Consider the following 57,671-nt stretch of genomic DNA (forward strand, 5'->3'; position numbering starts at 1 on the left):
GCACAAGCAGATCGACAACGGCGAAACCAAATCGGTGCTGGCGATGGAGTTCCGTACGGTCGAGGCGGCCGTGCGTGCGTCGGCGGAAAGCATCATCACGCACGGCGATCAGTGAAGCCGCCGCCCGGCACCGAAGCGTCGGACGGCCTGTCATGAAAGCCTGTCGTCAGGCGGCCCAGCCCAGCTTGTAGACGTGGATCTCGAAGGTGGGGTGCTGTTCGGCACCGATCAGCTCGGGCTTGGCGTGCCGGTAGGTCGACCGCCAATAGGGCTGGATGATCACGCCCTCGTCGCGCATGATCTGCTGGATCTGCGCCATCAGTTCGCGCCGCTGATCAGGGTCGGGAATGGCCATCGCCTGGTTGAGGAGTTGGTCGAACTCTTCACTGGCAAAGCCCGATTCGTTCCACGCCTCGCCCGACCGGTATGCCAGCGACAGGACCTGAACGCCGAGCGGACGTTGGGCCCAGTCGGTGGCGCTGTAGGGGTACTTCGTCCAGTCGTTCCAGAAGGTCGAGCCGGGCAGCACAGTACGCTTGACGTTGATGCCGGCGGCGCGGAGCTGGGCGGCCACCGCGTCGCAGGTCGGCTTGCGCCAACTGTCATCGATCGAGATCAGATCGTGTTCGAAGTCGGCCATGCCGGCTTCTTCCATGAGCGCCATAGCCGCATCGGGATCGAACTCGGCCGGGCCGATGTCCGCATATTCGGGATGGATCGGACAGACATGGTGGTTTTCAGCCACCGTGCCCAGCCCGGCATAGCCCAGCTGCAGACAGACCTGATTGTCCACGGCCAGCGCCAGCGCGCGGCGCACGCGAGCGTCGGCATAGGGTTTGACGCCATCCACTTCGGCATCCTGGTTCGGCCGGATGACAACGGTGTTGGCCGTCACCGCCTCGGATTTGGCCCAGCCGAACTGGTCCATGATCGCGACGAAATCACCGATCGATTCGTAGACCATGTCGACTTCATCGGATTCAACGGCGGCAACCACGGCGGCTTGTTCGGTGCCGTAGTCGATATATTCGATCCGGTCGAGGAAGGCGCCCTCGCCCCACCATTCATGGCCCTCGTTGCGCACCAGCACGCCACGGTCGCCGACCGCGTATTCTCCCGGAAGGTAAGGCCCGGTGCCAACCGGGTCGGCCATCGGATCGCCGCCGAAGCCGCGCGGCACGATCTGCGCCGGATAATCGGACATGCCGGCGATCAGCGTGATGTCTGGACGCGGCAGGTTCAGCCGCACAGTCAGATCGTCCACGACCTCGATGGCGCCTTCGCGCGCCTTGTTCGTGTCGGGGTCGATCAGTGCGTCGAGGCGGGCGGCCATGGAGTTGCCCTCCACGTCCTTTTCGCACCAGCGCTCGATGTTGAAGGCCACGTCCTCGGCGACGAAATCATCGCCATTGTTCCATTTGACGCCCGGACGCAGGTTCAGCACATATTCGGTCGCGTCGTCGCTGACGGTCCAGCTTTCCAGCAGCATCGGCCGGATGGTGCCGTCGCGGTTGTATTCGACCAGATATTCGAGCCAGCCGCGGGTATAGTTTGACATTTGCGGCCAATCGAATGTGCGCGGATCGCGCAAGGGTCGCACTTCGCTCTGGATGCGCAGCGTACCGCCCTGCTGTGGCGTCGCGGCGCGTGCCTTGGGAGCGGGAAGCCCGACCATCGCATAGGCGGCGGCAACGCCGACGCCCAACGCGGTGGCGCGGGCAAAGAACTCGCGGCGCGACATCGTGCCGGCCTTCGTCTCGTCAGCCGCCGAGCGGGCGGCGGGATGGATGTGTTCGGTGTGCGTTTTTGCGGGTACGCGCATGGATGCATTGCTCCTTTGGGGCAATCGAAAGGGATAGGGGGGTCAGGGATCGGTCTGCGCGTCCTGTTGTTCCGCCGGACGCTTTTTGGGCGGGTGCCTTTGGGGGGCGGCATGGTCGAAACCGGCCCTAGCTCATCCAACCATAAGGACCCGCTGCCGACTGTCAAACAGCAGGTGCGGCGGGATTTTTTCCGCACCGGAAAGACGGGGCGGACCTATTGCGCAGGTTCTGCGGTCTCCGTCCGCTTCACCCGTGCCGCACAATATTTGAACTCGGGGATCTTGCCGAACGGGTCGAGCTGCGGGTTGGTCAGAACGTTGGCCGGGCTTTCATTGAAGCAGAACGGCATGAAAACCATGCCGTCGGCCACCTCGCGATCGGCACGCAGCACAGCCTGGATGGTGCCGCGCCGGGTCTCGACCGCGATCATCTCGCCCGCCTTGAAACCGTGCCGGCCGATCTCGCGCGGGTTCATGGCGGCGATCCCCTCAGGCTCGATATCGTCGAGCACAGAGGCGCGGCGCGTCATCGCGCCGGTATGCCAGTGTTCGAGCAACCGGCCGGTGGTCAACACGAGCGGATAGTCCTCGTCGGGCACCTCGTCCGGCGGGCGCAAATCGGCAGGCACCAGCTTGCCGCGGCCGTCCGCCGTCGGGAAACCGTCGGTGAAAATGACTTCATTGCCGAACCCGCCGGGCTCGTCGACCGGATAGGTGACGCAATCCTCGGCCTGAAGACGTTCCCAGGAAATATGCTTGAGCGAAGGCATGACCGAGGCCATTTCGGCGTAGACATCGCCGACACCGGCATAGTTCCAGTCGAGCCCGATGCGGCCCGCCAGATCGACGATCAGCTCCCAATCCTGCCGCGCTTGACCCGGCGGATCGAGAGCCGGCCGGCCGATCTGCACCTGCCGGTTGGTGTTGGTGAAGGTGCCGAGCTTTTCGGCATGGGCCGACGCCGGCAGGACGACATCGGCGTGCCAGCAGGTCTCGGTCAGGAAAATGTCCTGCACGACCAGATGGTCGAGCTTGGCGAGCGCGGCGCGCGCATGGTGCTGGTCCGGATCGGACATGGCCGGGTTTTCGCCCATGATGTACATGCCGCGCACGTCGCCTGCATGGATCGCATCCATGATCTCGACGACAGTCAGCCCGCGCTTGGGGTCCAGCGACCGGCCCCAGAAATCCTCCATCGATGCGCGGATATCGGCGTTCTCGACAAGCCGATAATCGGGATACATCATCGGGATCAGGCCGGCGTCGGATGCGCCCTGCACATTGTTCTGTCCGCGCAGAGGATGAAGCCCCGTGCCCGGCCGCCCGACATGGCCGGTGATCAGCGCCAGCGCGATCAGCCCGCGCGAGTTGTCCGTGCCGTGCGTATGCTGGGAAATGCCCATGCCCCAGAAGATGATCGACCGCTCGGCCCCGGCATAGGTTCGGGCGACATCGCGCAGCATGTCGGCCGGAACGCCGCAGACTTCGCTCATGGCTTCGGGCGAAAAATCCTTCACCTTGTCCCGGAGCGCTTCAAAGCCGTCGACATTGGCCTGGATATATTGTTCGTCATAGAGCTTTTCGTCGATGATGACATGCAGCAGCGCGTTGAGCAGCGCGACATCGGAGCCCGGCGTGAACTGGACCGGGTGTGATGCGTGGCGCATCAGATCCTGCCTGCGCGGATCGATGACGATCAGCTTCCTGCCCTGCTTGGCGGCCTGCTTGAAATAGGTGGCCGCGACCGGATGGTTGGTGGTCGGCCTGGCGCCGATCACGATGATGCAGTCGGCCTTCATCGCGTCCTTGAACGGTGCCGAGACCGCACCCGAACCAACACCCTCAAGCAGCGCAGCCACGGACGAGGCGTGGCACAGCCGCGTGCAATGATCGACATTGTTGGTGCCGAAGCCCTGCCGCACCAGCTTCTGGAACAGATAAGCCTCTTCGTTCGAGCCCTTGGCGGAGCCGAAGCCGGCCAGGGCGCCGCCGCCATGTTCGTCGCGAATTGCGGCCAGGCCCGACGCGGCCCGTTCCATCGCCTCGTCCCACGACGCTTCGCGGAAGATGTCCGAGACCTGCATGAAGCGCATGTCGATGTCGCCCGCCTTGGGCGCGTCCTCGCGGCGGATGAGCGGCTTGGTCAGCCGCTCCGTGCTCATGACGTAATCATAGCCGAACCGGCCCTTGACGCAGAGCCGGTTTTCGTTGGCTGGCCCGTCGCGCCCGTCGATCTGGACGATCCGGTTGTCCTTGACGTTCACCGTGGTCTGGCAGCCGACGCCGCAGAACGGACACACCGAGTCGACCGACCTGTCGAACTCGGCGACGGCGCGGGTGCGGCCGGCTTTGTCCATCAGGGTCTTTTCGTAGAGCGCGCCGGTCGGACAGGCCTGCACGCATTCGCCGCAGGTCACACAGGTCGAAAGCCCCATCGGATCGTGAATGTCGAAGACGGGCACGGCGTGATGGCCCCGTTTGCCCATGCCGATCACGTCGTTCACCTGCACTTCCCGGCAGGCGCGCACGCACAGCCCACAGGCGATGCAACTGTCGAGATTGACGGCGATGGCCGGGTTTGTGACGTCGTGGATACCCGCGTCATGGTGGGCGTGGCCGAATTTCGACGGCAGGCGTTCCGACCCGCCAATGCCCATCTGATCGGCCCATTGCCAGAAAGCGGATTGGTCGTCCGGGCTTTCGTCCGGGGACGGCATGTCGGCCGCCAGCATCTCGAACACCATGCGGCGCGCCCGGTCGGCACGGTCGGTGCCGGTACGCACGGTCATGCCCTCGGTGGGCTTGCGGATGCATGAGGCGGCCAGGGTGCGCTCGCCCTCGATCTCCACCATGCAGGCGCGGCAATTGCCGTCCGGCCGGTAGCCGGGCTTGTCGAGATGACACAGATGCGGGATGCGGGTGCCTTGCCGTTTGGCGACGGACCAGATCGTCTCGCCCGGTTTGGCGGCGACGGATTTGCCGTCGAGTGTGAAGATGACCGGATCGCTCACGTGCGCATCTCCCGAATTCCGTCGGCCAGCAGGCGCCCGCCGAGAGCCCCGAATGCGGCGCCGAACGCCACTTCGATTCCGCGCGCGAAACGATTGTAGCTGCGTGCGGCAAGCCCGGACGAGAACAGCAATGCGTAGCTGCCATAGACGGCCATGGCCGAGATGGCGGCCAGCGGCCCGAACACGACCACCTGCCAGGCGGCAAGGCCGGACCCGAACAGGAACGTGCCAACCGCCGTCCACATGAGCGCCGCCTTCGGGTTGGTCAGCACGACCAGGAGGCCGCGGCGCCACGCGGCGCCCGCCGACAGGATCGCGCGCTGCGCCCGGATGCCGGCCGAACCGCCGCGCCAGGCCGACAGAAGGGCGCGCACGGCGAGCCAGAGCAGGTAGGCGCCGCCGGCGATCTTCATCGCGGTCAACAGCTTCGGATAGATGGTCAGCACCGCCGCAAGGCCGAATGCAACGGCAACGGCCCAGATCATCATGCCGGTCGCAACGCCCATCACGGTCATCAGCGCTGTCTTTCGCCCCTGCCCCAGGCCTGCGCTTGCAACGGCGAGAAGATTGGGCCCCGGCGCGGCCTGCGCGAGCACGACTCCCGTGAGCGTGATGAGATAGGCCTCAAACATTCTCGGTCTCCTCGGCCAGCGCCGCCATCGCCGCGCCGTCCCAGCGCAGATAGGCCTTGTTCGTATCGCGGCCGCCAAGCTGCTCATAGAGCGCCCGGGCGCGCGGATTGTCCTTGTCGACCGTCAGTTCCAGCCGCGTTGCGCCAAGCCGCTGTGCCTCAGCCGCGCAGCGGCGCATCAATGCCTCGCCAATGCCGCGGCCGCGCGCATCGGCGGCCACGTAAAGGTCCTTGATGAACATGCCGACATTGAGGTTTCCCGCCGGAAACAGCGGCACCAGCGTAGCAAAACCCAGCACATGATGATCTTCAACGGCAACAAGCATCAGCGTGTCCGCATTGGCCGAGAACCAGCGCTTGAGCTTCGGCAAAACGTCATCAGCCGGCATGGCGTCGTCGCCCTCATAATGGATGTTCTCCTCATCCATCACCCGGGCAAGCGAGGGCAGGTCAGCCTCGGTCGCAGGTCGGATATGCATCGCTCACAGATCCTCCCGGAAATGGGTCAGCAGATGGTTGACCGGGTTGGGTGCAGCCTGCCCAAGGCCGCAGATCGACGCGTCGCGCATCACCTGTTCCAACTCCCGGATCAGGCCCTCGTCCAGCGGACCCTCGCGTTCGAGCAGTTGCACCAGCTTTTCGGTGCCGCCGCGGCACGGCGTGCACTGGCCGCAGCTTTCATGGGCAAAGAACTTCATCAGGTTGAGGACGGCGTCGCGGACGTTGTCCCTGTCCGACAGGATCACAACCGCATGGCTACCGACGAAGGCGCCATGGCGGAACAGCGTGTCGCCGAAATCGAGGGGAATGTCGTCCATCGAGGCCGGCAGGATGCCGCCCGAGGCGCCGCCGGGCAGATAGGCCTTGAAGCTGTGGCCGTCGGCCATGCCGCCGCAATAATCGTCGATCAGTTCGCGCACGGTGACACCGGCCGGCGCGAGCTTGACGCCCGGCTCCCGGACGCGGCCGGACACCGACCATGAGCGCGGGCCGGGATGGCCTTCACTGCCCTGTGCGGCGAACCAGTCCGGCCCGTTTTCGACGATGTCGCGGATCCAGTGCAGCGTTTCGACATTGTGGTTGAGCGTCGGCCGGCCGAAAAGGCCCACTTCGGCGATATAGGGCGGACGGTGGCGCGGCAGGCCACGCTTGCCCTCGATCGATTCGATCATCGCCGACTCTTCGCCGCAGATATAGGCGCCGGCGCCGCGCCGCAGTTCGATGAAACCCGGTTCGCACAGGCCCGCTTCCTCGAGCGCTGCGATTTCGGTGCGCAGGATTTCCAAGACCGCCGGATATTCATCGCGCATGTAAAGATAGATGCGCTCCGCCTCGACCGTGTGCGCAGCAATCAGCGCGCCTTCCAGCGTGCGGTGCGGATCGCTCTCCAGATAGTGCCGGTCCTTGAAGGTGCCCGGCTCGCCCTCGTCGCCATTGATCGTCATCAGGCGCGGGCCGGGATAGGAGCGCACGAAACCCCACTTCTTGCCGGCGGGAAAGCCGGCGCCGCCCAGCCCTTTCAGGCTCGCATCGGACAGCGTTTCGATCAGAGTTTCGGGATCGAGGTCACCGCCACGTACCCGGTCCAAGACCTGATAGCCGCCAAATTCGAGATAGGCGTGCAGAGGGATGTAGCCGGGCATGGCGACATCGAATTCGCCGGTCTCGGCCATGCGCAGCATTTGCGCTGCGTTGGCATGATCGACCTCGCGATCGCCGATGCGGGCGGCGGGTGCGGTGGCGCAACGCCCCATGCAGGGCGCGCGCACAACGCGAATCGTCGCCGCGTCGGCATCGCCTTCAAGCTGTGCGATCAATCTCTCGCTGCCCGCCAGCATGCATGAAATCGAATCGCAGACACGGATCGTCAATGGTGCGGGTTTGTCCTCGCCTTCCCTGACCACGTCGAAATGATCGTAGAAGGACGCGACCTCGTAGACCTCCGCCTGGCTGAGACGCATTTCTTCTGCGAGCGCACGCAGATGGCGCGCTTCAAGGCAGCCGAACATGTCCTGGATGGCGTGCAAATGCTCGATCAGAAGATCGCGGCGGCGCGGCGCTTCGCCCAGCGCAGAGCGCACTTCATCCAGCGCGGCATCGTCCAGCTGTCGGCCCTTGGGCAGGTGCGACTTGCGGCGCCGGGGCACGGGCTGCATCTGATTCATGATGCCGGTTCTCCTCCAACGCGCCCAGCCTAACGAGCCGGAAACAAGACGACTTTCCCCAGAGCGTCAACCACGCGTCGTGATCGTCGCCCGGCGCGATGTCGCTATGCAAGCGCTGGAGGTCGAAGAATTGATCGTCGGCGCGCCGGGCAACGGCGACAGTGTGCGGACGGGAGAACCCCATGGACCCATTGATCAGCGACGCCGTACCAACGCCGCCCAAACGCAGCAAGCGCGGTGGACGCGCGGCCAACATGCGGCGGGGCGGCGCGGCGATTGCCCAAATGCCCTGGGAGATCCCGATCAACACGGATCGGCCGACCGAGCCGCTTCCGGCGGAAGGCGTAGAGGCGATCCATGACGGCACGATGCGCATTCTCGAAGAGGTCGGCGTCGAGTTCCTGAACATCGAAGCCGTCGAGATCTTCCGCAAGGAAGGATGCCTGATCGACAATGAGACGCCCGAGAGCGCCCGTGTCCGCTTCGGCCGCGACTACATCATGGAGAAGGTCGCGCTCGCGCCGAGCCAGTTCACGATCACGCCGCGCAATCCCGACCGGGTAATCGAGATCGGCGGCAAGCACATCGTGTTCGGCAATGTGTCATCACCACCCAACTGTTCGGACCTGGATCGCGGACGGCGGATCGGCGACCGTTCGGCCTATCGGGACTTCCTCAAGCTGACGCAGTATTTCAACTGCATCCATTTCGCCGGCGGCTATCCGGTCGAACCGATGGATCTGCACCCGTCCATCCGGCATCTGGACTGCCTCTATGACAAGCTCACGCTGACCGACAAGGTCGTGCACGCCTATTCGCTGGGCACCGAGCGGGTCGAGGATGTCATCGAGATGGTGCGGATCGCCGGCCAGCTGTCGCACGATGAATTCGACGCCAGGCCGCACATGTACACAAACATCAACTCGACCTCGCCGCTCAAGCATGACTGGCCGATGATCGACGGTTTGATGCGGCTGGCCCGGCGCGGCCAGCCGACGATCATCACCCCCTTCACGCTGGCCGGTGCGATGAGCCCGATCACGCTGGCCGGCACGGTTGCCCAGTCAATGGCCGAGTCGCTGTGCGCGGTGGCGCTGGTGCAGACGATCAATCCGGGCTGTCCTGTCGCCATCGGCACGTTCTCCTCGAACGTCGACATGAAGACCGGCGCGCCGGCGTTCGGCACGCCTGACTACATGCGCACGACGCAGATGACCGGCCAGATGGCGCGCCATTACGGCCTGCCTCTGCGCGCCTCGAATACGTGCGTTTCCAATGCGCCGGACAATCAGGCCACCTGGGAAAGCTCGAACTCGCTGTTCGCCGCGATCACGTCGGGCGTGAACGTCGTCTACCATGCCGCCGGATGGCTCGAAGGCGGGCTGTGTGCATCCTATGAGAAGTTCATCATGGATTGCGAACAGTTGCAGCAGCTCATCGCCTATATGAAACCGGTGCGGTGGGATGCCGACGAGATCGCGCTCGACGCCATCGCCGAGGTCGGCCAGGGCGGGCATTTCTTCGGCATCCAGCACACACAGGACAGGTATGAGAGCGCGTTTTATGCGCCCTTCCTGTCGGACTGGAGCAATTTCGAGAACTGGCGCGACCGCGGGTCTGTCCAGACGGCCGAGCGGGCCAACAAGGTCTGGAAGAGCATCCTGGCGGAGTTCGAACCGCCGCCGATGGACCAGGCGATCCGCGAGGAGCTGGAAGATTTCGTCGCCCGGCGCAAGCAGGAAGGCGGCGCGCCGACGGATTTCTGAATAGACGTCGGCCAATGCATCGAGGGGAGCAAAATGAAAACATCCACGCGTGTCGTCGTCATCGGGGGCGGGGTCGTCGGCTGCTCGGTGCTCTATCATCTGGCCAAGGCCGGCTGGACCGACATCATGCTGATCGAGCGCTCCGAGCTGACGTCGGGCTCGTCCTGGCATGCGGCCGGCGGGTTCCACACGCTCAATGGCGATCCGAACGTCGCCAAGCTGCAGGCCTATACGGTCGGGCTTTATGACGAACTCGAAAAGGTCTCCGGCCAGTCCTGCGGGCTGCATCTGACCGGCGGTGTGATGCTCGCCGAAAGCCCCGAGCGGATGGATTTCCTGCGCACGCTGCACGCCAAGGGCCGGCATCTGGGCATGCAGACCGAACTGATCACGCCGTCCGAAGCGAAAGCCATGTTCCCGCTGATGGACGAAAGCCAGTTCGTCGGCGCGCTGTGGGATCCGGTCGAGGGCCATCTCGACCCGTCCGGCACGACGCACGCCTATGCCAAGGCGGCGCGGACGCTTGGGGCCGAGATCGTGCTGCGCAACCCGGTCAAGGAACTGACGCAGGATGCCGACGGCACATGGAACGTGACCACCGAGCAAGGCACGGTCCGCGCCGAACATGTGGTCAATGCGGGCGGGCTCTGGGCGCGCGAAGTGGGCCGCATGGTCGGGCTCGAACTGCCGCTTCTGGCCATGGAGCACATGTACCTTCTGACCGAGGACATGCCCGAGGTGATCGCGTTCAATGAGGAGTTCGGGCGCGAATTGATCCATGCCGTCGATTTCCGGGGCGAGATCTACACCCGCCAGGAACGCAAGGGGATGCTGCTGGGCACCTATGAGCAGGCCTGCGTGCCCTGGTCGCCGGTCAACACGCCATGGGATTTCGGCCACGAACTGCTGCAACCCGACCTCGACCGGCTGGCACCGTCGCTCGAGATCGGGTTCAAGCATTTCCCGCCGTTCGAAAATGCCGGCATCAAGCAGATCATCAACGGCCCCTTCACCTTTGCGCCCGACGGCAACCCGCTGGTCGGCCCGGTGCGCGGGCTCACCAATTTCTGGTCGGCCTGCGCCGTGATGGCCGGGTTTTCTCAAGGTGGCGGCGTCGGGCTGACGCTCGCCAACTGGATGGTGGAAGGCGATCCGGGTGCCGATGTGTGGGGCATGGATGTGGCGCGCTACGGCGAATGGGCGACGCTGCGCTACACGAACGCGAAAGTGCGCGAAAACTATTCGCGGCGCTTCCGCATCCGCTACCCGAACGAGGAACTGCCCGCCGCGCGGCCCCACCAGACGACGCCCATCCACGACATTCAGGTGAACGAGAACCACGCGGTGATGGGCGACAGCTGGGCGCTTGAAACGCCGCTGTGGTATGCGCCCTCGGTCGAGGAAGCGCATGACGTGGTCAGCTTCCACCGATCCAACGATTTCGCGCATGTCGCCGCGGAGGTGAAAAACGTGCGTGAGAATGTCGGGATCACGGAAATCTCCAACTTCGCCAAGTACGAAGTCACCGGCGATGGAGCGGAGGCCTGGCTGTCTCACCTGATGACCAACACCATGCCGAAGCTCGGCCGCATGGTACTGACGCCGATGCTCAACGAATTCGGCAAGCTGATCGGCGACTTCACCATAGCGAAGCTGGGCGAAAACCGTTTCATGATCTGGGGTTCGTCGGCGGCGCAGATCTATCACATGCGCTGGTTCGAGCGGCATCTTCCCGACGACGGATCCGTCGCGGTCAAGCGGTTCGGCATGAACTTGAACGGGCTGTCGATTGCCGGCCCGAACAGCCGCAAGGTCCTGGAAAAGCTGACCGATCAGGATGTCTCCAACGAAGCCTTCCGCTTCATGGACAGCCGGCAGATGGACGTTCAGGGCTCACCCTGCATCGTCAGCCGCATCTCCTATACCGGCGATCTGGGCTACGAGATCTGGTGCGAGCCGGCCTATACGCGCAAGCTCTATCGCGACATCAAGGAGGCCGGCGCCGAATTCGGCATCAGGGATTTCGGCATGCGTGCGCTTTTGTCGATGCGGCTCGAAAAGAACTTCCCGACATGGGGTCACGAGCTTCGCCCCATTTACGGGCCGTTCGAAGGGTCGATGGACCGGTTCGTCAAATTGTCCAAGAACGACTTCATCGGCCGCGAGGCGGCGGCAAAGGAAAAGGCCGACGGGCCCAAACTGCGCCGTGTCTCGTTCATGATCGATGCCGACACCGCCGACGTGATGCATGACGAGCCGGTCTGGGCAAAGGTGGGCAACACCGATTACGGCACCGTCGGCGCGCCCGAAAAGGTTGGCCCGCGCCGATTTACCGATGACGGCACCGAACTCGACCCGCCCGGCATGGGAACGATCACCGACGGCGAATGGCGCGTTGTCGGCTGGGTGACCTCGGGCGGTTATGCCCACGGTGTCGAAAAGTCGATGGCGCAGGGCTATGTGCCCGCCGCGCTCGCCGGGCATGGCGACGAAGGCATGTTCGAGATCGAGGTGCTGGGCGTGCGCCGCCCGGCGGTCATAGCGGTCCAACCGCCCTTCGACCCCGAAGGCAAGCGGATGCGCGGTATCGCCTGATCGCCGTGTCGCTCAGCAAGCCGTCGCGGCGCCCGACCGTTCGAGCACCCGGTCGCCTTCGGCAATGCGCCCGATGGCCTGTGCGCATTCGTCGACGAGCATCGTCGACACCGGCGCGCCCTCGCCGACGATCCGGCCGATCTCCGCAAACAGCCGTTCAAAGCGGCGCCCGCGGGCCAGCCGACTGAGCTGCACGCCGTTGGCGATGCGCAACTTGTCGGCGTTCGGGCACGCAAAGTCATCGAGAAAGCCGATCCACTGGGCCGGCTGGTCGCCGGGCGATAGATCGAAGAAGGCGGCATCGACCACACCCGGCGCGGGTTCGGCGCTGTCGGCAGCGGTTCGCCAGTGCCGCGTCAGGCACAGCATCATCGCGTAGACATGGGTCGTATGGTAGGAATGAAAGAAGTGCTCGGCGGCCCGCCGGTCGCTGTCGAGCAGGTTGGACAGGCGCTCCACGTCATAGCTGCGCGAGGGAAGGAAGCCCGTTCGGCCGAAGACCTCGACCAGCAGATGCCGGCAGAAGCGAACGGTATTGCCCGGCGTGTCGGTGATCATGGCCGCGCAGGCGACAAACTCCGCCATCAGGTCCAGATCGAATTCCCAAAGGCAATCGTAGAGCGCGATTTCGATGCGCTCCAGAAGCCGGTCACGACAAATCTCGCCGGCAAGCGCTTGGGCGCCGAAGTCGGTCGCATACATGATCTCATGCGTGAAGGCGTAGCGGTCGGCGACGTTCATGTAGAGCGGGCTGATCGCCGAGGTGGCGAGCCCGGCGGCCAGACAGGTCTTCATGGGCGNTGGCGGGCACGAAACTCGGATCGGAAACGGAAAGCGCGAACACGGCATCGAACCGCGTGTCGAGATGGCCCATGCGCGTGAGCAGGACGTGTCCGATCCCGAAGGATGTGCACAGGCGCGGATTGGCGCGCAACATGAACAGATGACGTTCCGACCGCACGATCTTTGCGGCCTCGGCGACCAGATCGGCGAATGCAGCGCCCTTTGCAAGCTGCGGCATGTACCGGTCGACCACATAGAGCAGCAGAACCGTCTCGGCGGCGATCTTGTCGAGCGGATGGATGATCTGCTGCGACCCATCATCGTCCGGCAGAAGGTCGGGCCGCGCCGCGACAAGGCGGAGTGGCGCAACCGTGGCGGCAAGCACCGCGCCGACCATCTCGTGCGGTGCGGAGCCGGCTGCCATGCGCGCCGTTGCTGTCGCGCCGGGACGCGCAGGCGCTTTGCCCGCCCCGGTCGCAATGGTGGACATCGCCGTCGCGCCGTCGATCAGCGATTGACCGGCGTATCGATCGCGTCGCGCGCGATCAGTTTCGTCTTGCCCGAAGTCACCAGGACATATTCCGACCAGGCAATGACGTTGTCCTGGAGCGGACCCGACGGATCGATCACCCCGATGCCTTGCGGCTCCAACAAGTCGCGGATCGGCATGTCCAGATTGATCGCCTTCTTGTTGTGAAGTTCTGTGGCAAGCTTTTGCACATCTGTAATGGTCGGCATGACTTTCTCCAATACTTAGCAATAAACAATCATTACTTTATCATTTTGAACGTGAATCATCAAATCATATCTAGACTCAACGAGTCTTATTGAATCACAAGTAGAATCCCATTCTGATACGATCTTTTATTTCAAGGTGAAATGTTCCGTGACAGACGGCGCATCGCCCTTGCAGGGCGACACGCACGCCGGTCGCCACCGGCAACCGGAGCAAAGAGCACCGGAGACTATCGGGTGTTCAATGGGCGACGTCGTCGGGCCCGACCGGACATCGAGATGTCGCGTCAGGCGCTCTTTTTCATGTCGGGGTGCATCGTCGCGCCCAATATGTGCTCCGAACGGCCGATCACCTGCGCCGAATGGCCGACGATCAGCGGATCGGGACCGCGCACGATCCGGCGGTCCTTCTTGGGATAAGGCAGGCTCGACAGGAAATGCTGCATCGTGTTGACGCGCGCCCGCTTCTTGTCGTTCGACTTGACCACCGTCCACGGCGCGTCGGCCGTGTCGGTGTAGAAGAACATCGCTTCCTTGGCTTCGGTGTAGTCATCCCACTTGTCCAGCGAAGCCTTGTCGATCGGCGACAGTTTCCACTGCTTGAGCGGGTCCTTGCCGCGCGACTGGAAGCGGCGCAGCTGTTCTTCGCGCGTGACCGAAAACCAGAACTTGAACAGGCGAATGCCCGAGCGCACCAGCATGCGCTCGAAGTCCGGCGTCTGCCGCATGAATTCGAGATAGTCGTTGGGCGAGCAGAAGCCCATGACGCGCTCGACACCGGCGCGATTGTACCAGGACCGGTCGAACAGGACGATCTCGCCACCCGCAGGCAAATGTTCGACATAGCGCTGGAAATACCATTGCGTGCTTTCGCGTTCGGACGGTTTTTCCAATGCCACCACGCGCGCGCCGCGCGGGTTCAGATGCTCCATGAAGCGCTTGATCGTGCCGCCCTTGCCGGCCGCATCGCGGCCCTCGAACAGGATCACGACCTTCTGGCCGGTGTCCTTGACCCATTCCTGGACCTTGAGCAGTTCCACCTGCAGTTCGGCCTTGTGCTTCTCGTAGGCCGAGCGCCGCATCTTGGTGCGATAGGGGTATTCGCCGCTTTCGAATGCATGCGCGATCGCCTGGGGATCGTTGCGCATTTCGGCAATGGTGGCGGGCCGGCCGGCGTCCAGGCTGGCGTCGCCGGCAATCGTGTCCTGTTCAATCATTTGCGTATCCTGTTCAAAAGCGGAAAGATCAACTGGCAATATCGCCTCATCTCACGCCTTTTTGTGATGCGCCGCAATGCGACTTGCGCCATATGACGAAAGGTCATTGCGAAGCGGCGTCACACCAGTGACATACGAGTCTGATTCTGCGAGGCATCTGAAACCGGTGGTACCGACCATGAACGAGCCTCGACGGTTCCGGACACTGTTCTTGTCCGACATTCATCTGGGAACGCGTGGTTGCCAGGCAGAAATGCTGATCGACTTTCTGCGCGAACACGATGCGGACCGCATCTATCTGGTCGGCGACATTTTCGACGGCTGGCGCCTCAAGAAGGGCTGGTACTGGCCGCAATCGCACAATGATGCCGTGCAGAAGCTGCTGCGCAAGGCGCGCAAGGGCACCGAGATCATCTACATTCCCGGAAATCATGACGAGGTCATGCGCTCCTATCTGGGCTCTCATTTCGGCGGAATCGAAGTGCGCGACCGGGACGTCTATGAAGCTGCGGACGGAACGCGCTATCTGGTCATCCATGGCGACCAGTTCGACATGGTTGTCGTGCATGCCAAATGGCTCGCTCATGTTGGCGACGGGGCCTACACGCTCGCGCTGTGGCTCAATGGCTGGATGAACTGGCTCAAGCGGCTTTGGGGCGGCCAGTACTGGTCGCTGTCCAAATGGCTCAAGCTGAAGGTCAAGCAGGCCGTCAACTTCATCGGCGCATTCGAGGAGACGCTTTCGGGGGAGGCCCGGCGCGCCGGCGTTCAAGGCGTTATCTGCGGCCATATCCACCACGCAACGATCAAGCACGACAATGGCATTCGCTACATCAATACGGGCGACTGGGTGGAAAGCTGCACGGCGATCGCCGAGACCGATCAGGGCGAGATGGTGCTGATCGACTGGGCCGCCATCAGCCGCTCGCGGCACAAGGGGCGGGTCGTCGATCTGGGCGCCGCCAAGAAAAGCAGAAAGGCCGCCGGCGCCAAGACGAAAGCCGCCTGATCCTTGGCAGATGCGGCATTTCCTCTAAAACGACTCTCATCCGAACACTGACAGGGCCATGACCATGGGTTCGCCTTCCGCCACGCCGACGGTCCGCACGCAGCTTGGCGGCGCCGTGCAACAGAACAGCGCGTTTTCCGTAACGGGTGTTCTGGAGCGTGCTTTCGCTCAGACCTTCACCGGGCTCGTCTACCCGCAAATCTGGGAAGACCCGGTCGTCGACATGGATGCGCTCGAGATCGGACCGGACGATGCGATCGTCGCGATTGCATCGGGCGGCTGCAATGTGATGAGCTATCTGACGGCCAACCCGGCTTCGGTCGAAGCGGTCGACCTGTCGCCGGCCCACGTCGCGCTCAATCGGCTGAAATATGCGGCGCCAAGGCTTCTGCCCGACCATGCAGCGTTCTTTCAATTGTTTGGCCGTGCCGACGTGGCGGGCAATGCAGCGCTGTTCGACGATTATCTCGCGCCGCATCTCGATGTGGCGACCGTCGATCACTGGAACGGCCGCAAGGGTATTGTCGGGCGCCGGATCGAGATGTTCGAACAGGGTTTCTACCGGTTCGGCGCGCTCGGCCTGTTCATCGGATGGGCGCACAGGATCGCACGGCTGAAGGGTATCGATTTCTCCCGGTTCATGGCGTGCCGCGACATCGAAGAGCAGACGCGCTTCTTCGAAGACAAGGTCAAGCCGGCGATCGACAGCCGCTTCATCAAATGGGTGACGCGCAACCGGGCATCCTTGTTCGGCCTCGGCATCCCGCCGCAGCAATATGAGGCGCTGGCGGGCGCCGCCGACGGTGACATGCATGCGGTTCTCACCGAGCGGACGCGAACGCTGATGTGCGGTTTTCCGCTGTCGGAGAACTATTTTGCCTGGGCTGCCTTCAATCGCGGCTATGACCCGTCCGGCGAAGGCCCGCTGCCGCCCTATCTGCAGCGGGACAATTTCGAGACGGTGCGCGCCAACGCGCACAAGGCATCGATCCGTAACCGGACGCTGACCGATTTCCTGCGCAGCCAACCCGGTGCGTCGAAGGACTGCTATGTGCTGCTCGACGCGCAGGACTGGATGACCGACGCGCAACTGAACGATCTTTGGGCCCAGATCACGCGCACTGCGCGCGCCGGCGCTCGCGTCATCTTCCGCACCGCCGGTGTCGAGACAATCCTGCCCGGCCGGGTGTCGGACAGCGTGCTCGGCCGGTGGCGCTATCATGAAGAGCGTTCCCGCAAGCTGCACGACCGGGATCGCTCGGCGATCTATGGCGGCTTTCACCTCTATACGCTGGAAGGTTGACCATGGCCGATGCGGCAGACACCCATTCGGGGCTGATGGATGCGATTTACCGTAACCAGCGGCACATTTACGATCTGACGCGCAAATACTATCTGCTCGGCCGCGACCGCATGATCGAGGACCTCGATGTTCCGCCCGGCGGCACGGTGCTCGAAGTCGCGTGCGGCACCGGCCGCAATCTCGTCCACGCCGCACGCCGCTATCCCGACGCCCGGTTTCATGGCTTCGACATCTCGTCCGAGATGCTCAAATCGGCGCAATCGACGGTGTCGAGGAAAGGCCTTGACGACCGGATCGCGCTCGCGCGCGGCGACGCCGCCGATTTCGATCCCGAAGCCCTGTTCGGCATCGCCCGGTTCGATCGCGTCTTCATCTCCTACTCGGTGTCGATGATCCCGGTATGGAAGGAAGCGATCGCCCACGCCGCCACGGTTCTCGAGCCGGGCGGAGAACTGCATGTGGTCGACTTCGGCGAACAGACCGGCCTGCCCGGCTGGTTCCGAACCGCGCTCCGCGCATGGCTGGCGAAGTTTCACGTCGCGCCGCGCGGCGATCTCGAGCCGGTCATGAAAGACGTGGCCGACAGCCATGGCGGCCAACTCGCCTTCACATCGCTCTATCGCGATTACGCCCGATATGGTCGCATGACGATGTCGGCTGCGCCTGCGTGAGCGCGCGGGCCGATTGGCGATTGCATTGATATAAAGACTTCCTTATGTGGTTATGCGATCGACACCATTAGGACCACGCGCATGACTGCCGACAATCCGCTTGCCGCCCTGATCGCCGAAAAGGGCGTGCTGCTCGCCGACGGCGCGACGGGCACGAACCTGTTCGCCATGGGTCTTGAGTCGGGCGATGCTCCGGAACTGTGGAACACCGACGCCCCCGAAAAGATCACGGCGCTGCATCAGGGGTTCGTCGATGCGGGCTCGGACATCATCCTGACCAACTCGTTCGGCGGCACGCGGCACCGGCTGAAGCTGCATCACGCGCAGGACCGCGTGTTCGAACTCAACAAGGCCGCCGCCGAGATCGCCTGCAAGGTCGCCGCTTCGGCACCGCGCCGGGTGCTGGTCGCCGGTTCGGTCGGGCCGACCGGAGAACTGCTGGTACCGCTTGGCGCGCTGACCTTCGATGACGCCGTCGCTGCGTTTCGCGAGCAGATCGCGGGGCTGAAGGCCGGCGGCGCCGAAGTCATCTGGATCGAGACCATGTCGGCGCCCGAGGAGATGCGCGCCGCCGCCGAAGCGGCCGTCGCCGAAGACATGCCCTACACCTGCACCGTCTCGTTCGACACGGCGGGCAAATCGATGATGGGCCTTCATCCGAAGAATGTCGCCCATGTGTTCGATGCGGTGTCGGACAAGCCGGCGGCCGTCGGTGCCAATTGCGGCGTCGGCGCGTCGGACATTCTGTCGTCACTGCTCGACATGCGCGCCGGCGCGCCCGATGCGACCATCATCGTCAAGGGCAATTGCGGCATCCCCGAATTTCAGGGCGAGAACATCGTCTATTCGGGCACGCCGGACCTGATGGCGGACTATGTGCGGCTGGCGATCGATGGCGGCGCGCAGGTGATCGGCGGTTGCTGCGGCACCTCGTTCGAGCATCTCAAGGCAATGCGCCAGGCGCTCGACACGCACCAGAAGGCCGAACCGCCGACGCTGGAGACGATCGCGGAACGGATCGGCCCGCTGGTCAACAGTCCCGCTGCCGATGGCGACACGGCGCCGAAGCGCGAACGACGCAGCCGGCGGCGGGGTTAATTCACGGCACGCTTGCCATCGCTAGCGTTATCGGATGCTTCAGGGTGGCTGGAAAAAGCGCTGTTGAGAATTCTGGCCACGAGTTCTTGAGACGCATCCTCGCTGCCCACAACGATCTGCGGTCGTGGCTGATCTTTTGGCCAGATCTTGGCCAGGTCTTCAGCAAGGAACTCTATCTCTTCGACATCACAATGAGATGATCCCCGAAACTCACGGACAAACAGGTTGAGGGCCTCGTTTAACAACAAACGACCTTCACTCTGCCGAACAAGATCTGCAGCCTGCTTCTTTTTGGAACCACGAAATGAGCGGAAATTTGTCCGCCATTTCGCCACTTCCTTTCGGCGCTGAGATTCTGACACGATCGGCAACTCCACCACGCAACTGTCTTCTGGCAAAGCACTGTCTTCAAGTGGAGACATGGTACTTGTCCTTTCAATTTCCAACATTCAGGTTAACGCCGAGTTTCTCGATCATCGACTTTGCATTATCGAGGTTCTCTTCTGAACGACCCTTGCCGTAGCGCCCTGACTTAGCGTTGATCACCCAGTGCCACCCCAACGAATCGTCGCCGTCCAACAGCAGCTCACCGCCGATACGCGCCCAATCACACCCTACCAACGCCGGGTGCCCGATCTTCTCATGCCGCAAGCTATCAGGGCTAAAGCGTTGACTTGCAAACCGCTCTACCGCCGAATAGTCATTTGCACCGACCTCGTGAAACCCGGGCAGCGTCTCTTCTATGCCCAGATAACAATCACCAACGCGGTCGATGACCCACAGAATCGTCGCCTGCGTAAAGAAAAGCCGAAGAAACTCGTTGTCGAGCGCATCTCGCATCGCAGTTCCAAGCCTTTTTGAACGCTCATCGCCTAACCGGCAAACCGTACTAAGGCCTAGCTCACCCTCATGGGGCCTGACGGCTGGACCCGGTCGCCACGACGACCTTTCAGGCGGACGAACAACGCCGAAGCGATCATCAAGTNGCAATTTACTTCATCCAGGCCAACAAGAGCCTGCAAAACCAATCCTTTGATCGCCGCGCTCGGCCTAAACACCCGAGCCGATCGTCTCCACATCCTGATCTCGGCCGCCGCCGTGCAAGTCGAGCCATTCGCGGTCGATGTCCGGCAGATCCTTGTCGTCGATCGCGGCCTCGAAGGATTGCAGGCGCTTGTAGATCGACAGCAGTTCGACGATCGTCGTCCAGGAATTGACCAGATACTGGAACGAGTTCGAGACCTGATTGAAGGCAGTCAGGATCTGCTGCAGCACACCGAACGTGAAGCCCGTGGCCGCTCCGCCGATGATGGTCGGAATCAGCAGGATGTAGACGAAAATGTTGTCGGCCTGCAGGTACATGAACCGGAAAATGTTGAAATACATATATTCCAGGTACAGCCGGAAATAATTGCGGCGCACGTCGCCGAACAGTTCGCGCACGGTCGGCGGCTGGGCACGCTCCTCGCGATCCTCGCCGTAGACCAGCTCTTTTCGATAGGCCGCCTCGACGCGCTGGTTCTTGAATTCAAGGCCCGGCAGCCGGATGCCCGCCAGCGCCAGAACGCCGGTCCCGAGCACGGACCAGACGATGGCAGCCGTGAAAAGCGGAGCGGGAATGGCGCCGACGATGGGCAGTTCTGAGACGAACTCGGAGAGGCCCCAGAGCACCGGCAGGAAGGCGATCAGCGTCATCACGGCGTCAACCGCGGACACGCCGAGGCCCTCCATGATGCCGGCGAAGCGCATCGTGTCCTCCTGAACACGCTGGGACGCGCCCTCAATGTGCCGCACCTGCTTCCAGCGGGCCATGTAGTAGTCGTTCATCGCGGTGCGCCAGCGGAAGATCCAGTGGCTGACGAAGAAGCGGAACACGACGATGATAGCGATGAACAGGAATGCGAGTTGGGCAAAGACGAGGATGAGCTCGAACAGATCGGCCTGCGTGATCGTGGACCCCTCGGTCAAGGCGTCCTGAACGCCGTCGAAGAAAGGCCGGCGCCAATTGTTGATGGCGACCGATACCTGCACGTTGAAATAGGTGACGAACAGGATCAGCGCCGAGCCGAGAATCGACCAGAGCTCCCAGGGGTGCTTGGCGCGGCGATGCCAGAAGGCAAAAAAGGCCGCAACAAAGATGATGTAGTAGACGTAGAACCAGAGGAACTCGGGGGTGGTGAAGTGACCAAGGCCGATGACCGGTTCCGCTTCCGGGTTCGGCGTCCCCAAACCGATCAGGGCGCCCCACTGGCTGCCGCCCGCATACCAGATGATCATGGCGACTGCGGTCCAAATCAAGGAGGATAGGAAAAAGAGCCTGGGCTGCGGAAAGAAGGATTTGAACAAGGGCGAACGCCTCTCGGAATGTCAGTCGGTCAAAAACGCATGCAGCCAGTTGTAGGCCAAAAGCCGGTGAAAACCAGCGCCGGCGGTCACTTCGGCGTCAATTCGCCGTGTGCTCCACATCAAAGCGCATTATCGTGGTTGGCCGGCGCGACCGATGACAAAGGTATCCGATGACCGCTTCCGCCCTTGCAGCAGCCGGCCTTTATGCCGGGCTCAACATGCTGATCATGTTCTGGCTCGCCAACGCGATCGGCGTGTTGCGCCGCGGTCACAAGATCGCGGTCGGCGATGGCGGCAACAAGCATCTGGCCAAGATCATGCGCGGGCAGGCGAACGCGGCCGAGAACATGCCCCTTTTCCTGATCATGCTGGTGATCGCCGCGGCGACCGGCATGTCGGGATGGCTCGTCCATCTGTTCGGCCTTGCCTTTACCGCCGGCCGGGCGCTGCATGCTTGGCATTTCATCCAGCCCAAGGCACCGCTCTGGCAACGGTTCGCCGGGTTTGGCATTGCCGGGCTTTCAACCTTCATCCTGGCCATCTGGATGATCGTTGCCGGTCTGCGCGCGGCATTTGGGGGCTGACACCGCAACCGGCCAGACGCCGTCAGGGGCGCCTGATGGCAAAGGCCATGTTCTCGCCATTGACAGCGATGTAGCCGTCGGCGGTCTTCTCGAAGATCACGCAGCGCTGCGGCATGTTGGCCATGTTCAGGCATACCTGTTCGCCGTCGGACGTCCAGTTTCCGCGCATGTTCATCACACCACGGCGCATCTTGAGCGTGCCGTCGGGATTGAACGTCATTTCGCCGCGCCGGCCATTGAACATGGTCACCTGCCAAGGCTGGCCGTCGGCGATCTCGGTGACGCTTTCGGACGCAAATGTGGGTGAAACGCTCGCCCCACCGGCAAGGACGACGCAAGCGAGGACACAACTCGCGATGAAACGGGTGGACATGGCTCTCTCCGGCTGACCGCTTGACTGTGGCCAAGTATAGCCGGCCTCAAAGCCGATGTGGCGTTACGATTTCGCAATGTTGGCGCGAGCGAACCGTTCGAAGATGTCAGCCATTCAGGACACCCTTCATCGCCGGATAGAGTGCCAGATAGCGTTCATAGATCGGCCGGTACTTTTCGACATTGGCAGCGATCGGCTCGATCGTGCGGCCTGGCCGGACCATGGCGCCGATGCCCTCATCGATCGTTGAAAAATGGCCGGCGCCATGGGCGGCGAGCACAGCGGCTCCGGTCGAAGGCGCATCGGGCGACGAAGGCACGCGCACCGGCACGCCAGCCGTATCGGCATGGATCTGCAGCCACAGGTCGGATGCGGTCGCGCCGCCGCCCACCGTCATCTGCGAACTCTCATATCCGGCGCGCGCGAACGCATCGAGAATGGCGCGTGTGCCGAAACCGATCCCTTCCATGATCGCGCGGAAGATGTGGTGCTTTTCATGGGCCAGCGTCAGCCCGACGATGGCGCCGCGTGAAAGGGGATCGGTGTACGGCGTGCGGTTGCCCTGAAAATGGTCCTGCACGATCAGGCCGTCGCAGCCGGGCTCGAGCGCGGCGGCCCTGGCGTTCAGATCGTCGAAATCGAGCCCGCCGGTCAGCCGGCCGAGCCAGTTGATGATCGACCCGGTGGATGTCTGCCCACCCTCGACAACGTAACGGTCCGGATAGACGATATCGGGATAGGCACCCCAAACGCCGGGCGCGTGGACCGGTGCATTGGTGATGCCGAATTGCAGGTGCGACGATCCGGTGATCAGCGCCAGTTGGCCGGGCTGCGCGACGCCCAGCCCGATCATGCCGATCAGTGCGTCGGCGCCGCCCTGGACGATCTTGACCGAACGCGGCAGGCCGAGGGCTTCGGCCGCAGCCGCCGTCAACGTGCCGATGACCGCGCCGGGCGGAACGACGCGCGACGGCCATTTGTCCAGAAGCGCCTCCAGGCCCAGAGCCCTGACGAGGCTCTCGGGCGCGCCGCCGCGGTCGGTCGAGTGATGCCAGCGCAGGCCGACATTGTTGAGGCTGGCCGCCCATTCTCCGGTCAGCTTGTAGGTCAGATAATCCTGGTACTCGCAGATGCGGTGCGCGCGGTCGAATATCTCGGGCTCGTTGCGCTTGATCCACAGGGCCTTCGGGATCATCCACTCAGCCGAGACCGGCCCCTCACCGTTGCCGTTCAGCGCAAGCGCCGGATCGTCCGTGGCAAGCACCAGATCGGCTTCCTCGTTGGCGCGCACATCCATCCAGATCAGCGCCGGGCGCAGCGCATCGCCGTTCTCGTCGAGCGCAACGACGCTGCAACAGGTCGTCGCATAGGCGATCGCCTCGATCGCGTCTGCGGGAACGCCGGCCTCGGCAATCGCCCCGCGCGATGCACTGACGAAATTGGCCCACCAGTCCGCCGGGTCCTGTTCGGCGCGGGCGCCGGCCGAAAACTTCGTCTCGTAAGGGACTGCCACGCTGCTCAGGCATGCGCCGTCAAGGTCATAGATGCGCGCACGCAGGCTTTCCGTGCCCCCGTCTGCCGTCAGAAAGTATGCCACGTCTTTCTCCTCCCGCCGTCCGGCGGGCACGCCGTTTCCGGTCAGCCCTGCCGAAATGCCTCCAATGCCTTGCCGGCATACATCACAGCCGGCCCGCCGCCCATCTCGATCGCCACTTCGAGCGCCTCGATCAGGGCCGCCTCCTCGGCGCCGTGGCGCCGCGCGCCATCGACATGATAGAGGATGCAATCCTCACAGCCTTCGACAACCGAGATCGCCGTTGCGATCAGTTCCTTGTGGGCGGCACTGAACTGGCCGGGCTTCGTTGCCGCCTTGGCGACGCGCGCAAAGCCGTCGAACGTGTCCGGCGCGGCCTTGGCAAGAGCGCCCATGCGCGCCTTGGCGCTGCGCAGAGCTTCGTTGTGATCGGTCATGGTCGGTCTCCTGCGGTGAAAATGTCGAGTGTTTCAGGCAGCGCCTCGGCATGGGGCATATGGCCGGCACGCGGGAAGTGATGGACCGCGATGCGCGGCGAAAGGGCGGTTGCGTCCCGCCAGTCGAAAATACGGTCGCGATGGCCGACGAGCACGCGCACCGGCATGCGGGCGGACAGGCGATCGAGGGCGCCGATAATGCTGACGGTCTGGCCCCTTGGTCCGATCATCTGACCGGCCAGTGTCCTGAGGCGACCGCGTTTTTGCACATCGAAGATGTCGGCGACCGCCGCATCGGACAGGGCAGCCGGCGCCTCGGAAAGCATGCGCAGCAGGTGCGCCACCTCGCCGGGGCTCGCCGGATCGGCCATGCCGTCGACGAAGTCGGCGTTGATCGACAGGCCTATGCCGGCCGGCGCAATCAGACTCAAAGACGAGACGGGAAACGTCTCGGCGAGTGCCATGGCGGGGATGGCGCCGAGCGAGTGGGCGACAAGGTGAAACGGCTGGTCGCCGAACAGCGCGCGGACGAAATCGGGAAGCGGCGCGGCGAGCGCGTCGATGTCCGGCGCTTCGCGTTCTGTCGCACCGTGACCGGGCAGGTCGATGGCGACGACATGGCGGTCGGCCTTGGTAAGGCCGTTGATGAGCGAAGCGAACGTGGTGCGGTCGCCGGCAAAGCCGTGGATCAGAAGGATCGGCGTGCCGGTCGCAGGGCCTTTTTCGATGTAGGCGATCCCGTTGGCAAACCGCAGATCGTCCGATCCGCCCTGCCCTGTGCGCGTAACGTCACGGGCCTCGATGCGGCCGCGCCGGCCCGAACCTGTGAGCGTGGCAAGATCGACACCTTGCCGGCGCGCCAGCCGGCGCGCGACCGGTGTCGCCCGTACGGGACCGGTGCCGTTGGCGGCGGACAGTGGCGGCACCGGCATTGCCGCGTCGGGTTTTTCGGGCCGTACGGACGTTTCGGCGCCTGTCGATGGCGCGGCTGCCACTTGTTGCGCATCGGCGGCATCATCGGTGCCGGTCCAGTCGGGACCATCGCCGACATCCACCTTGGCTATTGGCGCGCCGACCTCGACCGTCTCGCCCACTTCCGCCAGCCTTTCGGTGAGCGTCCCCGCGCCGAGCGCCGGGAACTCGACCACCGTCTTGTCGGTCTCCACCTCGATCAGCGGATCGCCGCGCGCGAAACTGTCGCCCACATCGACCAGCCAGCCGACGATCTCGCCGCGTTCCATGGTCTCGCCAAGGCGCGGCATGGTCAGAATGGCGCCGCTCATACCAGCATCTTCCGTGCGGTTTCAGCAACGAGATCGGCCGACGGGACGGACGCCGCCTCAAGGGCGGTGGAAACGGAAATGGGCACATCCTCGCCGGCGACGCGGATGACCGGATCGTGCAGGAAATCGAAGCATTCCTCGGTGATGCGCGCCGACAGTTCGGCGGCAACGCCGGCGGTCAACGGGCCTTCGGAGACGACCATCGCCCGGCCGATCGGCTCGACGGCAGCCCTGATCGTTTCGAAGTCGAGCGGGTTGAGCGTGCGCAGATCGATCACCGTCGCCTCGATGCCCTGCCCGGCCAGCGCTTCGGCGGCCTGCATGACATAATGGACCTGACGCGAATAGGTGACGATGACGAGATCGGAACCGGTCCGCCGCACGACCGCCCTGCCCCAATCGGGCGGCGGCGCGTCGAGATCGACCTCATCGGACATTGCATAAAGCGCCTTGTGTTCGATGAAGACGACCGGGTCGGGCTGGCGCAGCGCCTGCCGCAAAAGATGGTAGGCGTCATAGACAGTGCCCGGCATCACCAGCCGCAGCCCCGGCGTGTGCATCACGTATGCCTCAAGGCTCTGGCTGTGCTGGGCGCCGGCGGAGCGGCCCGTGCCGCCCTGGGTGCGCAGCACCATCGGCACACCGATCTGGCCGCCGAACATGTAGCGGATCTTGGCGGCCTGGTTGCAGAGCTGATCCATCGTCATGCCGATGAAGTCGACATACATGAGTTCGGCGACCGGTCGCATGCCGGCCATGGCCGCACCGACCGCGGTGCCGACAATGGCGGGTTCGGAAATCGGCGTGTCGCGCAGCCGCTCGGGGCCGAACTCGTCGATCAGACCCTTGGTCACCCCGTAGGCGCCGCCATAGCGCCCGACTTCCTCGCCGATGACGAACACATCCTCGTCCTCGGTCATGGCGTCGTGCAGCGCCTTTCTGAGCGCGTCGCGGTAGGTCATTTGGGCCATGGCATCAGTCCCTTGCCAGCACGCGGTCGATGCGGTCGGCCAGCGGTTCCGGCTCCGGCTCGCCGACGGCAAAAACATCGCGGAACATGGACGAAAGCGGCGGTTCTTCCGACAAGTCGGCAAAATCGATGGTCGCATCCATCTCGGCGGCGGCCGCCGCGTCGATGGCATCGAGTTCCGCTTCGCCATGGCCCGCGTCGACAAGCGCCGCGCGGGCGAAGGCGATAGGGTCCTTCCGGCGGCCTTCCTCCTCCTCGCCGGGAGAGCGGTAGGGGCTCTTGTCCTTTCGGGCATGACCGAAGAAGCGATAGCAATCGATGGCGAGAAAGCCCGGCGTTCCACCGCGCGCCGCATCGACGATGCGCTGGGCGGCATCGCGGACGGCAACGACATCCAGCCCGTCGACCGTCTCGCCATTGAGGCCGAAGGCGACGGCGCGCTCGTGCAGGGCGGTCGCCTTGGTGGCCTGGTCGATGCGCGTGCCCATGCCGTATTGGTTGTTGATGCACACGAAGACGGTCGGCAGATCCCACAGCGCGGCCATGTTCATGCTCTCATACAAAATCCCCTGCTGCATGGCGCCGTCGCCGAAAAAGGCGATCGAGACGGCCCCGGTCCTGCGCTGTTGGGCCACAAGCGCGGCACCAACAACGGCGGGGATACCGCCGCCGACGATCGCGTTGGCGCCCAGATGGCCCAGCCCCATGTCGGCAATATGCATCGAGCCGCCCTTGCCGTGGCAATAGCCGGTCTGCTTGCCGGCGATCTCGGCCATCATGCGTTCCGGATCGGCGCCGCGCGCCAGGAAGATGCCGTGGCCGCGATGGTGCGTCGTGAAAGTGTCGCCATCCTTCATCGCCGCGCAGACACCGACAGCGGCGGACTCCTCGCCGATCGACAGGTGCAGCATCGAACCGGCGCTCAGGCCGCGCACGAACAGTTCGCCGACGCGCTCCTCAAAGGTGCGCACGCGCCGCATCTGGCGGTACAGGCCGAGCAGGTCGGCGTTCGAGCCGGTGGCGATGTGCGGCTTGGGTGCGTTCATCGGAGCCTCGCAATCGGTGGCGGCCGCGCGTGACTTGAAACCGCACGCGCCGACAAGACGATTAGAACGCGCTTGTTACAAATGTCAACAACAGATACATTTGTACGAGACTTTCGCTTGATCGCCCCGAACGGGAGGATAATTTGCGCCCATGAGCCGGATGACCGAGGGCCAATTGATGAGTCGTGCCGCCTGGCTCTACTATGTCGGCGGCCTGAACCAGGAGCAGACGTCGGCGCGCCTGGGGCTGACGCGCGCCCGGGTGAACCGGCTGTTGCAGCAGGCCCGCGAGACGGGCCTGGTCGCGATCACGGTCGATCGCCGCGACCTGGGTCTGTTGCCGGTCGAGGATGCGATCCGCCGGGAGTATGGACTTGATCACTGCATCGCCACGCCGGCGCTGGGCCTGACGGCGGCGGATCGGGCGGAGAACGCCGCTCTTGCCGAATTTCCGCTGCGCGCGGTCGGCTCGGCGGCGGCGACGTTTCTGCGCGACGCGCTGGCGGCCAAACCCGATGCCGTCGTCGGCACGGGCTGGGGCCGGACGCTGGCGCAGATGGCGCGGCACATGGCCGGCGTCAGTGCGCCCAAGGCGCGCTTCATCAGCCTGATGGGCTCGCTGACCGCCAATTCGGCGTTCAATCCGTTCGAGGTTGTCCAGTCTCTGGCCCAGGCGACGGGCGCCGAGGGCTATTTCCTACCGGTGCCGTTCATCGCCGACAGCGCCGCGGACCGCGACGTGCTCCGTTCGCAGCGGGCCGTCGTCACAACGCTCGAACTTGCCCGCTACGCCGATCTGGCGCTGATCAGTGTCGGCGAACTGACCGAGGCGTCGCTGCTGCGGCGTCAGGACATGATCAGCGCGGACGATCTGGCATCATTGCGCCGCGCGGGCGCTGTGGGCGATACGAACGGTATCTTCTTCGATGCCAGCGGACAGCCGGTCGACCATCCGCTCAATGCGCGGACGCTGGCGGTCGGCCTCGACGATCTGCGCCGCGCCGAGACGATGGTGCTTTCGTTCGGCATCGAAAAGATCGGGGCGACGCGCGCCCTGCTGAGAAGCGGTGTCGCCAAGGGGCTGATTATCGACGGCGACGCGGCGATGACGCTTGCCGAAGGGTTGCCTGGGGTCGAAGCCGCGCAGGAAACCTGAGCAGGTTTTCGCTCGCAACCGCCCAACATGGATGCCGCGTTTCAGGCGGCCGCGACGGAGGCCGAAGACGGATCGTGCGGCCCTCCCCGGTGGCGGAACCGCGCCGTCAGCGGATCGGCCTCGTAGTCGGCGACGAACCTGCCGCAACTGGCGGCAAGCCAGGCGACCCCGTCGATGATCGCGTCGGCCTTTTCGTCGGTCAGAAGGTAGCTGAGGTTGAGCCGGACCCAGCCGGGTTTTTCCAATTCATCGCCAGCGCCAATCCGTTCGAAGACATGTTCGGAGCGCGGCGCATCGATGCCGAGCAAGCGGTGACCGTAGGAGCCGGCGCATGCACATCCGCCGCGCGCCTGAATGCCGAGCACATCGCTGAGCATACGGGTGAAAAGCTGGTGATGGACGCGCCGCCCGTCCGGGCCGCTCACCCGGAACGAAAAGATCGGCAGCTGACCGTGCGTCGACGTGTTGCCGAGCAGTTCGAGCCCGGGCACGTCGCGCCATGCATCGATCGCCCTTTGCCTGAGTACCGCATTGCGCGCCGCGATCCGGTCGCAGCCGACGGCGTCGCGCGCGATCATCGCAAGCGCCGCGCGAATGTCGCCGATGACGTTGGGCGTGCCGGCTTCCTCCCGCGCTTCGACCGAGGGGCTGTAGACATGATCCCACGGGGAAACGAACGTCACCGTGCCGCCGCCCGGCGCCGTCGGCGTCGTGCGCGCAACGATCGTGTCACGCACGACCATGACGCCCGACGCGCCGGGACCACCGATGAATTTGTGCGGCGAGAAGACGATGGCGTCCTTGGCACAATCGGCGGCCGGCGTCATGTCCATGCCGAGATAGGGGGCGCCGCAGGCATAATCCCAGATCGCCAGCGCGCCGTGCGCCTTCAAGAGCCGCGTGACCGGGTCGGTATCGGTCAGGATGCCGGTGACGTTGGAGGCGGCAGAAAAGCTGCCGACGATCAGATCGGCACCTTTTGCGGCGACAAGCTCGGCTTCGAGCATGGCGAGATCGATACCGCCGCCGGCCGCTTCGCCGATCTCGCCCACTTCGGCGCCGGACTCGCGCCACGGCAATATGTTGGAATGGTGTTCGTACGGACCGATCAGCACGACGATCCGCTCGCCCGACGCCACGCGCCGGCCGATATCGAGCAGCCCGACAATGCGGTTGATGCCGGAGGTCGCGCCGCTGCCGGTGAAGACGGTGTGGCAATCGGGGCCGGCATTGACGGCATCGGCAATCACCGCCCGCGCGGCGGCGCGCATCCGCGTCATTGCCTGCCCGCAATGGGACGCTTCGGTGTGGCTGTTGGCATAACAGGGAAGCACACGCCGCGTGACGAAGTCCTCGATCTGCGCCAGCGCGCGGCCCGAGGCGACATAATCCGCATAGAGCAGCGGTTTTTCGCCATAGGGGGTCTCGAACGCCATGCCGTCGCCGATCAGGCCGGCGCGCTGGATCTCGACCGGATCTCCGGCGGCAAGGCCGGCGCGGAATTCATCGAAAACGGACATCGGTTTCTCCAAAATGTGGTGATGGAGGGTATCCCGACCAAAGGCGATTTTTCTCCCTTTTTGACACGGAAATTATCCGTTCTATGATGATTTTGATAGGTTGGAAGGCATAATATGGATGAGATTGATATTCAACTGCTCGAGACGATGCAGAGACAGCCGGACCTGTCACAGCGCGATCTCGCCGATCGGGTCGGCCTGTCACAGAATGCCTGCTGNCGGGCTCAGCCTCGTCGTTTTCACGATGATCCGGACGCGGAGCCATTCCGCGCAATGGCTGGAAACCTTCCGGCGGCATGTGTCCAACATCCCCGAGGTGACGGACTTCTTCCGCATCGGCGGCGATCAGGATTATCTCTTGAAGATCGTGGCGCGCGACATGGCCAGCTACGACCATGTCTACCAGCGCCTGATCGACAAGGTCGAACTGGATTCGGTCACCTCATACTTCACCATGGAGGCGATCATCGAAAATCGCGGCCTGCCCCTGCGCGCGGGGTGACACGCAATCGGCACCAGATCGTTCCGCCATCCGGCAGGCGCCGTCCAGATCGAAATCGATCACTCGCCGTAAGGCACCCAGACGTTCTTGACCTGGGTCGCCCGGTGCAGGAATGCGCGGCCATGGCCTTCGGGCTTTGTCCAGTCGCGCGCCATGCCGGGCTCGGTCCATGTCTGCTTGAGGTTGCCGGCCGAGCGCTGCTCCACCATCGCGATTCCATCGCGCGAGCCGAAGTACCACAGCCCGTCCACGCCATCATGATCGCCCAGCGTCTTGGCCAGTTCGTCGCGTTCGCCGGTGACGATGTTAATCACCCCGCCGGGCACGTCCGAGGTTTCGAGCACTTGGTAAAGGTCGGTCGCGGCCAGCGGATGGGTCTGCGAGGGGATTGCAACGACGCGGTTGCCCATCGCCACTGCCGGCAGCACCAGAGAGACGAAGCCGAGCAGCGGAAACGGCGTCGGGCAGGCAATGCCCATCACGCCGAGCGGCTCGTGCATGGCGAGCGTGACATGGGCGCTTTTCGTCTGGTGCACCGCGCCGTCGAACTTGTCGGCCTGGGCGGCATACCAGAAGCAGCGCTGGATCGCGGTTTCGACCTCGGTTTTGGCTTTCGCCGGGCTCTGGCCGAAACTCTTGAGCCGGTCGGTGAACTCGTCCGCCCGCGCCGCCAGGTTCTCTGCCAGATAGTAGAGTACCTGCGCGCGGTTGTGGCCGGTCGCCGCGCCCCAGCCCACCGCCTTGTGCGCGGCTTCGACCGCATCGCGAATGTCCTTGCGGTTGCCATGGCCGGCAAGACCGATCGCCTCGCCCTTCGCATTGGTGACCGGATAGGAATAGCCGCCATCGGGCCGTTTCTGCTTGCCGCCGACATAGAGCTTCGCCGTCCGGTCGATGCCGACCACCACGCCGCCGAGCCCCGGCGCGGGCGGGATCGCCGCCGGCGCGTCGTCCGCCTTGGGTGGTTTGGGCGCGGGGAAGGACAGATATTCCATCATCCCTTCGCGGCCGCCCTCCCGTCCGAACCCGCTTTCGCGGTAGCCGCCGAAGCCGGCGCCCGCATCGAACACATTGGTGCAGTTGATCCAGACGACGCCGGCCTTGAGGTCGGCGGCAATGCCAAGGCACAGATTGACATTTTCCGACCAGATCGAGGCGGCCAGCCCATAGCGGGTGTTGTTGGCGAGCGCGATCGCGTCGGCAGGCGTGCGGAAGGTGGTCAGCGTCGCCACAGGTCCGAAAATCTCTTCGGTCGCCAGCGTCGAGGCCGGTTCCACGCCGGTCGCCAGCGTCGGCGGGTAGAAGCAGCCGTCGGGCGCTTCGCCCTGATAGAGGTCGGCGCCCTCCGCGACGCCCTTGGCCATCAGTTCCTCGATCCGCGCCAGTTGCACCGGATGGACGATGGCGCCGACATCTGTCGACTTGTCGAGCGGGTCGCCGACCCGAAGCGCGGCCATGCGCTGCCTGAGCAGCGCGCCGAACCGTTCGGCAACGCTTTCGGCGACGAGGATGCGCGCGCCGGCGCAGCAGACCTGACCCTGGTTGAACCAGATCGCATCGACCACGCCCTCGACGGCGGCGTCCAGATCGGCGTCGGCGAAGACGATGAACGGGCTCTTGCCGCCCAGTTCCAGCGTCAGCTTCTTGCCGGACCCGGCCGTCTCGCGGCGGATCAGCCGGCCGACATCGGTCGAGCCGGTGAAGGCGAGCTTGTCGATGCCCTCATGGGCAACGATCGCGGCGCCGGTCGCGCCGTCGCCCGTGACGATGTTGACGACGCCCCTGGGCAGGCCGACCTCGTCGCAGATTTTCGCGAAAGCCAGCGCCGTCAGCGGCGTGTATTCGGCCGGCTTGAGGACGACCGTGTTGCCGGCGGCGAGCGCCGGCGCGATCTTCCAGGCCAGCATCAGAAGCGGGAAGTTCCACGGGATGATCTGGCCGCAGACGCCCACCGGTTTGGCGTCTGAAAACTCGGTCTCTGCGATTTCGGCCCAGCCGGCATGGTGATAGAAATGGCGCGCCACCAGCGGCACGTCGATGTCGCGCGCCTCGCGGATCGGCTTGCCATTGTCGATGGTTTCAAGAACCGCCAGGAAGCGGGCGTGCTGCTGGATGCGCCGGGCGAGCGCGTAGAGCCAGCGGGCACGCTCATGGCCGGACAGGCCGGCCCACTTGCCCTGTGCGCCGCGTGCGGCCTTGACCGCCGCGTCGACGTCGGCGGCGGTGCCTTGCGTGATCTGCGCGATCGTTTCGCCCGTCGCCGGATTGGAGACCTCGAACGTGTCGCCCGGTCTGGTGAAGCGGCCGTCGATGAAATGGCCGAAACCGGCCTCGTGCACGGCCAGCCAGTCCTCGACGATATCGGCGCTCTCGGGCGCCGGGCCATAGTCCATGGTGTCGATCAGGTTTGCGATGGAAGTCATCGGGGCGTCCTCAGGCGATGGCGTGGCGGTGGCTGGCGGCATAGCGCCCGGTAACATGGTGCTCGAGCTGGCGTTCGATGTCGGCCAGCATGGACGAGGCGCCGAGGCGGAACAGGTCCGGCCTCAGCCAGTCATTGCCCAGTTCCTCCTTCATCAGGATCTGCCAGGCGAGCGCGTCCTTGGCGGTCTTCATCCCGCCGGCAGGCTTGAAGCCGACCCGGTGTCCGGTCTCCATGCCATAGTCGCGCAGGGCGCGGACCATGATCAGGCTGACCGGCAGCGTTGCGTTGACCCCTTCCTTGCCGGTCGATGTCTTGATGAAGTCGGCGCCGGCCTGCATCGCCACCATCGAAGCAGCATAGACGTTGCGATAGGTTTCGAGTTCGCCGGTGGCGAGGATCGCTTTCAGATGCGAATGCCCGCACGCCTCGCGCATCTGCGCGATCTCGTCATAGAGCGCGTTCCATTCGCGCTTGAGGACATGTTCGCGCGTGATGACGATGTCGATCTCGTCGGCGCCTTCCTCGACCGCATAGCGGATCTCCGCGAGCCGGATCGGCAGCGGCGTCAGGCCCGCGGGAAAGCCGGTGGCGACGGAAGCGACGGGAATGTCCGTGCCCTCAAGCGCGGCGACCGCATGCGGCACCATGGTCGGGTAGACGCAGACCGCGCCCGTCGTCAGGCCCATCCCGGCGATGCCGAGGCCCTCCAGGATGCGCGGGGCGAGCGGCTGTCGCGCCTTTGCGCAAAGCCGGTGGACGCGACCCTCCGTGTCGTCGCCCGAGAGCGTCGTCAGGTCGATGCAACGGATTGCGTTGACCAGCCACGCCGCCTGGTTGGCCTTCTTGACCGAGCGCCGTGCGGTGAGGCTGGCGGCGCGCCGTTCGGCGGCCGAGCGGTTCACGGCGTGACCCTCGAACATCTCAGGCGCCAGCGCGATGCCCGGATTACGCATCCGGTTGTGATCGGCCGTTGGTGGCACCGGGTCGAACACGGTCTGCGAATGGGCCGCAGTTGCAGCGTCAGCGGTCATGGGCATGCTCCAATGCATAGGTGGCAGTCGCGGCGTCGGTGATCAACACGCTGAAAAGCCTTGCACGCAGTGCACCGACGACGACTTGAAATTTCTCGGCCCCCGCAGCAACGCAAATCGCGCGATCGCGCGTTTTCAGGTCCGACAGCGGCAGGCCGATCGTGCGCCCGTCGATTCCGGCGTCGACGATCTCGCCGGTGCGGTCGATGAAACGGCCGACAATGTCGCCCACCGCACCTTTGGCGCGCAGGCTGTCGTATTCATGTTCGAGCAGGTTGCCGGAGTTCAACAGCGCCGAATCCCCATTCAACGCTCCAAGCGAGAAACAGATCGCCTCGACCGATCGCGCGCGGTGCAGCACATCGGCGACGATCCGGTCACGCTCGAGCACCTGGCGGGTTTCGGGCTGGCCGACAATGGCCGGCACGGGCAGCGGGATGAACCGGCCATCGCCCTTGCGCGCGAAGGTCTCGGCCACATCGTTCTGGTGCTGATCGCCGGGGATGGGCGCGACGGCACCATTGATCTGAACGACGTCGACGCCGGCAGCCCACCCGTCCGGCAGCCAGTGCGCAACGGCAGCCATCGTCCGACCCCAGGACACGCCGAACGTCGTCGGCCTTGGTTTGAGCGCGGCCAGATACTGGCCGGCAGCCTTGGCCAAACCTTCAAGTCCACCGGAGCCATCCACATTGTCGGGAAGGACCACCGCATCGGCGAGCCCGAACATGGTGACCAGATCCGTTTCCAGATTCGGGCACCGGTCGCTGCGCGGCACGATTTCGATCCGCACGACGCCCAGATCGCGCGCCTCTTGCAGCAGGCGGCTGACCTGCCAGCGGTTAAGGCCGGTGCGCGATGCAATATCGGTGTGCGTCAGGTCCTGCTGATAAGCCATCCGCGCGACCTGAACCATCAGCTGGTCGCGTCCCTCATCCACCGGGAGGCGATTGGCGGAGCGCGCCTGCTCATTGCTCACGCAATCGTCCTCGCAGCTTACAACGCAAGAGATAACAAAACTGTCTCGGCATCTTCGTCATACGCCTTGGTCTTCCCGAAACTCCGGCGCGCGGGGCGATGGCCGACCGTTTCCCAAACCAAATATCACATCTGTGATATTTGGCAACAGATGTGATGGATTGATCGAACCTTGCCCTTGAGCGCGGTCCGAAACTGGTTGCGTGACCATGCGGGCAGCAATGGCAAGGTCGTCACTCGGAAACACCGAATGCGATGTCGCCGCCAAAGGCACCGCACGGCGATTTGATGTTGCGAAAACTACCGGACGCAGTTGCCCAACCACCCGGAGTCAAAACGGTTTAAAGAGCTGTTGAGACCGGCCTCCAACGCGAAACAGCGAAACATTCGCACGATCCTGGACTCATTGCCGACGTACGGAACGCATTTTTATTATTAAAAAGCAGTACATTATTGTTTATCGAGTTGATTTGTGCTAGCAAGCTGAAAGCGCATGGCGCTCTATTTGTTTTCAAAATTTGAACCTGACCTGGGGAGGTGGCAATGGCTGATCTGCCGGCTGACTTGCGAACTATTGTTGCGCTGAAATCTTGGGAAGACCCCAAGTTTGCAGCCGAATTGAAAGAAAATCCGAAAGGCGCCGTCGAAGGATTGGCCAAGTCGCTCGGGCTTGACGTGAGCGACGTCAATTTCAAGGTCGTCGACGAGGCTTCGGACGAGTATCTTCTCGTCATTCCCGACAATCCGATGGGCGCCAGCCCCGCCGAGATGCGATCGAAGAACTCCGAGGCGGTGATGCTGCGCGGCGGCGGAACCGTGAATTCCTACACCGCCGATTGCGGCTGCGGCAATTCCTACACCGGCGGCTGCTCTTGCGGCAGCGTTTTCGGAACGCCCTGCCTCGCATGCGCAACGGTCCTTCTTTGCTGACGCTCAGGGCTCGACATCCAACCCACTGATTGCAACGCCGGCGGGCCGGTCGATGCGGCCAGCATCGGACCCGCCGGCACCGGGCGTTTGCTTTACCCATGACGATCCGCGTTCCGTTCAGCGTGCTCGGACCTTCCGAGCGGATCTCGGCGGCTGCCCGTGACCTCGGCGAGCCGACTGAAAGCCAGATCGATCGCTTCAGGTGGTGGCAGGACACGTTCTTTGCCAACACGCCACTCTCGATCGATGACTGGTTCCGGGTCGGCGGCGCCTCTTCCGATCGCTTCGCGGCCAGCATCGACCTTGATGGCGAGGTCGCACTGGACACAAGTCGATTCGCCTGGGCCGATACCTATGACCGCCTGCGTGGCGTCAGCGACCATCGGGATCCTGCCGCGGCCGTCGATTTCTCCCACGCGATTCTGCCCGTCTTGAAAGACGCGACCGCGACGCTCGGGACTTCGGGAATTCTCGACGGCTTCCCCCATCGCGATGCGCTTCTGAAGTCGTTCGTTGAGTATCTGGCAAGGCGCCTGCAACCTGCGGCCTTTCCGGCGATCGGGCTCGCGCTGCACTTTGCCAAGATGACGGGGCGCGTGTCGGCGAGATCAGACAAGGCCGCGATGGAAGAGTTCATCGCCGGCCTTCAGTCCGGCCCCGACCGCAAGGCCCTGCTGCAGAACTTTCCGCTCACCGATCGGATGCTGGCCCAGATATCGGCCTTGTCGGTCGACATGCTCGGCGAATTGACGGGCCGTCTCGAGCACGATGCGCCGCAATTGCGCGCTGTGTTCGGCGTCGAGACCGAGGCGCTGTCCGGCATCGATTTCGGCCTCGGCGACCCGCACGCCGGCGGGCGATGCGTCTGCAAGCTGTCGTTCGGCGATCGCCAGATCATGTACAAGCCGAAGTCACTGGCGTCGGACGTGCAGTTTGCGGCGGTTCTCGACAGTCTCAACCCCCATCTTACGAAATCGCTGCGCCACTTCCGGGTTCTGGACCGGACGGCCTATGGCTGGGCCGAGGTGGTGCACTTCAAGCCGTGCTCCAAACCGCAGGAGATCGACGACTATTACGAGCGGCTCGGCGCGATCCTCGCCATTCACTACGCCCTTGGCGCAACCGATGTGCATTTCGAGAACCTGATCGCCTGCGCTGACACGCCGATCGTCGTGGACACCGAAACGATCATCCAAAGACCGCCGCCACGGCCAGCCGACGACGACTGGGCCTACTGGAACTGGCACCATATCATGTCCCGCCATGCGACCGTGCTCGGCGTCGGCCTGCTGCCCGATCTGGCGGTCACGCCGGAGGGCGAGGTCTATGACCTCAGCGGAGCCGGCAGCGTCGGCAGCCAGGCCACCCCGTTCCAGCAGCCCCAGTTCGACGGTTTCGACGACGGCTCGCCCGGCATCTCCTACCGCCCGGCAACATTGGAGGCCAAGGAGAACATGCCCGTGCTCGACGGGGCGCAGAAGGCCGTGGTCGATCATGGACCGGCCTTCTTGCGGGGTTTCGAGAACGGCTATCGGGCGCTGCTGCGCGGCCGTTCGGCGCTGATGGCGGACGATGGTCCGTTGGCACGGTTGGCCCGGGTCGGCATGCGCTGGGTCGCGCGCCCGACCGTCGAATATGCGCTGACGCTGCGGGAATCGTTCCACCCCACCTGCATGCGCGACGGGTATGAGCGCGATGTCTGCTTTGCCAAACTGCTCGACAGCGTCCGCGCCGCGCCCGGCCTGCGCAAGCTGGTGCCGTTCGAAGTCAGGGATCTCTGGCAGGCGGACATCCCGTATTTCAAGTCGGACGGCAACGGGCGGGTCCTTCTGGACGCTTTCGGCAAAGAGGTCGACGCGGCCTACTTCGACACGGACCAACCGGCATTCGTGCGCGAGAGAATGGCGCGATTGTCGCCCGAAGATCTGTCGCGCCAGAAGGCCATCATCGCCGGTGCCATCGGCGCGAGGCAGACGATCGGCGGTCCCGAACAACCCTCCGGCACGATCGAAGGGGAGCGGCGCGATCCCCAGCGGTCCGACATCGTGGACTTGCTGGCGGCCGTGGAGCGCGATCTGACCGAAAGCACACTGGTCATGGACGGCAAGCCCACCTGGTTCGCGCCCGTGCAACGCGGCATGATGAACTATTCCTACGATGCCATCGACCGGTCGCTCTACAGCGGCCTTGCGGGGATCGGGCTCTTCTATGCCGAATATGCGCGTCATGCCGGAGCGGAAAGTTCGTGCCGCGATTTGGCGACAAGCATCTTCGACACGTTGTGCGACGGCCTGCAGACCGCTCCGCCGTACCAGAACCTGTCGGCTTTCGAAGGCGTCGCCGGCGCCGTCTATTCGGTCGCGCGAATGGCGCGATGCCTTGATCTGCGGCCGCGCGGCTTGACGGCCGGGCTCGAAGCCATCCGCGACGGGCTCGACACGGTCGGGCAGTCCGACGTGATATCGGGGACCGCCGGTATCATCCTGACCATGCGCTGCCTGCTCGACACGACGCATGCCGATCAGGCCTACGAGATCATCCGCCTTTGCGCGGAACAACTGGTCAGGGACGCAAACCGCAACGCAGGCACGGCAAGCTGGCCCAGCGGCCCAGACAAGCTGCATCTGAGCGGTTATGCCCATGGCGCGGGCGGCATCGCCGCGGCTCTCAAAGTCGCTGGCGACGTGCTGGACGACGAGGGCCTGCATGAACTGGCCAGGGAGGCCATTGCCTTCGAGAACCGGACATTCGACCGCGCACGGCAGAACTGGCAGGACCAGCGGCCGGACGTGAACATCTCTACCGCCTGGTGCCATGGCGCGATCGGGATCGCCCTGTCGCGCCTGGCACTTCGTGATGTGCTTTCGCCGGACGTCTTTCAGGCCGATCTGGAGCGGGCGCTGGCGGCCATCGCAGACAATGGCGCGGGAGGCAGCCACTGCCTGTGTCATGGATCGATCGGCAATGCGATCGTGCTCGACCGTTGCGGCGAGCGGGGGCAGGCCCTGGCGGCTGCACTGATATCCCAAACGATCGCGCAATATCGCCAAGATGGCCGCTGGCGTTGCGGCGTCGGTGGCCACATGCAAACGCCGGGTCTGATGCTCGGCAAGGCCGGCATCGGCATGGGGCTGATCGAGCATCTGCGCGGCGGCGGCGGTCCCTCGACCCTTCTGCTGGAAGCCTGACCCGACACTCGGCAGCCCGGCGGACTGCGGTGGCGCACAACCATCCGGGCCGTGCGCCCTGCCCCGCAATCGGGCTCCGATCCCGCCATTCCACCCCGCCCAACGCACGGGTCGCCGATATTGGAGAAACACGGCAAGACGCCGGCCTTCAGTGCCGGCCGGCGAGGTGACGGCCGGACAAAGCGCCATCGGTACATTCTGCGTGCCTGAAACTGTCTGGAGCGATACAACCGGATACGACCATGGCGCGATATACTAAAAGAAAACTGAAAAAGTGTCTTTTTTCATCGCATAATTATGAGACTAGGTTGACTCTATTTACGCATTCAATAACATCTGAGACCAGTATCAGAGATTAATATTTAAACTTACAAGTCAAATAGTTGCATCAGGCCCTGTCATGAAGGGCGGGACGGCACGATAAATGATGGCAAGCCTCCGGACCGCAAGCCAAAGCGCCGATTATGTCATGCTCCAGCGAGCCCGTGACGCGCTCATGGGCAGCGACGACGTCCGGAGCGGCCGAGGTCCGTCCATGTTCGACCCCGACGTCGTCTCGTTCGCGCACGGAGAAGGCGTCCGCCGCCCCTATCCCGAGGCGATATCGGCAATGATGCGCGCACTGGCCGATCCCGAAAGCATGCCGCTGGAAAACTACATGTTCCTGCAGCGGTTCACCGAGCTCGAAGAGGCGGTCGCCGCCGAGATGTCGGCGATCGGCGTGCCGGGCGCGCACGCGGCCAATGTCGCGTTCGATGCGGGAACGACGCGGCTGATCATCGCCGCGCTCGAACTGATGACTGAGCCGGGCGACACGGTCGTGACCTTTTCGGGCCACTATCATCCGCTCGCCTCCTGGTGCGCCTATCGCAATCTCGACCTGCACGTGGTTCCAACCAGCGCCGAGGAAGGACATCGGCCGTCGGCGGCGCGGCTTGAAGCGCATCTTTCGGCACTGTCTGCGGCAAGGCCGCCGGTCCTGGTCCTGTTCAATCCGTCGATGACCGGCGCCATTTGCGACCGTGGCGAGATCGAAAGGATCGGCGCGCTGATCGCACGTCACGAGATGTGGGCCATAGAGGATGCGCTGTTCGCCAACTGCACGTTCGGCAAGGGCGCAAGCCCGCAGCGATTGGCGGCAACATCGGCGGCAGACCGTGTTTTGACGGTCGCCGGCGCCAGCAAGCTTCATGGCCTGGCCAATCTGCGGATCGGCTGGGGCTGCGGCGCATCGGCGCTCATCAACCCCTTGCGCGACTACATCACCGCCAGTTCGGCATCGCTACCGCATCTGGTCAAGGTCGCAGCGCTGGCCTCGCTTCGGGCTCCCGGCGGCTTCCGTTCACAGAACGTGCGTGAGATCGGCAGGCGGCTGCAACAGGTTGCGAGAATCGTCGGCCAGATGGACACCCGGCTGCGGACCCTGACGGGCCATCGGGCTCCGCTTCTTGCGGTGGACCACATGCCGGAGGCAGGACACTCGATCCTTCTGGACTTCGGCGGCTTTGTCGATGCGGCCCGCCGGAACGGGCTTCGTTTTTCCGACAGCGCCGATCTGGCCCGCTGGTTCCTGGACAGTTGCAAGGTCGCCTTTTCCCCGGCCCAATCGCACGGGTTCGACGGCTTCCGCCTGCGCGTGAATGTCGCCTCCGTCGGCACGTCGTTCACCTACACGGCCTCGCGCGCGCTGGAAGCCGATTGGGACGATCAATGGTCGCCGGCGCATGAAGCATCCTTCGAAAAGGGTTTTGCCGAAGGCCGGAGCATCATCGACAAGGCCATGACGGACCGGGTCGAGCCGGCCATGGCCCGGGCGCTCACAATCCCGCCGCCAAGCCGACGCCGTTCGTTGAACGGAACGAGGCCGCACGCCGTCAATGGACTCCAAGAAGCGGTCGGGGGCTGCGATGCGGTTCTGATGGATGTCTGGGGCGTTCTGACCGATGGCGAGAAAGCGTTCGAGCCCGGCGTTTCGGCACTGAACCGCCTGATCGAGACGGGCCGGCCCGTGATGCTTTTGTCCAACACCTCCCGGCGCGGAAACGACCTTGCCGAAAAGCTTTCAAGGCTGGGCATTCCGCCGACAAGCTACACCGCGATCATCACCGGCGGCGATCTGGCCTTTGACTGCGCGGTGACGCGGAAGGTCGGCGGTCGCGCATTCGGCGACAACGTTCTTCTGGTGGGCGAACAGCCGGGAGGGCACTGGGCCGAAGAGGCCGGCATGGTCGTCGTCGAGGATGTCGAGATCGCCGATGTTGTGCTTGGATTGGGAATCCTGAACGAGCCCGATATCGGCGATACCCATCTCGACATGTTGCGACGTGCCGCCGGTCGGGGTCTGCCGTTCCTGATCAGCAATGCCGACAGCCGCGTGCGTCTCGGCGACCAGATCCGCATCGGCGCCGGCGCACTGGCGCCGCATTACCGCGCGGCCGGCGGAGAGCCCTACCTTTTCGGAAAGCCGCACGACACGATCTTTGCGGCCGCCATTGCCCATCTTTCCGCGGCGTTCGCGTCCAGGACATTTTCTCCGGAACGGTTGTTGATGGTCGGGGACTCTCTTGCGACCGATATCGGCGGTGCCGCGGCATTCGGTGCGCGCACACTGCTGGTAACCGCGACCGGCATTCACGGGGCCGCATTGCACAAGGGACCCGATGGCGCACTGTGCGACGAAGCGCTGGCACGGCTGTGCGACGAGCATGCCGCGGTGCCCGATGCAACACTGGCGGACATGAGATGGTGACGGCCCCGCGCAAGACGATCCTGGTGCTCGGCGCCGGCGTCATCGGCGGCAATGTGGCCGACCTTCTCACCCGCATGGACGACCGCTTCCGGGTCATCCTCGCCGCGCGCGATGCCGCGCGGGTCGGCGAACGGGCAAACCTGGCGATCACGGTGGCGCTGAATCTTGGCTTCGAGCCGCAGTTGGAGTGGCGCAGCGTCGATGTGACGGACTTGGACGCGACCGCATCGCTGATTGCGGAAACGGCGCCGGATCTGATCGTGAACGCGACAAGCCTGCAGACGTTCTGGGCGATATCGCTGCTGCCCGGGGACATCCACAAGCGCCTGGAACGCGCCAAGATCGGCCCCTGGCTGCCCAATCATCTGGCGACGACCCGTGCCGTCATGCGCGCCGTCGCCGACAGCGGAACCGCCGCGCCCGTCGTCAACGGCTCGTTTCCGGACGGCGTCAATCCGGCGCTCGCGACGGTCGGTCTCGCGCCGCTTGTCGGCGGCGGAAACATCGCCAACCTGATCCCGACGCTCGAGCGCGCCTGCGCCGAAATGCTCGGCGTCGACCGGCGGGAGCTGACGCTGCGCTTTGCGGCCCATCACGTGGCCTGCAACGCGATCTCGAGCACCGGCAAACCCGATCCGGCGCCCTATGCGCTGAGCGTCAGGCACGGAGGCCGCGAAGTGGCCGACGAAATCGACCAGGAAGCGCTCTTTGCCAGCGTGGTGGGCAAGTTCAAGCGCGTCCGGGGCGTTGCAGGACAGGTGGTGGCTTCGTCGGGTATCGCAGCGGTCGCGGCAGCGCTGCTGGACGACGAGCGAACGCACCGGATCCACGTTCCCGGGCCAAACGGGCTTGCCGGCGGATATCCGGCCCATGTCGGCAGTGAGGGTGTCGCGCTCGATTGCGCCGGCGGCTTCGACCAGGACAAGGCGGTCGCGGTCAACGCACAAGGCGCCCATGTCGAGGGCATCGAGGACATACGTCCCGACGGGACCATCGTCTTTGCCGAGGAGGAGATGTCCGTATTGACCGAAACCTTCGGCTATCGATGCCGCGAAATGCACGTCGATGACGTCGATGCGGCCGCCGCCGACTTGCAGGCCCGCTACCGCTCCTTTGCCAGTGAGTTGATGCAGTGAACCAGATACGCAGCGCGCCCGATCCGACGAGCGTCGTCACACTCAACAAGCTTGGCCGCACCACGACGCGGCTCAACGAGATCAATCAACGTTTCGTCGACGCTTCGCGCGACGCGAAACGGCCGGTGCTGGACATTGGCTGCGCCATGGGCGTCGCAGCGCTGGCCGCCCTCGAAACCGGTGCCACCGTGCATGCAAACGATGTCGACGACGAGCATCTGCGCCTGGTCCGGGAAAACGCGCCCGCCGCTTCGCGAGACCGGCTGGTGACCGTCCCGGGCCGCTTCCCCGGCGACCTGCACTACCAGGCTGCCGCATTTGACGTCATCCATGCGTCTAACCTGTTGAACTTTTTGACCGGCCAAGACATCGAAAACGGCTTCGCCGCCATTGCGCGCTGGCTGGCGCCGGGCGGTCTGTTTCTGTCGATATCGGGCTCTCCCTATGCCGGCAACGTTCGCGGCTTCATCCCGGCCTATGAAGCGGCCGTCGCCGCCGGTGCCGACTGGCCCGGCGAATGCGAAGACCTGCCCTCCTATTCGAACGATCCGACTGTCAGCGAACTGCCGCGCTTTCTGCACCTGCTCGATCCGGCGGTGCTCGCGCGATCCGCGCGGCGCGCCGGGCTGACGGTCGAACAGGCGGCGTTCTTCAACCGGCGCGGTACGCCGGACTACATCCGTCTGGACGGCCGCGAAAACGTCATATTGGTCGCGCGCAAGCCCGCCTGAGACGAACGGAGGATCTCAATTGCATCTGTAGCTCAACCGGATACGCGGCTGGAACGGGAAACCCGGAAACTTCGGCTCGCTGATCGTGATTCACCAGGGCATCGTCACGAGAAAGCGGTTCGTATGCGGAACGGCGCCTCCTACGGCTCAAGAGCACCAGCTTTGGGGGCTGGAAGGTGCGGGTTCGAGTCCCGTCAGATGCGCCAAACAAACATCTGCCATTGCCGCGGCGGCGCCGGTGAGCGCCAGCGCCGTTCCGGCGGCAACAAAATCCGACCCGGATAAGAAAGGAGGTGATTACAAATGGCCAAAGTTCCAGCTTTCAACAAAGCTCCAGCGATCGAAGAGATCCGGGCGACGCTCTCTCGAGCAAGCTCGCGCCTCTCGGCGGTTTCGGCGCCACTGGCTAGCCAGTCGGTTCCAGCCGCGGGATTGCCAGTGGCAGGATTGCCACCTGCGGGAATGCCACCTGAAGGCATGCCACCCGCAGGGATGCCACCGCTCAAGGCGGTGCCACTGGCCGATCTCAAGGACGTCGGCGTTCCAGCTGCGCAACCATTCGCACGCGATGCGATGCCAGTTGCCAGCGCTGCGCCAATCGTCTCGAGAGCGCTGGCCAGCCTCGATGCGGTTCCAGCGCGCTAAGCGCGGTGCCGACATGAGGCCCTGACCGACATCCTGGAAAACGGATGAGGATGCCCTGGAGTGATGCCCTGGACAGATGCCCTGGAACAAAGATGCCCTGGATAGGCCGCGGCGATGTCCGCGGCCTTCTTACTCCCGCCAACCGAGCGCGGCGACGCCGCGCAACAGCACACGCCGCAAAAGCGCGTCGCCCTCGACATCGGCATAAAGCGCGTCGCCCTCGGCATCGGCATCGGGCGCCAGGCGCTCGTCGGCGAGCCGGATGAGCTGACGGACCAGAAGTTTGGGTTCGGCCNATCGCATCAACGCCGTTCGCATTGTTGGTTGCGGCGATGGCCCGCGCGATCCGCAACCCCGGATTCAGGTCCTGATCGAGCAAGGCGTCAGGCGAAATGTCGATGCTGTCCTCCAGATCGGCTTCGAGCATCGGTGCCATGACGGCGGCGCGCGCCATGGCGACCGCTTCCTGCGGATCGCCATAAAAGCCCGACCGGGTCAGGACGGCGTCCACCTCATCGCAAAGATCGTCCAGCAAAAGCACCGAGCCTGAACTTGACTTCATGTCCGAGCCTTCGAGGCGAACCAGCTGGTGGGGCACGATCCGGTAGCGTGATGGAAAACCGGTTTGTCGCATGTTTTCCAATGCATCGAGCCGGATTTCGGTGCTCGTGCGCCACTCCTGGCCCATCACATGGACGACAGGATCGGCATCGCTGAACCCGTCGCGCAAACCGTCCCAAAGGGCCAGAGCGCGCAGATGTTCGGTGGGAAAGCCATCGGAGCGCGAAAGCGGGCAGCGGGCGTAATCGGCGCGACCGGTTTCCAGCACGGCGGCGCCTGAGGCCTCGCGAAAGGCCAGCCCCGCGGCGGCCAGCCTGCCGATCGTCGCGTCGGCGCCGGACACGGCATCCGATTCGTAGACAAGCCGCTCAAAACCGATTCCGAGCCGCGCCAGCGTCGCCTCCTGCTCCCGGACCACGCGTTCGATCACCGATTTCCACAGCGCGCGAAGGTCGGGATCATGGGCACGCCAGCGATCGAGCACCATGTCGGCCTCGTCATCGTGCCGCGCGACTTCACGGGCGATCGGCGCGTCGGCCTCCGCCTGGCCATCCGTCGATACCTGAGCGTCGCGCACATAGGTCGCATAGAGTTCGCCAAGGCGCGGGGCCAACGGCCCCGGGGCTGCGAGCGCTGGCCCGGCGCCAGCCGCCATCAGACCCGCCAGTGCCTCGGCAACATTGCGCCCGATGTCGCAGACAACGCTTTGGCATTCCACCTCGGCGCCGAGCGAACGCCAGAGGGCGGCAATGGCACCGCCTATGGCCGCATTGCGAAGATGGCCGACATGGAGCGCCTTGTTGGCATTGGGATCGCAAAAGCACACAACGACGCGGCGCGCGGCATGGGCGCCGGAGGCACGATCGCCACGGGCGTGTCTGTCGAGCAATTCCGATACGAAAGCGTCGGTGAAGCGTATGGCGAGCTTCTGCCTTGCAAGCCGTGCCGTCTCGACCTGCGGGCTCGCCGACAGATCCCGGACAAGTCCCTCGCCCGCGCTCTTGTCGATCTTCGACTTGACGAACACGCTGACATCGAACGGGCCGGCGGCGCCGCGGCGGAAGTCGGTCTGCAGGGCAACCGGGCCCAAGCGGGCGCGCACCTCGGATTCGACGGTATCGAGCAGGCGGCCATCTTCGGGAACGATCTCGATTGCTGCCATGCCGCACCGGTCTTCTTCCATAGCCTTTGCCGGCAGGTCCTGTTTCGAAAAACGCCGACGAGCCTGCAATCTTGGGATGTATTTTGATCAATACAATCCTTGATTGCAAATCCGATGATCGACGCCGGGGATGGGCCGTCTCTCGGGGGCATCAGGCGCAGGCCGGAGGCTGTCTCACACGCAGAAGGAACGCGAGACAATCCGACCGTGCCCGATCCGAATGGCCTTTTCGGGCCGGCACTTGCACAGTCGGTCACTGACACATGTCCGATCGCGTCAACCAAGCGTCGGAATGGCGAATTGAGGCGCGTTGGCTGCATTGGTCGGCCAGCGCGTCGTCGTGGTCTTCATGCGCGTGTAGAAGCGGATGCCTTCCATGCCGTGCATGTTGTGGTCGCTGAAGTTGGACGCCTTCCAGCCGCCGAAGGAATGAAACGCCATCGGGACGGGGATAGGCACGTTGACGCCCACCATGCCGACCTCAATGTCCTGGCTGAACCGGCGCGCCGTATTGCCGTTGGAGGTGAAAACCGCCGTTCCGTTGGCATAATCGTGGCGATGGATCAGCGCGATCGCCTCTTCATACGATGGCCGCCGGACGACCGACAGAACCGGACCGAAAATCTCGTCCTTCCACACGTCCATGTCCGGCGTGACATGATCGAGAAGCGTCGCCCCCATGAAGAACCCGTTCTCGTAACCCTGCCGGTCCTGGCGGAAGTCGCGGCCATCGGTGACGATCCTGGCGCCCTCCTCCTCGCCGCGCCCGACATAGCCGCGAACCCGGTCCAGATGTTCAGCTGTGATCAGCGGCCCCATCTCGGAGGACGGGTCGCTGCCCGGGCCGATCTTGAGCGCCTCGATCTTGGGTACGAGACGCTCGATCAGAGCGTCGGCAACGGCATCGGTGACCGGAACGGCAACAGAGATCGCCATGCAGCGCTCGCCGGCGGAGCCGAAGGCAGCTCCCATCAACGCGTCGGCAGCCATGTCCATGTCGGCGTCCGGCATGATCACGGAATGGTTCTTGGCGCCGCCAAGCGCCTGGACGCGCTTGCCATTGGTCATCGCCGTGCGGTGGATGTACTCCGCAACCGGCGTCGAGCCGACAAAGCTGACCGCGCGCACATCGGGATGATGCAGCAGCGCATCGACGGCCTGCTTGTCGCCCTGAACGACGTTGAAGACACCGTCTGGCAGACCGCATTCGGCAAGCCAGGCGGCCAGCTTGAGCGCCGGGGACGGCACCCGTTCGGACGGTTTGAGGACGAAGGTGTTGCCGCAGGCAAGCGCGACCGGGAACATCCACAACGGCACCATGGTTGGAAAATTGAAGGGTGTGATGCCGGCGCACACGCCCAGCGACTGCCGGATGCTGTGGGTATCGACGTCCGAGCCGACATTTTCCGAGAACTCGCCCTTGAGCAGGTGCGGCGCGCCCACCGCGAACTCCACCACCTCGATGCCGCGTGTGACCTCGCCGAGTGCGTCCGCGTGGGTCTTTCCATGCTCGGCCGAAATCGTCTCGGCAAGCTCGTCGGCACGCTCCCACAACAGCGTCTTGAAACGATCGAGAATGCGGGCACGGCGCAGCGGCGGTGTTTTCGACCAGTCCGGCCAGGCTTTTCGGGCCGCAGCAACGGCGGCTTCGACCTCGCTGCCATCGGCGAGTGCGACCGACTTGTCGGACGCTCCGATCGCCGGGTTGAATACCGGCACCGTGCGCCCGGATGCGCCGTCGCGCATCGCCCCATCCAAATAGTGGCCGATTACCGTCATGTTCTGGCTCCTTCATCCTTGTTGGCTGACGGGCTATCATTTCCTATCATCCACAAATATAGATAATGGAAGCGAACTGTTATCTGAATTCGGATATCAAATGGACTGGGACGATCTCCGCCATTTCCTGGCAGCCGCGCGGGCCGGCCAGATCCTCGGCGCCGCCCGGCGGATGGGCATCAGCCAGTCGACCCTCAACCGGCGCATATCGGCGCTCGAAGAAGACCTCGGCACACGCCTGTTCGAACGCTCGACCAGCGGCAGCACCCTGACCGAGGCCGGATCGCGGCTGCTCGAACACGCCGAACGCATGGAAGCGGAAACCTTGCGGATCCGGGCAGGCCTTGCCGGCCCCGATGCTCCGCTGACCGGAACCGTACGGATCGGCGCGCCCGACGGGTTCGGCGTGGCCTTCCTCGCCGGGCGCATCGGCACGTTCGCCGCGCGCCATCCGCACCTGACGGTGCAGATCGTTCCGGCATCGCGCAACTTTTCCCTGTCGCGGCGCGAAGCCGACATTGCCGTAACCGTGGGGCGGCCATCCAAGGGAAGGCTGCGCGCCAAGAAGCTGACCGACTACACGCTGGGCCTTTATGCGTCCGCCGACTATCTGGCCCGGATGTCGACGCCCCGCACCCACGACGATCTTCGGAACCATACACTGATCGGCTATGTCGACGACCTGATCTTCGCTTCGCAACTGGATTTCGCCGTCGATCTGCCGGTGAAGTGGCAATCGCGGATCGAGGTGTCGGGCGCCACAGGCCAGTTCGAAGTCGCGCGCGCCGGCGCGGGCATCGGCATCCTGCACCGCTTCATGGCCGAGGACGACCCGGCGCTGGTCCGGGTTCTGCCGGAGATCGCGCTGACGCGCAGCTATTGGGCCGTCTGGCACGAAAGCCATCATGCCAGCCGCCGCGTGCGGGCCGTCATCGACTTCCTGGACGAGGCCGTGCGCGATGCCAGAAGCTGTTTCTGACGCCGACGCCAGCCGCCGCGGCGCCGTCAAACGGGCACGAAAGAACTGACCCGTTTAAGGCAGCGCAGCGAAAAGCTCGACTTGGAGTGCCGCAGACCTGCGATCTTGAACAAACGCTCGCGCAGGAACTCCTCGACACCGCGTGTCCCATCGGCGACGATCTTGACATGGAAGTCGTGATCGCCCGCCATGAGATGGACCTCGAGCACCTCGGGAAAATCGGCCATTGCCTTGCCGAACGCCTCAAGCACGCCGGTTTCGTGCTGGTCGAGCGAGACTTCCACCATGACCGTTTCGCCGACACCGAGGGCTTCATGATTGAGGACCGCGGTGTAGCCGGCGATGACGCCCTTCTCCTCCAGACGTTTGACCCGCTGCCAGCACGGGCTCGCCGACAATCCGACGGCCTTGGCCAGTTCGGCATTGGTCAGACGACCGTTCGCAACCAAGGCCCTGAGGATGCGACGATCGATTTCGTCAATTGGTTTCGACACGGTTGATTCTCATGTTGTTTCCATATTTCGAAAAAGATAATTCTGCGAAAACGTGGAATTGGCAAGCGATAAAGGAGCACATTTCTCGTAGGCTGGGCTAGTCTTCCGAGACGGAAAGCCCTGCCGGGTACGCATTGGGAGCAGCAGTTTGGACTTCGCGCTTTCCGAGGGGCAGCAAATGCTCTTCGACACGGCCTTCGAATTCGGTCAGGAACAGATCGCGCCGCACGCCCAAGCCTGGGAGCGCGCGGGCACGATCCCGCGAGAGCTGCTCGAAAACGCCGGCGCGCTTGGTTTCGGCGCCCTTTATGTGCCCGAACAAATGGGCGGGGCGGGTTTGTCACGCCTTGACGCGACGCTCGTGTTCGAGGCGCTGTCGGCGGCGTGCCCGTCTGTTGCAGCCTTCATCTCGATCCACAACATGTGCACACACATGGTCGCGCACAATGGCACCGACGCGTTCAAGGAAGCATGGCTGGAGAGCATGACCTCCATGCAGTCGATCGCCTCTTACTGCCTGACCGAGCCGGGCTCCGGGTCCGATGCGGCGGCGCTGCGGACCAGAGCAGTCAAATCCGGCGGAGCCTATACATTGAACGGCACCAAGGCGTTCATATCGGGTGGCGGGTTTTCCGATCTCTATCTGGTCATGTGCCGCACCGGCGAGGACGGCCCGCGCGGCATTTCGGCGATCGTCGTCCCCGACGGCGCCGATGGGCTGAGCTTCGGCGCGGCGGAGCGCAAGATGGGCTGGCGCGCCCAACCGACCGCGCAAGTGCAACTCGACGACTGCACCGTGCAGGAGAGCCATCTGCTGGGCGCGGAGGGGGAAGGCTTCGCGCTCGCCATGGCGGGCCTGGACGGCGGGCGGCTGAACATCGCAGCCTGCGCGCTGGGGGGTGCGCAGGCCGCCTTGCGCACGGCGCTCGACTATGTCGGCGAGCGCCAGGCGTTCGGCCGGACCATCGACCAGTTCCAGGGATTGCAGTTCCGCCTCGCCGACATGGAAACCGAGTTGCAGGCCGCGCGCGTCTTCCTGCGGCAGGCCGCGTGGAAACTCGACACGAAGGGCCATGACGCGACCGTCCACTGCGCCATGGCCAAGCGCTTCGTCACCGACACCGCCTTTCGTGTCGCCAACGATGCTTTGCAGCTTCTCGGCGGCTATGGCTATCTTGAGGATTACGGCATCGAGAAGATCGTTCGCGACCTGCGCGTCCACCAGATTCTCGAAGGCACGAACGAGATCATGCGCATCATCACGGCGCGATCGCTTCTGCGGGAGCGTGGAAGCCGATGACCGAAGAACCGGAAATCCTGATCCGGCGGCAGGGCCGCGTCGGCCATATCACGCTGAACAGGCCAAAGGTGCTGAACGCGCTGTCGCCGGCCATGATTGAGGCCATCTCGAATGCGCTGTCCGACTGGGCTCGCGATCGCGACATTGCGATGGTGCTGATCGATGCGGCGGGCGAGCGTGCCTTCTGCGCGGGCGGCGACATCAATGTGCTGTATGAGCGCGCCCTTGCGGGCGATCACGAATTCGGTCGGGCTTTCTGGCGCGCCGAGTACCGCATGAACGCGCAGATCGCGCATTTCCCCAAACCCTTCGTTGCCCTTGTCCACGGCATCGTCATGGGCGGCGGCGTTGGCGTGTCGCTGCACGGCTCTCACCGCGTCGTTGCCGACACGGTCACCTTCGCCATGCCCGAATGCGCGATCGGGCTGATCCCCGATGTCGGCGCATCGCTGCTGCTCGGGCGCACGCCGGGGCATTTCGGCGAGTTTCTCGGTTTGACCGGGCGCCGTCTGGATGCCGCCGAGATGGTGCATTGCGGTCTGGCCGACCAGATCGTCGCGGCCGGAACGATGGACGATCTGCGTGCCGCGCTGCTCGAAAGCGGCGATCCGGCGGAGGCAAAGAAGTTTGCGGTCGATCCCGGCCATGCGGCCATCGCCGCCGAGAAGTCCTCGATCAACGCGGTGTTCGGTCTTGAGACCATCGAACTGATCCATGAGGCATTGCGCGCGCTGGACAATGGCTGGGGCGCAGAGGTCCGGGGTCAACTCGATGCGGGCTCGGTGCTGTCCCAGCACATCGCCCTGTCGACGATCCGCAAGGCGCGCCGGCACGGATCGGTCGTTGCCGCCCTCCGGGACGAATTCAGGTTCACGTCGCGGGCGACCGAACGCGCCGAACTGATCGAAGGCATCCGCGCCGCCGTCATCGACAAGGACCGCAATCCGCAATGGCGCTACAGGACGCTGCAAGACGTGCCGGACGCGCTGCTTTCCGAGTTTTCCGACAAGGCGCCCGGCGGAGACTTTTCCTATCTGGAGCGACCCGCATGAAGATCGCATTCCTCGGACTTGGCAATATGGGCGCACCGATGGCGCGCAACCTCGTCGCCGCCGGACATGATCTGATCGGTTTCGACGCCCAGTTGACCGCGGTCGACGGGATCGAACTCGCTGCGTCGGCAACCGACGCCGTCGCCGATGCCGAGGCGGTGATCACCATGCTCCCCAACGGCGACATCCTGCGCCAGGTCTATGCGCACATCGTTCCGGCGGCGCCCGCCGGGAGCCTTTTTGTCGACTGCACGACCGCCGATGTGGACAGTGCGGTCGCCGCGGCCCGTGAAGCCGAACAAGCCGGACATCTGGCGCTGGATGCCCCGGTATCCGGCGGCGTTGCAGGGGCGCAGGCCGGCACGCTGACATTCATGGTCGGCGGCTCGCCGGCCGCATTCGAGCGGGCCGCGCCACTGCTCGACACGATGGGTCAGCGCGCCATTGCCTGCGGCCCGTCCGGCTCGGGACAGGCAGCCAAGATCTGCAACAACATGCTGCTCGGCATCACCATGGCCGGCACCTGCGAGGCGATCGCTCTGGCCGACAGTCTCGGGCTCGACCGGCAGGCCTTCTTCGACGTGGTCTCGACGTCGTCGGGCCAGTGCTGGTCGGTCAACACCTACTGCCCGATGCCGGGCATCGGACCCGCCTCCCCGGCCGACAATGATTACAAGCCCGGCTTTGCCGCCGAACTGATGCTCAAGGATCTCGACTTGAGCCAGAAGGCCGCCGGCGCGTCCGGAACCGCGACGCCGCTTGGAGCGACGGCATCCGATCTCTACAGGGCGTTCGTGGAAGGCACCGGCACGGGCAAGGATTTCTCCGCGATCCTCAAACATATCGAAGCCATGAAGAGGCGGTCATGAGCGGGCCTGCGATCGTCTGGGAACGGCGCGACCGCGTCCTGCTGATCACCCTCAACCGACCCCGGCAGCTCAACGCGCTCAATCGGGACACGGTGCGCGAGCTCAACGCGCTGCTGGTGCCGGCGGACAAAGACCCGGCGCTCGGCTGCGTGGTCATTACCGGCAACGACAAGGCATTCGCCGCCGGCGCGGACATCAAGGAGATGCAGGACAAGTCCTATCAGGCCATGGCGCGCGACGATCATTTCGCCGAATGGGAGACATTTGCCCGCCTGCGCACACCGCGCATCGCCGCCGTCAACGGCTACGCGCTGGGTGGTGGCTGCGAACTGATGCTGATGTGCGATTTCGCGATCGCCGGCCGCTCGGCGAAATTCGGCCTGCCGGAGATCAAGCTCGGTGTCATGCCGGGCATGGGCGGCACGCAGCGGCTGCCCCGGCTGGTGGGTCGCGCGCTGGCCATGGATCTGATTCTGACAGGCCGGATGATGGACGCCGCCGAGGCGCTCGCCGCCGGCCTTGTTGCGCGCCTCGTCGATGACGATGCGGTCGTGGAAACCGCCTTGAAGGCGGCCGAGACCATCGCCGGCTATTCGAAACCGGCCACGCTTCTGGCCCGCGATGCCGTGAACCGTGCCGACGAGGTCTCGCTGTCGGAAGGCGCACTCTTCGAACGCCGGGTGTTTCACTCGCTTTTTGCGACCGAAGACCAGCGCGAGGGCATGGCGGCCTTCGTCGAGAAGCGGAAGCCGACCTTCACCGGCAGCTGAGACTGCCCGACCAACTCGGAGGAGCAAGCGATGGACATCGGAGCACACACCCCTGTCGTCGTTGCCGGCGGCGCGTCGGGCCTGGGATCGGCGGTCGTCCGGCATTTCGCCGGCCTTGGCGCACCGGTCGGTTTTCTGGATCGTGACGAGGCTGCGGGCAAAGACCTCGCAGACGAGCTGGACGCCGTTTTCGCGCCGGCCGATGTGTCCGACTGGGACAGCGTGAACGCAGCGCTTTCGGCCCTGCGTGCGGTGAACGGTCAGGAGCGCATCTGCGTCAACTGCGCCGGGATCGCGCCCGCCGCGCGAACGGTCTCGCGCAGCGGCGCGCACGATCCGGCGCTTTTCGCCAAGGTCGTCGCGGTCAATCTCGTGGGGACCTTCAATGTCGCAACGCTCAGCGCAACGGGGATGAGCACGCTCGAGCCGGCCAACGAAGACGGCGAGCGCGGCATCATCATCAACACGGCCTCCGTCGCCGCCTTCGAGGGGCAGATCGGCCAGGTGGCCTATGCCGCTTCCAAGGGCGGTGTGGCAGCAATGACGCTGCCTATGGCGCGCGATCTTGCTGGGGTCGGCATCCGTGTCGTCACTCTGGCACCTGGCATTTTCGCGACGCCGATGGTCTCGGCTTTTTCGACCGAGGTTCAGGACGCGCTCGCCCAAAGCGTGCCGTTCCCGCGCCGGCTCGGCCAGCCCGAGGAATTCGCCCGCATGGCCGCCGCGCTGGTCGAAACGACGATGATGAATGGCGAGGTCGTGCGCATCGACGGCGCCATCAGAATGCAGCCGAGATAGAAAGACGATGACCGATCATCCCCTCAGCCTCCATGTCCCGGAGCCGGGCTGCCGGCCCGGCGACGAGCCCGACTTCTCCGACTTCGAAGTGCCGAAGGCCGGTGCGGTCCGCAGGCCGGCCATCGACGAGGCGCCCGAAAAGATGCGCGACATGGCGTTTTCCATCGTCCGCGTCCTCAACCGCAAGGGCGAGGCGGTCGGTCCGTGGGCCGGCACGCTGTCGGGAGACGAGCTCAAGCAAGGACTGCGGGACATGATGACGCTGCGGCATTTCGACGACCGCATGCTCAAGGCGCAGCGGCAGGGCAAGACGAGCTTCTATGCCCAGCATCTGGGCGAGGAAGCGGTCGCCTGCGCCTTTCGCCGGGCGCTGGAAGACGGCGACATGAACTTTCCGACCTATCGGCAGGCGGGGCTTCTCATCGCCGGCGGCTACCCGCTGGAGACGATGATGAACCAGATCTTCTCCAATGCCCGCGATCCGCTCGAAGGCCGGCAGCTGCCGATCTTCTATTCCTCAAAAGACCACGGCTTCTTCACGATCTCGGGCAATCTGGGCACCCAGTTCATCCAGGCCGTGGGCTGGGCGATGGCGTCGGCGATCTCGGGCGACACGCGCATTGCGGCGGGCTGGATCGGCGACGGGTCCACCTCCGAAAGCGACTTTCACGCCGCCATGGTGTTCGCGTCGACTTACAAGGCGCCGGTGGTTCTGAACGTCGTCAACAATCAGTGGGCGATCTCCACTTTCCAGGGCATGGCGCGCGGCAATGCCGGCACGTTCGCCGCGCGCGGGCACGGCTTCGGCATTCCGTCGATCCGGGTCGACGGCAACGATTTTCTCGCCGTTCACGCCGTCGCCAAATGGGCGGCGGCTCGGGCCCGCGCCGGGCACGGACCGACGCTGATCGAGCATGTGACCTATCGCGCCGGTGCGCACTCGACCTCCGACGATCCCGCCGCCTACCGGACCAAGCACGAATTCGATGCCTGGCCGCTCGGCGATCCGGTCGCCCGGCTCAAGGCGCATCTGGTCACGCTGGGCATCTGGTCGGACGAGCGGCACATCCAGGCCGACGCCGAAATCCTCGACGAGGTCATGGCCGCGCAGAAGAAGGCCGAGGCCTGCGGCACGATGATCTCGGGTCCCGCGCCCTCGCCGCGCAGCATGTTCGAGCGTGTCTATGCGGAGATGCCCGACCATCTGCGGCGGCAGCGTCAGGAAGCGGGGTACTGACATGGCGCAAATGACGATGATCGAGGCCATTCAGAGCGCCCATGACGTCGCCATGGACCGGGACGAACGGGTCGTCGTCTTCGGCGAGGATGTCGGCTATTTCGGCGGCGTGTTCCGCTGCACGGCCGGGCTTCAGGAGAAATATGGCAGCCATCGCTGCTTCGATGCGCCGATCAATGAAAGCGGTATTGTCGGTGCGGCGATCGGCATGGCCGCCTACGGATTGAAACCGGTCGTCGAAATCCAGTTCGCCGACTACATGTACCCGGCTTACGACCAGATCGTCAGCGAAGCGGCGCGCATCCGTCACCGCTCCAATGGGGACTTCACCTGCCCGCTCGTCATCCGCATGCCCACCGGCGGCGGCATCTTTGGCGGCCAGACCCACAGCCAAAGCCCCGAAGCGCTTCTCACCCATGTGTCGGGTCTCAAGGTCGTCATCCCGTCCAATCCGCGCGATGCCAAGGGGCTCTTGATGGCGGCGATCGACGATCCCGATCCGGTGATCGTTCTCGAGCCCAAGCGCCTTTATAACGGCCCGTTTGACGGGCATCACGACCGTCCCGTCGTGCCGTGGAAGAAGCATGCGCTCGGCGATGTCGATGACGGCCATTTCTCGATACCGCTCGGCGAAGCCGCCATCTACCGCCCCGGTTCCGATCTGACCGTCCTGACCTACGGCACGATGGTCTACGTCGCCGAGGCGGCCGCGAACGAGACCGGACTCGACGTCGAGATCATGGATCTGCGGACCCTTTTGCCTCTCGATATGGATGCCATTGAAACATCGGTCGCCAAGACGGGCCGGTGCGTGATCATCCATGAAGCGACGCGGACATCGGGCTTTGGCGCGGAACTGAGCGCCGTCGTCCAGGAAACCTGTTTCTACGCGCTCGAAGCGCCGGTCACGCGCGTCTGCGGCTGGGACACGCCCTACCCGCATGCACAGGAATGGGCCTATTTCCCCGGCCCCGATCGTGTCGCCGCAGCGTTCCGTGCCGTCATGGAGGCCTGATCATGGGTGTCTACACCATCATGTTGCCCGATGTCGGCGAAGGGATCGCCGAGGCCGAACTGGTCGAATGGAACGTCGCCGTCGGCGACACGGTCCGGGAGGACGATGTGCTCGGCACGGTGATGACCGACAAGGCCGCCGTCGAGGTGCCGTCGACGGTGACCGGCCGTGTCGTCTGGCTGGCCGGCCAACCGGGCGACACACTCGCCATCGGGTCGAAATTCATCCAGCTCGATATCGACGGCGAAGGCGACGACGAACCGGCCGGCGACGATGCGCCTGCCGCCGAAGCCAAAGCCGAAGAAGAAGCCGTTCTTGAAGCCGCTTCCGCCGCACCTGCCGAACCCGAGCCGCAGCCGGCTGGACGAGGATCGCCATCCCCGGAACCGCAACCGGTGCCCCGGCGAGCCGAACGGGCGCCCGCGCCGGTCCCGAGACCGCTTGCCGCGCCAGCGATCCGCAAGCGGGCGCGCGAGGCCGGTGTCGATCTGCGGCAGGTCGCCGGCACCGGACCTGCGGGCCGGATCGGCCATGACGATCTCGATGCCTTCATCGCCGGTGGAGGGCGACAGGGCGCTGGCAAGGTGCGCCGGCTTGCGACCGGTACGACGACGCGCAAGGTGGTCGGCATGCGCCGCCGCATCGCCGAGAAGATGGCGCTTTCCAAGAGCCGCATCCCGCACATCACGATCGTCGAGGAGATCGACGTCACCGCGCTCGAGGCGCTGCGCGCCCAGCTGAACGCCCAACACGCGCCCGAGCGCGGCAAGCTGACCGTGCTGCCGTTCATTGCGACCGCGCTGGTGCGCGGCATCGAAGCCCATCCGGGCATGAATGCCCGCTTCGACGATGAAGCCGGAGAGATCGAGGAACACGCGGCCGTGCATATCGGCATCGCCACCCAGACAGAAGCCGGCCTCGCCGTGCCCGTCATCAGCCATGCCGAGGCGCGGACCCTGTGGGACCTTGCCGCCGAGATCGACCGGCTGGCGACCACGACCCGCGACGGCAAGGCGACCCGCGACGAGCTGACCGGATCGACGATCACGATCACGTCGCTCGGGCCCCTCGGCGCGATTGCGACGACGCCGATCATCAACCATCCCGAGGTCGCAATTGTCGGCGTGAACAAGATGGCGATGCGCCCGATCTGGGACGGCGCGGCGTTTCAGCCACGCATGATGATGAACCTGTCCTGTTCGTTCGATCACCGCGTGATCGACGGCTGGGACGCCGCCAATTTCGTCCGCACGCTCAAGACGCATCTGGAAACGCCGGCGCTCCT

At 64.4% G+C, this 57,671-nt stretch carries 47 protein-coding genes, 1 tRNA gene and 1 pseudogene (1 of these 49 only partly in view); 24 read left to right on the forward strand and 25 right to left on the reverse strand.

From position 1 onward, the window contains the following. Positions 1–166: 166 nt before the first annotated feature. From DEM25_RS09455 to DEM25_RS09475, 5 genes are all read right to left on the reverse strand, one after another. A complete protein-coding gene (locus DEM25_RS09455; RefSeq protein ID WP_196780340.1) occupies positions 167–1,822 on the reverse strand; it encodes an ABC transporter substrate-binding protein in 1,656 nt (551 codons plus the stop codon). A gap of 215 nt (positions 1,823–2,037) precedes the next feature. Continuing rightward, on the reverse strand, positions 2,038–4,833 hold the full coding sequence (gene fdhF / locus DEM25_RS09460; protein ID WP_109766587.1) for a formate dehydrogenase subunit alpha: 2,796 nt from the start codon (positions 4,831–4,833) through the stop codon (positions 2,038–2,040). Continuing rightward, positions 4,830–5,465: a LysE family translocator gene (locus DEM25_RS09465; RefSeq protein ID WP_109766586.1), complete on the reverse strand. Its 636-nt coding sequence runs from the start codon at positions 5,463–5,465 to the stop codon at positions 4,830–4,832. Before DEM25_RS09465 ends, fdhF begins: the two co-directional genes overlap by 4 nt. Next, complete coding sequence (locus DEM25_RS09470; RefSeq protein WP_109766585.1) at positions 5,458–5,943, reverse strand: GNAT family N-acetyltransferase; 486 nt, start codon at positions 5,941–5,943, stop codon at positions 5,458–5,460. The genes DEM25_RS09465 and DEM25_RS09470 overlap by 8 nt, the downstream gene beginning before the upstream one ends. Positions 5,944–5,946: 3 nt before the next feature. Further along, positions 5,947–7,629 (reverse strand): NADH-ubiquinone oxidoreductase-F iron-sulfur binding region domain-containing protein, encoded by a 1,683-nt coding sequence (locus DEM25_RS09475; protein ID WP_109766584.1) that lies wholly within the window; start codon positions 7,627–7,629, stop codon positions 5,947–5,949. A gap of 182 nt (positions 7,630–7,811) precedes the next feature. Here DEM25_RS09475 and DEM25_RS09480 point away from each other — a divergent pair, with 182 nt between their 5' ends. Continuing rightward, on the forward strand, positions 7,812–9,395 hold the full coding sequence (locus tag DEM25_RS09480; protein ID WP_109766583.1) for a trimethylamine methyltransferase family protein: 1,584 nt from the start codon (positions 7,812–7,814) through the stop codon (positions 9,393–9,395). A gap of 33 nt (positions 9,396–9,428) precedes the next feature. Further along, complete coding sequence (locus tag DEM25_RS09485; RefSeq protein WP_109766582.1) at positions 9,429–11,990, forward strand: GcvT family protein; 2,562 nt, start codon at positions 9,429–9,431, stop codon at positions 11,988–11,990. Between the two features lie 12 nt (positions 11,991–12,002). Here DEM25_RS09485 and DEM25_RS09490 read toward each other — a convergent pair whose 3' ends face one another. From DEM25_RS09490 to ppk2, 4 genes are all read right to left on the reverse strand, one after another. Continuing rightward, positions 12,003–12,785, reverse strand: coding sequence for a DUF6895 family protein (locus tag DEM25_RS09490; RefSeq protein WP_147393297.1), 783 nt, complete (start codon positions 12,783–12,785; stop codon positions 12,003–12,005). Then, entirely contained in the window at positions 12,697–13,263 is a 567-nt protein-coding gene (locus DEM25_RS18510; RefSeq protein WP_120222699.1) for a DUF6895 family protein, read from the reverse strand. Before DEM25_RS18510 ends, DEM25_RS09490 begins: the two co-directional genes overlap by 89 nt. A 17-nt stretch (positions 13,264–13,280) precedes the next feature. Beyond that, positions 13,281–13,511, reverse strand: a complete 231-nt coding sequence (locus DEM25_RS09500) for a hypothetical protein (protein ID WP_109766580.1) — start codon at positions 13,509–13,511, stop codon at positions 13,281–13,283. A 284-nt stretch (positions 13,512–13,795) separates the two neighbouring features. Continuing rightward, positions 13,796–14,725 (reverse strand): polyphosphate kinase 2, encoded by a 930-nt coding sequence (gene ppk2, locus DEM25_RS09505; RefSeq protein ID WP_109766579.1) that lies wholly within the window; start codon positions 14,723–14,725, stop codon positions 13,796–13,798. A 178-nt stretch (positions 14,726–14,903) separates the two neighbouring features. Between ppk2 and DEM25_RS09510 the strand changes: the two genes are divergently transcribed. The 4 genes from DEM25_RS09510 to bmt all read left to right on the forward strand — a co-directional run bounded on the left by DEM25_RS09510 (position 14,904) and on the right by bmt (position 18,806). Next, positions 14,904–15,734: a UDP-2,3-diacylglucosamine diphosphatase gene (locus DEM25_RS09510; protein WP_109766578.1), complete on the forward strand. Its 831-nt coding sequence runs from the start codon at positions 14,904–14,906 to the stop codon at positions 15,732–15,734. 58 nt (positions 15,735–15,792) lie between these two features. After that, complete coding sequence (locus DEM25_RS09515) at positions 15,793–17,037, forward strand: BtaA family protein (protein ID WP_196780341.1); 1,245 nt, start codon at positions 15,793–15,795, stop codon at positions 17,035–17,037. A gap of 2 nt (positions 17,038–17,039) precedes the next feature. Continuing rightward, positions 17,040–17,708 (forward strand): class I SAM-dependent methyltransferase, encoded by a 669-nt coding sequence (locus DEM25_RS09520; RefSeq protein WP_109766577.1) that lies wholly within the window; start codon positions 17,040–17,042, stop codon positions 17,706–17,708. A gap of 81 nt (positions 17,709–17,789) precedes the next feature. Next, on the forward strand, positions 17,790–18,806 hold the full coding sequence (bmt, locus tag DEM25_RS09525; protein WP_109766576.1) for a betaine--homocysteine S-methyltransferase: 1,017 nt from the start codon (positions 17,790–17,792) through the stop codon (positions 18,804–18,806). Here the strand turns inward: bmt and DEM25_RS17605 are convergent. The 3 genes from DEM25_RS17605 to sbmA all read right to left on the reverse strand — a co-directional run bounded on the left by DEM25_RS17605 (position 18,803) and on the right by sbmA (position 21,152). After that, the gene (locus DEM25_RS17605; RefSeq protein ID WP_147393298.1) at positions 18,803–19,228 is read right to left on the reverse strand and encodes a hypothetical protein; all 426 of its coding nucleotides are present in this window, start codon (positions 19,226–19,228) and stop codon (positions 18,803–18,805) included. The two genes, bmt and DEM25_RS17605, sit on opposite strands and share 4 nt — an antisense overlap. Positions 19,229–19,241: 13 nt before the next feature. After that, positions 19,242–19,646, reverse strand: a complete 405-nt coding sequence (locus DEM25_RS09530) for a hypothetical protein (RefSeq protein WP_120222700.1) — start codon at positions 19,644–19,646, stop codon at positions 19,242–19,244. A gap of 210 nt (positions 19,647–19,856) precedes the next feature. Next, a complete protein-coding gene (gene sbmA, locus DEM25_RS09535; RefSeq protein ID WP_109766573.1) occupies positions 19,857–21,152 on the reverse strand; it encodes a peptide antibiotic transporter SbmA in 1,296 nt (431 codons plus the stop codon). Positions 21,153–21,322: 170 nt separating this feature from the next. On the opposite strand from sbmA, the gene DEM25_RS09540 reads away from it, so the two are divergent. After that, on the forward strand, positions 21,323–21,736 hold the full coding sequence (locus tag DEM25_RS09540) for an MAPEG family protein (RefSeq protein ID WP_109766572.1): 414 nt from the start codon (positions 21,323–21,325) through the stop codon (positions 21,734–21,736). 22 nt (positions 21,737–21,758) lie between these two features. On the opposite strand, the gene DEM25_RS09545 is transcribed toward DEM25_RS09540, so the two are convergent. The 6 genes from DEM25_RS09545 to DEM25_RS09570 form a co-directional block, all read right to left on the reverse strand. Further along, on the reverse strand, positions 21,759–22,109 hold the full coding sequence (locus DEM25_RS09545; protein ID WP_109766571.1) for a ricin-type beta-trefoil lectin domain protein: 351 nt from the start codon (positions 22,107–22,109) through the stop codon (positions 21,759–21,761). A 106-nt stretch (positions 22,110–22,215) separates the two neighbouring features. Continuing rightward, the gene (locus DEM25_RS09550) at positions 22,216–23,706 is read right to left on the reverse strand and encodes an FGGY-family carbohydrate kinase (RefSeq protein ID WP_109766679.1); all 1,491 of its coding nucleotides are present in this window, start codon (positions 23,704–23,706) and stop codon (positions 22,216–22,218) included. Between the two features lie 41 nt (positions 23,707–23,747). Beyond that, on the reverse strand, positions 23,748–24,080 hold the full coding sequence (locus tag DEM25_RS09555) for a carboxymuconolactone decarboxylase family protein (RefSeq protein WP_109766570.1): 333 nt from the start codon (positions 24,078–24,080) through the stop codon (positions 23,748–23,750). Beyond that, the gene (locus tag DEM25_RS09560) at positions 24,077–25,363 is read right to left on the reverse strand and encodes an acetoin dehydrogenase dihydrolipoyllysine-residue acetyltransferase subunit (RefSeq protein WP_109766569.1); all 1,287 of its coding nucleotides are present in this window, start codon (positions 25,361–25,363) and stop codon (positions 24,077–24,079) included. Before DEM25_RS09560 ends, DEM25_RS09555 begins: the two co-directional genes overlap by 4 nt. Continuing rightward, positions 25,360–26,334, reverse strand: coding sequence for an alpha-ketoacid dehydrogenase subunit beta (locus tag DEM25_RS09565; RefSeq protein ID WP_109766568.1), 975 nt, complete (start codon positions 26,332–26,334; stop codon positions 25,360–25,362). Before DEM25_RS09565 ends, DEM25_RS09560 begins: the two co-directional genes overlap by 4 nt. A 4-nt stretch (positions 26,335–26,338) precedes the next feature. After that, entirely contained in the window at positions 26,339–27,379 is a 1,041-nt protein-coding gene (locus DEM25_RS09570; protein WP_245412850.1) for a thiamine pyrophosphate-dependent dehydrogenase E1 component subunit alpha, read from the reverse strand. Positions 27,380–27,530: 151 nt separating this feature from the next. On the opposite strand from DEM25_RS09570, the gene DEM25_RS09575 reads away from it, so the two are divergent. Continuing rightward, a complete protein-coding gene (locus DEM25_RS09575) occupies positions 27,531–28,535 on the forward strand; it encodes a sugar-binding transcriptional regulator (protein WP_109766567.1) in 1,005 nt (334 codons plus the stop codon). Between the two features lie 41 nt (positions 28,536–28,576). Here DEM25_RS09575 and DEM25_RS09580 read toward each other — a convergent pair whose 3' ends face one another. Beyond that, entirely contained in the window at positions 28,577–30,055 is a 1,479-nt protein-coding gene (locus tag DEM25_RS09580; RefSeq protein WP_109766566.1) for an aminotransferase class V-fold PLP-dependent enzyme, read from the reverse strand. A gap of 114 nt (positions 30,056–30,169) precedes the next feature. On the opposite strand from DEM25_RS09580, the pseudogene DEM25_RS09585 reads away from it, so the two are divergent. After that, positions 30,170–30,557: pseudogene (locus tag DEM25_RS09585) on the forward strand (Lrp/AsnC family transcriptional regulator). A 59-nt stretch (positions 30,558–30,616) separates the two neighbouring features. On the opposite strand, the gene DEM25_RS09590 reads toward DEM25_RS09585, so the two are convergent. The 3 genes from DEM25_RS09590 to DEM25_RS09600 form a co-directional block, all read right to left on the reverse strand. Continuing rightward, a complete protein-coding gene (locus tag DEM25_RS09590) occupies positions 30,617–32,980 on the reverse strand; it encodes an aldehyde dehydrogenase family protein (RefSeq protein WP_109766677.1) in 2,364 nt (787 codons plus the stop codon). Positions 32,981–32,990: 10 nt separating this feature from the next. Then, complete coding sequence (gene deoC, locus DEM25_RS09595) at positions 32,991–33,935, reverse strand: deoxyribose-phosphate aldolase (protein ID WP_109766676.1); 945 nt, start codon at positions 33,933–33,935, stop codon at positions 32,991–32,993. Positions 33,936–34,002: 67 nt separating this feature from the next. Further along, a complete protein-coding gene (locus tag DEM25_RS09600; RefSeq protein WP_109766564.1) occupies positions 34,003–34,992 on the reverse strand; it encodes a sugar-binding transcriptional regulator in 990 nt (329 codons plus the stop codon). A 542-nt stretch (positions 34,993–35,534) separates the two neighbouring features. On the opposite strand from DEM25_RS09600, the gene DEM25_RS09605 reads away from it, so the two are divergent. From DEM25_RS09605 to DEM25_RS17780, 6 genes are all read left to right on the forward strand, one after another. Next, positions 35,535–35,921 (forward strand): hypothetical protein, encoded by a 387-nt coding sequence (locus DEM25_RS09605; protein ID WP_158585225.1) that lies wholly within the window; start codon positions 35,535–35,537, stop codon positions 35,919–35,921. A 98-nt stretch (positions 35,922–36,019) separates the two neighbouring features. After that, complete coding sequence (gene lanM / locus DEM25_RS09610; protein WP_109766562.1) at positions 36,020–39,109, forward strand: type 2 lanthipeptide synthetase LanM; 3,090 nt, start codon at positions 36,020–36,022, stop codon at positions 39,107–39,109. Between the two features lie 535 nt (positions 39,110–39,644). Then, positions 39,645–41,858 carry a TIGR01459 family HAD-type hydrolase gene (locus tag DEM25_RS09615; protein WP_158585226.1) on the forward strand — a complete coding sequence of 738 codons (2,214 nt, stop codon included), beginning with the start codon at positions 39,645–39,647 and terminating at the stop codon, positions 41,856–41,858. Then, on the forward strand, positions 41,852–42,994 hold the full coding sequence (locus DEM25_RS09620) for a saccharopine dehydrogenase NADP-binding domain-containing protein (RefSeq protein WP_109766560.1): 1,143 nt from the start codon (positions 41,852–41,854) through the stop codon (positions 42,992–42,994). Before DEM25_RS09615 ends, DEM25_RS09620 begins: the two co-directional genes overlap by 7 nt. Then, positions 42,991–43,725, forward strand: coding sequence for a class I SAM-dependent methyltransferase (locus DEM25_RS09625; RefSeq protein ID WP_109766559.1), 735 nt, complete (start codon positions 42,991–42,993; stop codon positions 43,723–43,725). Before DEM25_RS09620 ends, DEM25_RS09625 begins: the two co-directional genes overlap by 4 nt. 21 nt (positions 43,726–43,746) lie before the next feature. Continuing rightward, positions 43,747–43,931, forward strand: a tRNA-Pro gene (locus DEM25_RS17780). A 320-nt stretch (positions 43,932–44,251) separates the two neighbouring features. Here DEM25_RS17780 and argS read toward each other — a convergent pair. Both argS and DEM25_RS09635 read right to left on the reverse strand, forming a co-directional pair. Then, positions 44,252–46,114 carry an arginine--tRNA ligase domain-containing protein gene (gene argS, locus DEM25_RS09630; protein WP_120222701.1) on the reverse strand — a complete coding sequence of 621 codons (1,863 nt, stop codon included), beginning with the start codon at positions 46,112–46,114 and terminating at the stop codon, positions 44,252–44,254. A 255-nt stretch (positions 46,115–46,369) separates the two neighbouring features. Further along, complete coding sequence (locus DEM25_RS09635; RefSeq protein WP_109766557.1) at positions 46,370–47,872, reverse strand: CoA-acylating methylmalonate-semialdehyde dehydrogenase; 1,503 nt, start codon at positions 47,870–47,872, stop codon at positions 46,370–46,372. Positions 47,873–47,972: 100 nt separating this feature from the next. Between DEM25_RS09635 and DEM25_RS09640 the strand changes: the two genes are divergently transcribed. Continuing rightward, positions 47,973–48,851 carry a LysR family transcriptional regulator gene (locus DEM25_RS09640; RefSeq protein ID WP_109766556.1) on the forward strand — a complete coding sequence of 293 codons (879 nt, stop codon included), beginning with the start codon at positions 47,973–47,975 and terminating at the stop codon, positions 48,849–48,851. A gap of 26 nt (positions 48,852–48,877) precedes the next feature. Here the strand turns inward: DEM25_RS09640 and DEM25_RS09645 are convergent, their stop codons facing one another. Beyond that, the gene (locus DEM25_RS09645) at positions 48,878–49,345 is read right to left on the reverse strand and encodes an Lrp/AsnC family transcriptional regulator (RefSeq protein WP_109766555.1); all 468 of its coding nucleotides are present in this window, start codon (positions 49,343–49,345) and stop codon (positions 48,878–48,880) included. A 148-nt stretch (positions 49,346–49,493) separates the two neighbouring features. Here DEM25_RS09645 and DEM25_RS09650 point away from each other — a divergent pair, with 148 nt between their 5' ends. The 8 genes in view from DEM25_RS09650 to DEM25_RS09685 are tightly spaced (at most 30 nt apart) and all read left to right on the forward strand, a layout consistent with a single transcriptional unit that may run on beyond the window. Next, positions 49,494–50,645 (forward strand): acyl-CoA dehydrogenase family protein, encoded by a 1,152-nt coding sequence (locus DEM25_RS09650; protein WP_109766554.1) that lies wholly within the window; start codon positions 49,494–49,496, stop codon positions 50,643–50,645. Beyond that, positions 50,642–51,697, forward strand: a complete 1,056-nt coding sequence (locus tag DEM25_RS09655; RefSeq protein WP_109766553.1) for an enoyl-CoA hydratase/isomerase family protein — start codon at positions 50,642–50,644, stop codon at positions 51,695–51,697. Before DEM25_RS09650 ends, DEM25_RS09655 begins: the two co-directional genes overlap by 4 nt. Continuing rightward, positions 51,694–52,566, forward strand: coding sequence for a 3-hydroxyisobutyrate dehydrogenase (gene mmsB / locus DEM25_RS09660; RefSeq protein WP_109766552.1), 873 nt, complete (start codon positions 51,694–51,696; stop codon positions 52,564–52,566). Before DEM25_RS09655 ends, mmsB begins: the two co-directional genes overlap by 4 nt. Then, complete coding sequence (locus tag DEM25_RS09665; RefSeq protein WP_109766551.1) at positions 52,563–53,336, forward strand: enoyl-CoA hydratase-related protein; 774 nt, start codon at positions 52,563–52,565, stop codon at positions 53,334–53,336. Before mmsB ends, DEM25_RS09665 begins: the two co-directional genes overlap by 4 nt. A gap of 30 nt (positions 53,337–53,366) precedes the next feature. After that, a complete protein-coding gene (locus DEM25_RS09670) occupies positions 53,367–54,134 on the forward strand; it encodes an SDR family NAD(P)-dependent oxidoreductase (protein ID WP_109766550.1) in 768 nt (255 codons plus the stop codon). A gap of 7 nt (positions 54,135–54,141) precedes the next feature. Continuing rightward, positions 54,142–55,371, forward strand: a complete 1,230-nt coding sequence (locus DEM25_RS09675; RefSeq protein WP_109766549.1) for a 3-methyl-2-oxobutanoate dehydrogenase (2-methylpropanoyl-transferring) subunit alpha — start codon at positions 54,142–54,144, stop codon at positions 55,369–55,371. Between the two features lies 1 nt (position 55,372). Then, entirely contained in the window at positions 55,373–56,386 is a 1,014-nt protein-coding gene (locus DEM25_RS09680) for an alpha-ketoacid dehydrogenase subunit beta (RefSeq protein ID WP_109766548.1), read from the forward strand. A 2-nt stretch (positions 56,387–56,388) separates the two neighbouring features. After that, positions 56,389–57,671, forward strand: partial view of a dihydrolipoamide acetyltransferase family protein gene (locus DEM25_RS09685; RefSeq protein ID WP_109766547.1) — the 5' portion only. 22 nt of this gene lie beyond the right edge of the window; 1,283 of the gene's 1,305 nt are visible here — the first part of the coding sequence; the start codon lies at positions 56,389–56,391; its stop codon lies beyond the right edge, outside the window.

Origin of the sequence: Oceaniradius stylonematis (assembly GCF_003149475.2) — a bacterium.
Lineage (GTDB): Bacteria > Pseudomonadota > Alphaproteobacteria > Rhizobiales > Rhizobiaceae > Roseitalea > Roseitalea stylonematis.

Bases quoted from the DNA above. Each gene is read 5' to 3' on its own strand.
- DEM25_RS17605 (WP_147393298.1), bottom strand. From the start codon at position 19,228: ATGTCTCCACTTGAAGACAGTGCTTTGCCAGAAGACAGTTGCGTGGTG.
- DEM25_RS09670 (WP_109766550.1), top strand. From the start codon at position 53,367: ATGGACATCGGAGCACACACCCCTGTCGTCGTTGCCGGCGGCGCGTCG.
- DEM25_RS09520 (WP_109766577.1), top strand. From the start codon at position 17,040: ATGGCCGATGCGGCAGACACCCATTCGGGGCTGATGGATGCGATTTAC.
- mmsB (WP_109766552.1), top strand. From the start codon at position 51,694: ATGAAGATCGCATTCCTCGGACTTGGCAATATGGGCGCACCGATGGCG.
- DEM25_RS09580 (WP_109766566.1), bottom strand. From the start codon at position 30,055: ATGTCCGTTTTCGATGAATTCCGCGCCGGCCTTGCCGCCGGAGATCCG.
- deoC (WP_109766676.1), bottom strand. From the start codon at position 33,935: ATGCGTAATCCGGGCATCGCGCTGGCGCCTGAGATGTTCGAGGGTCAC.
- DEM25_RS09470 (WP_109766585.1), bottom strand. From the start codon at position 5,943: ATGCATATCCGACCTGCGACCGAGGCTGACCTGCCCTCGCTTGCCCGG.
- DEM25_RS09615 (WP_158585226.1), top strand. From the start codon at position 39,645: ATGTTCGACCCCGACGTCGTCTCGTTCGCGCACGGAGAAGGCGTCCGC.
- DEM25_RS09500 (WP_109766580.1), bottom strand. From the start codon at position 13,511: ATGCCGACCATTACAGATGTGCAAAAGCTTGCCACAGAACTTCACAAC.
- DEM25_RS09540 (WP_109766572.1), top strand. From the start codon at position 21,323: ATGACCGCTTCCGCCCTTGCAGCAGCCGGCCTTTATGCCGGGCTCAAC.
- DEM25_RS09640 (WP_109766556.1), top strand. From the start codon at position 47,973: ATGGACTGGGACGATCTCCGCCATTTCCTGGCAGCCGCGCGGGCCGGC.
- DEM25_RS09485 (WP_109766582.1), top strand. From the start codon at position 9,429: ATGAAAACATCCACGCGTGTCGTCGTCATCGGGGGCGGGGTCGTCGGC.
- DEM25_RS09565 (WP_109766568.1), bottom strand. From the start codon at position 26,334: ATGGCCCAAATGACCTACCGCGACGCGCTCAGAAAGGCGCTGCACGAC.
- DEM25_RS09620 (WP_109766560.1), top strand. From the start codon at position 41,852: ATGGTGACGGCCCCGCGCAAGACGATCCTGGTGCTCGGCGCCGGCGTC.
- DEM25_RS09475 (WP_109766584.1), bottom strand. From the start codon at position 7,629: ATGAATCAGATGCAGCCCGTGCCCCGGCGCCGCAAGTCGCACCTGCCC.
- lanM (WP_109766562.1), top strand. From the start codon at position 36,020: ATGACGATCCGCGTTCCGTTCAGCGTGCTCGGACCTTCCGAGCGGATC.
- DEM25_RS09545 (WP_109766571.1), bottom strand. From the start codon at position 22,109: ATGTCCACCCGTTTCATCGCGAGTTGTGTCCTCGCTTGCGTCGTCCTT.
- DEM25_RS09530 (WP_120222700.1), bottom strand. From the start codon at position 19,646: ATGCGAGATGCGCTCGACAACGAGTTTCTTCGGCTTTTCTTTACGCAG.
- DEM25_RS09515 (WP_196780341.1), top strand. From the start codon at position 15,793: ATGACCATGGGTTCGCCTTCCGCCACGCCGACGGTCCGCACGCAGCTT.
- bmt (WP_109766576.1), top strand. From the start codon at position 17,790: ATGACTGCCGACAATCCGCTTGCCGCCCTGATCGCCGAAAAGGGCGTG.
- DEM25_RS09560 (WP_109766569.1), bottom strand. From the start codon at position 25,363: ATGAGCGGCGCCATTCTGACCATGCCGCGCCTTGGCGAGACCATGGAA.
- DEM25_RS09455 (WP_196780340.1), bottom strand. From the start codon at position 1,822: ATGCGCGTACCCGCAAAAACGCACACCGAACACATCCATCCCGCCGCC.
- DEM25_RS09480 (WP_109766583.1), top strand. From the start codon at position 7,812: ATGGACCCATTGATCAGCGACGCCGTACCAACGCCGCCCAAACGCAGC.
- DEM25_RS09465 (WP_109766586.1), bottom strand. From the start codon at position 5,465: ATGTTTGAGGCCTATCTCATCACGCTCACGGGAGTCGTGCTCGCGCAG.
- DEM25_RS09680 (WP_109766548.1), top strand. From the start codon at position 55,373: ATGGCGCAAATGACGATGATCGAGGCCATTCAGAGCGCCCATGACGTC.
- DEM25_RS09555 (WP_109766570.1), bottom strand. From the start codon at position 24,080: ATGACCGATCACAACGAAGCTCTGCGCAGCGCCAAGGCGCGCATGGGC.
- DEM25_RS09665 (WP_109766551.1), top strand. From the start codon at position 52,563: ATGAGCGGGCCTGCGATCGTCTGGGAACGGCGCGACCGCGTCCTGCTG.
- DEM25_RS09575 (WP_109766567.1), top strand. From the start codon at position 27,531: ATGAGCCGGATGACCGAGGGCCAATTGATGAGTCGTGCCGCCTGGCTC.
- DEM25_RS09490 (WP_147393297.1), bottom strand. From the start codon at position 12,785: ATGAAGACCTGTCTGGCCGCCGGGCTCGCCACCTCGGCGATCAGCCCG.
- DEM25_RS09590 (WP_109766677.1), bottom strand. From the start codon at position 32,980: ATGACTTCCATCGCAAACCTGATCGACACCATGGACTATGGCCCGGCG.
- DEM25_RS09655 (WP_109766553.1), top strand. From the start codon at position 50,642: ATGACCGAAGAACCGGAAATCCTGATCCGGCGGCAGGGCCGCGTCGGC.
- DEM25_RS09605 (WP_158585225.1), top strand. From the start codon at position 35,535: ATGGCTGATCTGCCGGCTGACTTGCGAACTATTGTTGCGCTGAAATCT.
- DEM25_RS09570 (WP_245412850.1), bottom strand. From the start codon at position 27,379: ATGAACGCACCCAAGCCGCACATCGCCACCGGCTCGAACGCCGACCTG.
- DEM25_RS09635 (WP_109766557.1), bottom strand. From the start codon at position 47,872: ATGACGGTAATCGGCCACTATTTGGATGGGGCGATGCGCGACGGCGCA.
- DEM25_RS09675 (WP_109766549.1), top strand. From the start codon at position 54,142: ATGACCGATCATCCCCTCAGCCTCCATGTCCCGGAGCCGGGCTGCCGG.
- DEM25_RS09510 (WP_109766578.1), top strand. From the start codon at position 14,904: ATGAACGAGCCTCGACGGTTCCGGACACTGTTCTTGTCCGACATTCAT.
- ppk2 (WP_109766579.1), bottom strand. From the start codon at position 14,725: ATGATTGAACAGGACACGATTGCCGGCGACGCCAGCCTGGACGCCGGC.